Genomic DNA, 53991 nt, shown 5'->3' on the forward strand with positions numbered 1-53991 from the left:
CCGTGACGTTGCCCCCGGCCGTGACGTTGCCCCCGGCCGTGACGTTGCCCCCGGCCGTGACGTTGCCCCCGGCCGTGACGTTGCCCCCGGCCGTGGCCTCGCTGTCCCGGCCGTACCGGCCCTCTGAGCGCGCCCGGCCTCACCCGCCCTGCGCAGAGCCCGCCACCGCGCGCCCTCTTCGGCTGGATCTTGTTGACGCCACGCCGCGAAAGTGGGCTGCACGCACCAAGATCCAGCCAAGGGCCGGCGGCGGTGCGCCGCTCGCCGGTTCGCACCGGGCACTCCCGCCACTAGGCCGTGTTTCGTAGGCGACGTCGATGTCGCGGCGTGGCGGTGATCGAGAACTGAAGAGGTCTCCGGTATTTGGTTCAAGCGACCAAGCCAGAACTTCACACCGGAGACCTCGTGCCGAGCGTAGCGGCAGCGAGGCGACACGACTTGACCGACGTGCAGTGGGCGGTGCTCGAACCGTTGCTGCCTGCCGGAACGGTGCGTAGTCGGCCCCGCAGATGAACGATAAGAGTGATCATTGACGGGATCCGGTGGCGGGTCCGGACCGGGTCACCCTGGCGGGACGTGCCCGAGGTGTATCCGCCGTGGCAAACCCTGTATCGATGGTTCCGTCGCTGGCAACGTGACGGCGTCTGGACGCAGATCCTGACCGTGTTGCAGGCCCGTGCTGATGCGGCCGGGTTGATCGGCTGGACGGTGAGCATGGACTCCACGATCAGCCGCGCCCATCAACACGCGGCCGGAGCCCGGCGTGACGGCGACGGGCAGAAGGAGCCGCCTGGCGGTGTCCAGTCAGAGCCGGCAGATCACGGCCTCGGCAGGTCCCGCGGTGGGTGGACCACCAAGACGCATCTGGCCTGCGAACAAGGCCGCAAACTGATGGCCCTGGTGGTCACCGCCGGCCAGCGAGGCGACAGTCCTCAGTTCATCGGTGTGCTGGCCAAGGTGCGTGTTACCCGGGCCGGTGGCGGCCGGCCCCGAACCCGGCCGGACACCGTGCTGGCCGACAAGGCGTACACATCGAAGGCCAACCGCGCCCACCTGCGATCCCGTGGCATCCGAGCCTGCAATCCCAAGCAAGGCCGACCAGGACGCCCACCGCAAAGCCAAAGGGTCCAAAGGCGGGCGCCCGCCCGCCTTCGACCCTGACGCCTACCGCCTGCGTCATGCCGTCGAGTGCGGCATCAACCAGCTCAAACAACACCGCGCCATGGCCACCAGGTACGACAAACTCGCCGTCCGCTACGAAGCCACCCTCACCATCGCCGCCATCAACCAATGGCTGCGAGCACTACGAAACACGCCCTAGCCCAAGCTCGTGCGTGGTTCCATCCGGTCGCGCCGGTGGCCGGGTGAGGCTGGGCGCCGGTGCTGTTCCTGTCGTAGCGGGTGGCCACTGACCGGCACTGCTCGAGCCGGTTGAAGCCACGCTCCACGACGTTGCGATGGCGATGGATCAGCTTGTTGAACGTCGGTGTCAGCCAGTCGCCGTCGCTGTCGGCATCGGTCAGCCGACAGCGGCGGATCACGCCGTACAGCACTCACCAGGAGCGCGTACCTCGGCCGTGCCGGGGAGCGACCCGCCCGGAGCGGACAAGGGCGCCATCCACCCTCGGTGAACCCGAGCCCGCCGCCGGGCGACGGTCCGCGCGCCGGCGGACCGCCGCAGCGGGCCGGTACTCAGCCCACCGTTGCGGGGAATCCCCTCCCCTGCTCGGCCACCAGGGTGGCCATCGCGTGCTCCACGACCCCGACCAGCACCGACTTCACCGAGTCGCGGTGCCGGGCGTCGCACATGAGCAGCGGCACGTGCGGCGCGATGGCCAGGGCCTCGCGGACCTCCTCCGGTTCGTACCGGGGAGCGCCGTCGAAGCAGTTGAGCGCCACCAGGTACGGCAGGTGACGGTTCTCGAAATAGTCGAGCGGCGCGAAGGCGTCGGAGATCCGCCTGGTGTCCACCAGCACGGCCGCGCCCACCGCACCCCTGATCAGCTCGTCCCACATGAACCAGAATCTGGTCTGCCCGGGCGTGCCGAAGAGGTACAGGATCAGGTCGTCGGCCATGGTGATGCGGCCGAAGTCCATGGCGACCGTGGTGGTCTCCTTGCCGGGCACCTTGGACGCGTCGTCGATGCCTTGGCCCGCCGAGGTCATCACGGCCTCGGTGGTCAGCGGCTCGATCTCGGAGACCGCACCGACCAGGGTCGTCTTGCCCACGCCGAAGCCGCCGGCAATGACGATCTTCGCGGAGGTGATCTCCTTGGGTTGCGCCCCCGCCCGCTCAGAGCTTGCGAAGTCCACTCAACACCCTTTCCAGCAGATCCATCCGCTCCGTGAAGCCTTCCTTGGGAGCGGCACTGTGCAGCGACAACAGCCCGTCGGCGACCATGTCGGCGACGAGCACCCGGGCTACTCCCAACGGGAGCCGGCTGTAGGCCGCGATTTCGGCCAACGACTGCGCCCGCGGCTCGCACAGCACGGCGATGCGGTACTTGTCATGCCCGGCGAACCGGGATTCCTGAACGGCGGCCTGGCTGGCGACCAGCACCGCCTCGATGGGGATGTCGCGACGCGGCTCCGTCCGGCCCCGGGTGACCGCGTAGGGACGGACCAGGTTGCCCCGGGGGTCACTGGGTTGCCCCATCGTGCGGTCACCTCCTTCCGGCTCACGTCAGCAGCGTTGCGGGGTGGTACGGGTCAGACCTGGTGCGCGACGGCCTCGCGGGGTGCGGGCACCAGGGCGGCGCCCACCCGCTCGACCAGCAGGGCCATCTCGTAGCCGACCTGGCCGACGTCGCAGCTGCGCGCGGCCAGCACGGCCATCGACGAGCCGTCGCTGATCGACATCAGGAACAGGTATCCGCTGTCCATCTCGATGATGGTCTGCTGCACCGCGCCGGCGTTGAACATCCGCGACGCGCCGTCGGTGAGGCTGACGACGCCGGACGTGATCGCGGCGAGCTGGTCGGCGCGGTCCGCCGGCAGGTCCCGCGACGAGGCCAGCAGCAGGCCGTCCGCGGAGACCCCGACGACGTGCGCGATACCGGCCACGCTGTCGGCGAAGTTGCTGAGCAGCCAGCCCATGTCCTGCATGGTGGGGGGCCTGGTCACTGTTAGTTCTCCTTCGGAGCAGGGGCTACTGCGGCAGCTTCTTCACTGCCGGCGGTGCGCCCACGTTGCACACCGCGGTGGTACGCGGAGAGGAGGCCGCGTACCTCATCCGGGCTGCGACGGTTCTGGTTGCGCGGGCTGCTCTGCACGCCACCGGGGACGAGCTGGGCCTGGGGCACCCGCTTGGGTAGTCCGGAACGGGTGGTGTCGCTGACGGTGGGTTCCGCCGCGGCCATCGCCCGCTGCCATCCTTCGTCGGCGGCGGTACGCCAGGCGTCCTCGGCCGACCTGCGTGGCCGGGGCACCTGGGAGCCGCTGTCCGGACCGGCCTCCGCCGGTCGCGAACCATTCTGCCCCGCGCTCGGGGTGCGGGAGGTCGTCGGTTCCGGCCGGGAAGCCGGGGGGACCGGGGCCGGCGCCGGGGTGGCCGGCGGGGCCGGAGCAGCCGGCGGGGTGGCCTTCGGGGCGGGGGCGGGCGCCGGCGGGGACGCAGCCGCCGCAGCCGCCGCGGCCTGCGAGTGGTTCGGCGGTGGCGCGTACCCCGCGGTCGGCATGCTCCACTCCTCGGAGATCGGCCCGTCGTGTCCCTTGAACCAGCTCTGCTGCATCTCCAGGAAGATCGGCGAGCTCTCGCCGCGGTCCTCGGGCTGCGCGGCCGGCGGCGGGGGCGGCGGGGGCATCGCGGCGAGCGCGGCGCCCCAGCCGTTCGGGTTCGGGCTGGCCGGTCGCCGCGGCGCCGGCACCGTGCCGCCGTCCGGCGTCGCGAAACCCGAGGCGGGCGCGAAGCTCTGCTGCACCTGCCGGTCGGGCGCCGCGGCCTTCATGGTGGGGTACGCCATGGTCGGCGAGCTGGTGGCGCCGGAACCGTAGCCCGGGCCGGAGACCGGGGTGGACTCGGCCGGCTGGGTGACCCGGGTGGGCAGCGGCGGACGGTCCGTGGCCGGCGCGCTCTCGCCGCGCTTGGGCAGCGTCGGGCGGTCCGGGGTGGGCATGTCCTCGCCGCGGCCGGGCAGCTGCGAGGGCTGCCGCGGGAGCTGGGGGTGCGCCGGCTGCTGCGGGGCGGAGGTCGCCGGGAAGCCGCCGGCGCCGGCCCGGACCAGGCCGTCGTCGGCCCGCCGGCCCCAGGGCTCGGGGGCGATGGCCGGCAGGGTCGCCGTCGCGGCGCTGCCCCGGCCCAGCGGCATCGGGTCGTTCCAGTTGGCCGGGGTGGCGTCGAGCTGGCGGTTGCCGCGCGAGGGCGGGTCCAGCGGCCGGTTGTGCGGGAGCACCACGATGTGGTTCGGCAGGATCACCTGGGCGACGGTGCCGCCCTCGATGTTGGCCCGCAGCTCCACCCGGATGCCGTAGCGGTTGGCCAGCCGGCTCACCACGGCCAGGCCCATCAGCCGGAACGCGGCCACGTCGACGTCCGGCGTCTCGGCCAGCCGCCGGTTGAGCGAGTCCATCTGTTCCTCGGACATGCCCAGCCCGCGGTCCTCGACCTGGATGACCACGTAGTCGCGGATGCGCCGGCCGTCCGCGACCACCACCGTGTTCGGCGGGGAGAAGCGGGTCGCGTTGTCGAGCAGCTCGGCGACCAGCCGCACGACGTCGTTGACGGCCACGGCCGCGATCGAGATGTCGGTGTCGACCGTGCCGAACTCGATGCGGTTGTAGAGCTCGACCTCGGACTGCGCGGCCCGCAGCGCGTCGACCACGAGGGCGTCCTCGCGGCGCGGCGGGCTGGAGTCGGCGCCGGCCAGGACCAGCAGGTTCTCGTCGTTGCGGCGCATCCGGGTGGCGAGGTGGTCGAGCTCGAAGAGCTGCGCGAGCCGCTTCGGGTCCTCCTCGCCGCGCTCGATCTGGTCCAGTTCGCCGATCATCCGGTCGACCAGGCTCTGCGAGCGGCGGGCCAGGTTGAGGAACATCGCCGAGACGCTGGTCCGCAGCGCGGCCTGCTCGGCGGCGATCCGGACCGCCTCGCGGTGCACGACGTTGAACGCCTGCGCCACCTGGCCGACCTCGTCGCGGTTGTTGAGCCGGATCGGGTCCCGGACCTGCCGCACGATGTCGTCGGCCCCGCCGTCGCCCAGGTTGCGGACGTCGCGCAGCCGGGCGACCGCCTCGGGCAGGTCGCGGTTGGCCACGGCCAGCGCGCCCTCGCGCAGCCGGCGCAGCGAGAGGTTGAGCGAGCGGGCCAGCACGACGGCGAGCGCGACGGCGATGATCAGCGTCAGCAGCACCAGGCCGGCCTCCAGGGCGGCCTGCCGGCCCACCGCGGAGCTCTCGTCGGCCGCCTGGTCCAGCGCCTGGGTCTCGAGCCGCTGCTCGGCCCAGCGCATCAGGTCGACGACCGCGCCGAACGCCTGGGTGACCTCGATCGCCGGGATCGGCTCGGAGCGGTTGAGCCGGGTGGCGTACTGGTCGGCCAGGTTGATCGCGTCGCCGGTGACGGTGTTGTCCACCAGCGCGCGCTGCTGCGGGGTGGCCACCAGGGCGAAACTTTCGAGCGCCTCCTGCTGGCTGGTCTCCGTGGCGGTGAGCACCGAGAGCTGCTCGGCGCTGACGTCGCCGGAGGCGCGGGAGGCGTAGGCGACCGCCTCCTGCTCCGCGGTGCCGGCCTTGGCCCGGGCGAACGCGGAGACGGCCCGCAGGCTGTCGGCGACCGCGCCCTCGCCGGCGTACTGGCTGAGCACCTCGCCGTAGCCGACGAGGTCGGTCAGCACGACGCCGTACCGCAGGACGACCTCGGAGACGGCAATCTCGTCGCGGTCGGTGACCTTCTTACGGGTGGCGTCCATCGTCTGCAGGTGCTCGTCGATGCGGGCCAGCCGGTCCCGGACGGCGGCGGGCGGCTCGTCGAGCTCGCGGCGGTCCGCCGTGTACCGCTGGATCCGCTGGTCACTGAGAGCGATGGCGGCGTTGTAACCGTCCGCCTTGGCGCTGGGCGTCGCCAGGAACGCCGCCGCGGCCATCCGCTCCTTGTGGAGGTACTGCGTGAGGTCCGAGACGTCGGTGGAGAGCCGGGTCAGGTCCTCGACCTGACGGGCGTCGAGCGCGGAGCCGCCCACGTCGACGAGCCGGACGGTGGCCAGCGCGAGCACGGCCAGCAGCGGCACGAACAGGATCAGCGCGAGCTTGGAGCGGATCTTCGCGTCGCGCAGGCGGGGGATGCGGCCACGCCGCTCGCGGGTGCCACCGCCGCCGGTACGGCCGCCGTCGGCGCTGCTCCCCGCCGGGTTTCCGGAGGCGAGGGCGGGGTAGGTCGAAGCCTGGGCCGACGAACCGGTGCTCACGACATCTCCTCGCTGGTCATCCCCGCATCTCTTCGACCATCCCGATGCTGCCGCCCGGGAATAGCCGATCCACGCGACAGGGCCCGTGCCACACGCGGCACGGCCGCGATTTCATCAGAACCGGCAACGGTTTGGGAAGTCTGCGGCGTTCCGGAAACAGCGTTCACGGCGCGCTGGCAATCAACCGTTCGGTTCGACAATCGACACTGCGTAGGCGTTGACGTGCACGAATGTAACCGTCGCGACGTTCCGTATCGGTGCAGTGACGCTGATCCATCAAGATTCCAACCACTATGTGGGAAAGTCGTCCCGTCGGGCCGTCCGGGCCCGGCTTGACCAGGGACCTTCACGTTGGCAAGGTTTGGCGCGATCGGACGGACGGACTGTCCGTGTTCGCGCGGTCCACACCGGACAACGTTGCGTGCACCGGGATGGGTTCATCCCGGGTACCGCCCCTAGGAGGCACCCGCAGTGAGGCTCCCCCGCCGTCTGACGGCGTCCGTGGCTGCATCGGCGCTCGTCGTCGCCGCGCTGACGGGCTGCGATTCGGACTCCGACGCCGACGCCGGCGACAAGACCCAGATCGTGATCGGCGCCGACCTGGCCACCTCGGGCTCGGCCGTCGACTTCGCGTACTCGCGCGCCCTGCAGCTCAAGGTCGACCAGCTCAACGCCTCCGGCGTGCTCGGTTCCCGCGAGCTGGTGCTGCGCATCCAGGACAACCGGTCCGACCCCACCGCCACGCTGCGCAACATCGGCGCGTTCGCCCAGGACGAGGCGGTCGCCGCGGTGATCACCGGATCCTGCGGCGCGTGCGTGGTCAACGCGGCCAAGACCATCAACGACCAGAAGATCCCGACGATCGCGCTCGCCGCGGCCGACGAGGTCACCACCCCGGTGGAGAACCGCCGGTACGTCTTCAAGCTCGGTCCGAACTCGACCGACAGCGTGGCGGCGATCGTGGCCGAGCTGGTCCGGAAGAAGACGAAGAAGGCCGCGCTGCTGTGGGCCGACGACCTCTACGGGCGCGCCGCCCAGAAGAAGATGGCCCTGCAGCTCGAGGCGGCGGACATCGAGGTGTCGGGCACCCGCAGCGTGAAGCCGGCGGCCACCGAGATCAGCCAGACCGTCGGCACGCTGACCGACGCCGGGCCGGACGCCCTCGTGGTGCTGGCCGGCTCCGACCAGGCGACCCTGGCGGCCACCAGCGCCAAGGCGGCCGGCTTCACCGGGGCCGTCTACTTCGACGCCGCCGCCGCCGGCGACCTCTTCCTGCCGCAGGCCGCCGCGACCGCCACCGACAAGACCACCATGGTGTTCACCCAGATCCTGGCCATCGACGACGTGATCGCCACGACGCCGGCGAAGGCGGCCCGCAAGCAGTGGTTCCGGGACTACACCGCCCGGTACGGCAGCTACTCGGGGGTGGCCGCGTTCGCGGCCGACGCGGTGGAGCTGATCGCCGACGCGGTGGCCCGGGTCGGCGGCGACCGCCAGCGCATCCGCGACGTGCTGGAGACCTCGCAGACCGACGGGCTGGCCGGCCCGATCCGGCTGACCCCGGACAACCACTCCGGACTGATGCCGCAGGCGCTGACCCTGCTGGTGGCGCGCAGCGGCCGCTGGCGGCTGCTGAGCTGACCCCGGTACGAACGAGGCCACGGGCCGGCTCGGTGAGCCGGCCCGTTGCGTTCAGCGCTGCGAGGTGGTGGCGCGCACCCAGGGCAGGGCGAGCCGTTCCCCGACGACCAGCAGGTAGTACAGGACGATGCTGATCAGCGCCAGCAGGGTGATGGCCGCGAACGCCGTCGCGGTGTCACCCTGGCCGCTGGTCTGCACGATGATCGTGCCCAGGCCGCTCTCGCCGTACTGCATCTCGCCGACCACCACGCCGATGACCGCGAGCGGCATCGCCACCTTGAGCCCGACGAAGATCTGCGGCAGCGCGGCGGGCAGCCGCACCCGGGCGAAGGTCTGCATCCGGGAGGCGTCCATCGACCGGACCAGCTCGGCCAGGTCGGCCGGGGTGCTGGTGAGGCCGGTCGCGGTGGACAGCACGATCGGGAAGAAGCAGACCATGAACGCCATCGCCAGGATCGGCGTGCGCCCGTAGCCGAACCAGATCAGCACCAGCGGCGCGAGCGCCACCTTGGGCACCGCGTTGAACGCGACCAGCAGCGGCGAGAACATCCGCTCGAACGGCCCCCACGCGGCGATGGCCGCCCCCAGCAGCACGCCGACGCCGACGGAGAGCAGGAAGCCCTCGACCGTGGCGGCGGTGGTGTGCCACGCCTCGTCGACGAGGAACTCGTGGTAGCGGCCGAAGCCGTCGATCACGGCGGGCGGCGAGGGCAGCACCACCGTGTTGATGGAGAAGAGCGTCGTGCCGGCCCACCAGAGGCCGATCGCGACGGCCAGGCCGAGCAGGGGCCAGGCCACGGCCAGCAGGGTACGGCGGCGCGCGCCCCCGGCCGGCTCGGCCGCCGCCGGGGCGGGCGCTGTCGCCAGGTCAGTCATCGGTCTTGTCGCTCCCACTTCCCGGCGCACGGGGCCCGCCGGCTGGACGGGCCCCGTGGCTGAGCCGGATCAGGCGTTCGGCACCAGGTCGAAGCTGATGACCTGCTCGGGCGTCAGTCCGGCCTGGATCTGGCCGGAGCCCTGCAGGATGGCGATGCTGCGCGCGACCCGCTGGCTGTCCAGGGCGCCCACCGGCACGCCGGAGGCCTCGGACCGCACGAACGGCGCCATCAGCGTCAGCTCCGCCGCGGCCGACTTGGGGTCGGCGGTCGGCACGTTCTTCTTCAGCAGGTTGCCGGCCTCGTCGGGGTTGGTGATCGCGTCCTCCAGGCCCTTGAGCAGGGCGGCGGTGAACTTCTTGACCTTCTCCGGGTTCTCCTTGGCGTACTTGCTGCTGGTGATCAGCACGTTGCCGTAGAGGTCCTGCAGGTAGTCGCTGTACGGCAGCAGCACGGCCGGCTTCTTGGCGATGCCCTCGATGGTGGGCTTGCCGACCACGAACTGGCCGATGCCGTCCACCTTGTGCTGGGCCAGCGTGCCGAACAGCGTCTGCGGGTTGCCGTTGACGAACTTGACCTTGGTCGCGTCCACGTTGGCCAGCTTCGCGTACGTGGGGAACAGGTTGCGCACGACGGAGCCGGGGGTGTCGGCCAGCGTCTTGCCCTCGAGGTCCTTGGGCGCGGTGATGCCGTAGCCGTCGAGGGACATGATCGCGGCCATGGTGCGCTGCTGCACGGCGCCGACCGCGGTGAAGCCGCTGGCCTTGGCCGGGCCGCCGGCGGCGAGCAGGCCGCCGGTCAGGTCGATCGGCGTGAACTGCGCGGTGCCGGCGACGATCTGCTTGATGCCCTCGCCGCTGCCGCCGCCGGGCTTGATCTCGACGTCGAAGCCGGCGTCGCGGAAGTAGCCCTTCTCCTTGGCCACGTATGCGTACGAGTCGCGGCCGAAGGTGCCGAACGACGTCAGGTAGGTGATCTTCTCCAGCGTCTGCGTGCCGCCGGACGCGCTGGTGTCATCCCCGTCGTCGCTGCAACCGGCTGCGGCGGCGAGGGTCGTGGCCAGCGCGGCGGCCACGAACATGCGGGTGAACGTTCTTCTGTGCACCGTGTTCCTTCCCAACCGAGGGGGTGTCGAGGCAGTCGGCGCCGGGCGGAGGGTGCACCGGCGCCGCTTGGAGGTGTGCGCGAACTCGGCGTTAGCGTAGGGGACCCGGGCCCGGACATCGATGACAGGTATGTCTCAAAGGCCCTTGTGGACGGGGTGGTCACGGCGCCGCGGCGAGAGCTGGCTAGAGTGGCACCGCATCGATCCGACGCTATCGGGAGCACCCGCAGATGATCCGTCTCACCGGCGTCTCCCGGACTTTCGCGGGCCGCTCCGGCACGGTGGAGGCCTTACGCGGCATCGACCTGGACGTCGCCGACGGCGAGTTCGTCGCCGTCCTCGGCCGCTCGGGCTGCGGAAAGTCCACATTACTGCGGCTGGTCGCCGGACTGCTCCCGGTGACCGCGGGCGAGATCCGGGTGTCAGGCGAACGGGTGACCAAGCCGCGCCGCGACATCGCGATGATGTTCCAGAAGCCCGCCCTGCTGCCCTGGCGCTCGGTGCTGGACAACGTGCTGCTGCCGGTGCAGATCTTCGGCGGCCGCAAGGCGGCGCACCGCGACCGCGCGCACGAGCTGTTGGCCATGACCGGGCTCTCCGGTTTCGCCAAGCGGCTGCCGCACGAGCTCTCCGGCGGCATGCAGCAGCGGGTGGCGTTGTGCCGGTCGCTGATCGCGAACCCGCGGCTGATGCTCATGGACGAGCCGTTCTCGGCGCTGGACGCGCTCACGCGAGAGGAACTCTCGGGCGAGCTGCAGCGGGTGCACATGGAGCTGGGCACCACGATCGTGTTCGTCACGCATTCGATCGACGAGGCGGTCCTGCTGGCCGACCGGGTGGTGGTGCTGAGCCCGCGCCCCGGCCGGATCCGCGAGATCCTCGACATCGGGATCCCGCGGCCCCGCACCCTGGGCCGCGGGGCCCACCTCGAAGACGTCGCCCGGTGCAGCGCCGAGCTGCACGAACTCCTGATGGCCTAGGGACCAGCCGATGCGCGTCAGCCTGTTCACCGAGCCGCACCGCGGCGCCACCTACGACGACCAGCTCCGGCTGGCGCGGCACGCCGAGGACGGCGGCTTCGAGGGCTACCTGCGGGCCGACCACTACCAGTCGATGGGCGCCGACCCGGGCCTGCCGGGCCCGACCGACGCCTGGCTCACCCTGGCCGGCCTGGCCCGCGAGACGTCCCGGCTGCGGCTCGGCACGCTGGTCAGCTCGGCCACGTTCCGGCTGCCCGGCCCGCTGGCGATCATGGTGGCCCAGGTGGACGCGATGAGCGGCGGGCGGGTCGAGCTGGGGCTGGGCGCCGGCTGGCTGGAACGCGAGCACACCTCGTACGGCATCCCGTTCCCCCCGCTGGGTGAGCGCTTCGACCGCCTCGAGGAGCAGCTGGCGATCATCACCGGGCTGTGGTCGACGCCGGACGGCGCCCGGTTCTCCCACGAGGGCAAGCACTACCGGCTGCTGGACGCGCCGGCGCTGCCCAAGCCGGTGCAGCGGCCCGGGCCGCCGATCATCATCGGCGGCCGCGGCGCGAAGCGCACGCCCGAGCTGGCCGGCCGCTTCGCGGACGAGTTCAACATGCCGTTCAAGACGGTGAGCGAGACGGCGGCGGCCTTCGACCGGGTCCGGGCCGCGAGCAAGAGGTACGGGCGCAGCGTCACGCTGTCAGCGGGGATCGTCGTGGCGATCGGCCGCACCGACGCGGAGGCCGAGCGCCGGGCCGCTCCCCTGCACGTCCCCAGCGCCCTGCCCCCGGAGGACCCGGTGGTCGGGTCGCCGGACACCCTGGTCCAGCGAATCGGCGAGTTCGCCGCGATCGGCGCCACCCGCGTGCACCTGCGCGTGATCGACATGTCCGACCTGGATCACGTGGAGCTCATCGCGTCCCGGGTCCTGCCGCAGCTGGGAGAGCTATGACGGAGCAGGCGCTGGGACCGGTCGGGCAGGAGATCCTGCTCGAGAACGACCGGGTCCGGGTATGGCACATCACCCTGGCCCCGGGCGAGACCCAGCCGCTGCACCACCACGGGCTGGCCTACGTGGTGATCGCCGTGCAGGGCGCCCGGAACGTCATCCACACCGCCGCCGGCGAGCGCATCGACGTCGAGGAGGAGACCGGCAGCGTGGTCTACCGGGAGCCGGGCCAGACGCACATGCTGACCAACGCCGGTGACACTGTGTATATCGGCCGAATCGTAGAGTTGAAGGCCGGGCCGGACCCCGCCTGAGCGGAATTTTGGCCTGCCTTAAGAAGGGGGCTCCGGACTGGCAGCGCCACGGACCATTCCGTAACCTGCCCGGCATGGCATTTCGGACCTGGGCCAAGCTGCTGGCGGCCACCCTCGGCGTGGGCGCGCTGGCCGGCGCGAGCCAGCTGGGGCTGGCGTACGGCCTCGGCATCGTGCGGCTCACCCGCGTGCTGGACGTGACCAACCGTGATCAGTGGACGGCCCAGCTGGCCTGGGTGGCCTGGGTCCCGATGCTGGCGGCGGTGGTGGGCGCCCTGGCCGGCGCCGGCCTGCTGCGGCGCTGGTCCCCGGGCGCCCCGGTGCCCGGCGTCGGCGCCGAGCTGGCGCTGGCCTTCTCCGCCGCGATCGGCGCGGGCGTGGTGGTGCCGCTGACCATGCAGCCGGCCCGCACCGCCCAGGTCGACGGCGTGAACCCGGTGGTGGTGATCGCCATCTGCGCCGGCCTGGGCGCCCTGGTCGGGGTGTTCGCCGCGTGGGCCGCGCTGGCCCAGGCGGTCGCCCGGTGGAGCCTGATCGCGCTGGGCGCGGCGGTGTGGCTGGTCGCGCTGGTGTCGGTGGCGCCCTCGCTGGCCCCGAGCGACCCGCTGCCCGCGGTCCGGCTGGGCGTCTTCGACGCCGGCTTCCTGTCCCCCGCGGTGACCCAGCGGACGGCGCTGGCCACGATGCCCGCCCTGGCCCTGCTGATCGGGGCGACGCTGGGCTGGGCGGCCCGCCGGCGCGAACTGCCCACGCTGACGATCGCGCTGGCCGGCCTGCCCGGTCCGGCGCTGCTGACGATCGCGTACCTCATCGCCGGGCCGGGCTCCGGCGGCGACCGCTACCAGGTGGTGCCGTACTGGGCGGCGATGACCGCCACCGGCGCCGGGGTGCTCGGGTCGGTGCTGGCGGCGGTGCTGCGCCGCGGCCCGCTGCCCGGCGACGAGGACGACCGGGACGGCCACGAGCCGGAGAAGCCCCCGCTGCCCCGGCGCACCAACCAGCCGGAATCGGCGATCGCGGCGGCCGGCGGCGCGCCGGCCGGCGACCAGCCGGCACGCCCGGCCGACACGGGCGTCTTCGACCTGTCCCCGCGGGATCGCGCCGCGTCGCCTCCGACGGGCGCCGGCCCGGGTGGCGGCCCGGGTGGCGGCCCGGGTGGCGGCCCGGGTGGCGGGCACCCGGCCGATGCGGACCCGGGCGACGGGGGCCCGGCGGGCGCGCACTCGGCCGGCGCGGGCGCGGGCCTCGGCGGCCCGAGCGCGGCCGAGGGCAAACCGGAGAAGCCACGCCGGCGTGGCCGCCGGTCCAACGTCGCCGACGCCTTCATCGGCCGCACCGGCGAGTTCCCGGCCACCGGCCCGGCCGGGAGGCCCGGCTCGCCCGGTCGCGATGCCCGCGAGTTCCCCGGCGGCCGCTCCGGTGGTGATGTCCCCCCGGCTGATCATGCCCACCGGGAGCCGGCTTCGTTCGACGCCTTCTCCCGGGCCGAAACCGACTCCCCGGGCCGGACCGACGCCCCGGGCCGGACAGGCTCGCGGGGCCCCGACGAGTCACCGCGATCCGGTGGCGCCCCCTGGTCCCCCGCCGCGACCGCACCGCGGCCCGGCGGCCGGGCCGAGCCGCAGCCGTACGTCCCCGAGCCCGCCACCCGCCCGCTGCCCCCCGGCGTCGGCACGTCCACGTCCACCGCCGAGCCACGCCGCACTACAGCCGAGCCGCCCCGCACCACCGCCGAGCCGCCCCGCACCGCCGGCGGTCGGCTGGGCCGCGGCCTGCGCCCGTTCGGCCGCGGCAAGTCCGCCGAGCCGCTGACCCCCGAGCCGACCGCGATCAGCGCGCCGCTGCCGCACCCGGATCCGGTCACGCCCCCGCTGACCGTCACCCCGGCCCCGCGCAAGCAGACCGCGCCGGGCCAGCAGACCGCGCCCGGCCCGCAGACCGAGCCCGGCCCGGCCGGCCGCCGCAAGGCCGCCGGCGGCAAGGACGAGGACTACGTGGACTGGGTCAGCGGCCTGGGCAAATAGCGGGCGAGCGGCGGCCAACACATAGCCGAACGCCGATGGAATGATGCGTCGGGGATGTACCGCACCGGCTTCGGGACCCGCACGATGTGGGCACGGCCCGGTCGGACGGGCCACCGACGCTACGGAGTTCGCCATGTCTGCTGACGCACCCCGCCCGTCCCGCCTGCGCCGCCTGCTGTCGGCGGTCGCCGTCGTCTTCGCCCTCACCGGCGCCGGCCTCGTCGCCCCCGCCGTGGTGACGCCCACGCACACCGCCGCCGCCGAGGCCGCCGTCCACTCCAGCTGCACCCAGTCGCGCTGCTCGGCGGCCCGGACCGCGCGCACCGGCTGGAGCTCGCTCGGCTGGCCGACCAGCGCGGGCTGGTACAGCTGGCCGTACGGGCAGTACAACTACACCGGTGGCACGTTCCAGAACCGCGAGGGTCAGCTGCCGGCCAACGCCACCTACAGCGAGTACGACGTCTACCCCCGCTCCCGGGGCGCGGCGCGGGACGCGTACCGGATCGTGGTGAACCGGTCCACCCGCGAGACCTGGTTCACCCCCGACCACTACGCCAACTTCTACAAGCTCTGAGTGACCGGCAGGTAGACCCGGCCGCCGGCGGAGACGAACTCCTCGCTCTTGTTCTGCATGCCCCGGGCCGCGTACTCCTTGAGCTCCTGGGTGATCTTCATCGAGCAGAACTTGGGCCCGCACATCGAGCAGAAGTGCGCGGTCTTCGCCGGCGCCGCGGGCAGGGTCGCGTCGTGGTACGCCCGCGCGGTCTCCGGGTCCAGGGCCAGGTTGAACTGGTCCTCCCAGCGGAACTCGAACCGGGCCTTGCTCAGCGCGTCGTCCCAGTCCTGCGCGCCCGGGTGCCCCTTGGCCAGGTCGGCGGCGTGCGCGGCGATCTTGTACGCGATCACCCCGGCCTTGACGTCGTCCCGGTCGGGCAGCCCGAGGTGTTCCTTGGGCGTCACGTAGCAGAGCATCGCGGTGCCGAACATGCCGATCATCGCCGCCCCGATGGCCGAGGTGATGTGGTCGTACGCGGGCGCGATGTCCGTCGTCAGGGGCCCGAGGGTGTAGAACGGCGCGCCGCCGCACAGCTCCTGCTGCAGGTCCACGTTCTCCTTGATCTTGTGCATGGGCACGTGCCCCGGCCCCTCGATCATCACCTGCACGCCGTGCTCCCAGGCGACGTGGGTCAGCTCGCCCAGCGTGCGCAGCTCGGCGAACTGGGCCGCGTCGTTGGCGTCCGCGATGGAACCCGGCCGCAGCCCGTCGCCCAGCGAGAACGTCACGTCGTACCGCGCCAGGATGTCGCACAGCTCCGCGAAGTTCTCGTACAGGAAGTTCTCCCGGTGGTGGGCGAGGCACCAGGCCGCCATGATCGATCCGCCGCGCGAGACGATGCCGGTGATCCGGTCCACCGCCAGCGGCACGTACGGCAGCAGCACCCCGGCGTGCACGGTCATGTAGTCCACGCCCTGCTCGGCCTGCTCGATCACGGTCTCCCGGAACACCTCCCAGGACAGCTTCACCGGGTCGCCGTCCACCTTCTCCAGCGCCTGGTAGATCGGGACCGTGCCGATCGGCACCGCGGAGTTGCGCACGATGGCTTCGCGGGTCTCGTGGATGCGCTTGCCGGTGGACAGGTCCATCACGGTGTCGGCGCCCCAGCGGGTGGCCCAGGTCAGCTTCTCCACCTCCTCGGCCACCGACGAGCTGACCGCGGAGGTGCCGATGTTCGCGTTGATCTTCACCAGGAAACGCGATCCGATGATCATCGGCTCGATCTCCGGGTGGTTGACGTTGGCCGGCAGCACCGCGCGCCCGGTCGCGATCTCCTCGCGCACCACCTCCGGCTCGACGTTCTCCCGGATCGCGACGAACTCCATCTCCGGCGTGACGATCCCGGCCCGGGCGTACGCGAGCTGGGTGGGCCGGGTGCCGGCCAGCGGCGTACCCGGGCCGGCCACCGGGGCCACGTCCCCGCGCTCGGCGATCCACGGGCCGCGCAGCGGCGGCAGGCCCACCTCCGGGTCGCTGCCGGGGCCGGACGTGTCGTAGAGCCGGACCGGCGGGTTGTCGCCGGTCAGGTCGATCTCGGCGAACGGCACCCGCAGGTCCGGACGCGAGCCCTCGACGTACACCTTGCGCCTCATGGTTCCTCCTCAATTGGGGACAAAAAGGACGGCATACGGCAGCACGGACCGCCGAAGGCCGGTAGAGCCGGTCAGCCGGGGAAGCCGAAGTGGTCCAGGGGGCCCGGTCCCGCGCCGAGCTTCCAGTCGCGGGCGCCGGCCAGCGCCCGCCCGACGTAGTCCTTCGCGGCGCGCACGGCGACCGGCAGCGGATCGCCCGCGGCCAGCCGCACCGCGATCGCCGACGAGAACGTGCACCCCGAGCCGTGGTTGTTGCCGCTGAGCACCGGGTCGCCGTCCAGCACCGTGGTCGTCCCGTCGGCGTACAGCACGTCCACGGCCGACTCGCTGCCGGTCACGACGACCGCGCCCGGGCCGAGCGCGGCCAGCTCCGCCGCCGCGGCGGCGGCCTCGGCCGTCGTCGTCACCGGGCGACCGAGCAGGGCGCCGGCTTCCTGCCGGTTCGGCGTCAGCACGCAGCGGTACGGCAGCAGCGGCGCGACCGCGTCGACCCCGGACAACCGGCTCCCGCTGGTGGCCACGAGCACCGGATCGACGACCAGGTGGGGCAGCCGGCCGGCCCGCGCCGCGATCAGCTCGGCCACCGCCGGGTCCCCGATCATGCCGACCTTCACCGCGTCCGGGGCCAGGTCCTCGAGCACCGCGTCCAGCTGGGCCGCCACCACCTCCACCGGCACCGGGTGGATCGCGCGCACGCCCAGGGTGTTCTGGGCGGTGACGGCGGTGAGCACGGAGACCCCGAAGGCCCCGAGCGCCGCGAAGGTCTTAAGGTCCGCCTGGATCCCCGCACCGCCCCCGCTGTCGGACCCGGCGATGGTCAGCACCACCCGCGGCGTCACGCCCGCACCCCCGCGGCCGCCGCGGCGAAGGACTCGGCCAGCGTGCGGGTCACCGTCTCCGGGTCACCCGCGCGCATCACCGCGCCCAGCACCGCGATCCCGGCCGCCCCGGCGGCGGCGCAGGCGGCCGCCCGCTGCGGCGAGTGCACCCCGCCCAGGGCCAGCCAGGGCACCGCGCCGGCCAGCGCGGCGGCCCGCGACGGGCCCAGCGCCGGTCCGTAGCCGGGCTTGGTGAGCGTGGGGTAGACCGGCGAGAGCGTCACATAGTCCTCCGTGGACAGTCGCGGCGCCCCGTGACAGGAACGCCCGACCAGGCCGACGCCCGCGGGCACGGGATCGGCGGCCGCGAGGTGCACGGCGTCGCCGCCGAGCGGGTCCGGGCCGGCGATCACCAGCCGGCCGGCCGGCACCACGGCGCGCAGGGTGTCGGCGAGGGCGCGCCTTTCGGCGTACCCCAGGTCCCGCTCGCGCAGCACGACCCAGGCGGCGCCGCCGCGGACCGCGGCCGCGACCACCTCGGTCAGCGGCCGGGCCGCGAGCCGGCGGTCGGTGAGCACGACGAGCCCGCCCGGGATCACCATGCCGGCCGTCCCTCGTCCGATGTGGAGGCCAGCGCGTGATAGCGGCGCGGGATCCGGCCGGCGCCGTAGGCCAGCCGGCCCGCCTCCACCGCGTGGCGCATCGCCGCCGCCATCCGCGCCGGGTCGGCGGCCCGAGTGACCGCGCTGGCGATCAGCACCGCGTCGCAGCCCAGCTCCATCGCCAGCGCGGCGTCCGAGGCGGTGCCGATGCCCGCGTCGAGGATCACCGGCACGTCCACGCTGTCGCGGATGAGCCGGATGTGATGCGGGTTGGAGATGCCCAGGCCGGACCCGATCGGAGCCCCGGCCGGCATGACCGCCGCACACCCGACGTCGGCCAGCCGGCGCGCGAGGATCGGATCGTCGCTGGTGTACGGCAACACCCGGAAGCCGTCCGCGACCAACGTCTCGGCCGCCCGCAGCAGCTCCACGCCGTCCGGCAGCAGGGTCCGCTCGTCGCCGATGACCTCCAGCTTCACCAGGTCCGTCTCGAACGCGTCGCGGGCCAGGTGGGCGGCCTTGACCGCGTCCGTGGCGGTGTAGCAGCCGGCCGTGTTCGGCAGGATCCGCAGGCCGAGCCGGTCGAGCATCGGCAGCAGGCCGGGCCCGGCGGCGTCGACCCGGCGCAGCGCCACGGTGACCAGGTCGGTGCCGGAGGCGACGATGGCCGCCTCCAGCGCGGCCAGGCTCTCCGCGCCGCCGGTGCCCAGGATGAGCCGGGATTCGCCGAGCACGTCAGCCGCCCTGCGCCGCGGTGAGGACCTCGACCCGGTCGCCGTCGCACAGGCGCGCGGCGGGCCAGGACGAACGCGGCACGACCTCGCCGTTGACGGCGACCGCGACCCCGCGCCGGGCGCTGGTCAGCTGCTCGACCAGCCCCTCGACGCTGAGCACGTCGACGTCGCGTGCGGCGCCGTTGAGAATCACCCTCATCCGAACCTCCCAGGTGCGAACGCGTCCAGCAGTGGCGCCGACTTCCCGGTGGCGACGAGGTCGGCGATCAGATCGGCGGTGACGGGGGCGAGCAGCACCCCGTTGCGGTGGTGCCCGGCGGCGACCACGACGCCCTCGCCGTACGGGCCCAGCAGCGGCGCGTTGTCCGGGGTGGCCGGCCGGTGCCGCACCAGCGTCTCGACCAGCTCGTGCTCGGCCAGGTCGGGCACCAGGTCGGTGGCCGCGCGCAGCAGGTCGAGCACCTGCCCGGCGGTGACCGTGGCGTCGCCGCGTTCCTCCTGGGTGGCGCCGACCACCACCTCGCCGTCGGCCCGCGGCACCAGGTAGACGTGCCGCCCGTCGGCCCAGCCGCTGACCACGTGGCGCAGCAGGCCGGGCTCGCCGCGCAGCCGCAGCACCAGGCCCTTCACCGGCCGGACGGGCAGCCCGGTCAGCGCGGCGGTCCCCGCGCCGGCGGCGATCACCACGATCCGCCCGTCCCGGGCCTGCGCCCCCGGCACGAGCCCGGCCGGCCGGTCGGACGCGTCACCGTCACCGGACCCGGCCGAGCCGCCGAGGCCCGGCCGCACGATCGCCTCGACCCGGTCGGGCACGACCGCGGCCCCGAGGGCGGCGCGCAGCGCGGCGACGACACGACGCGGGTCGACCTGGCAGTCGTCGGGGGCGTGGGCGCCGCCCCGCAGCCGCGGCGACAACGCCGGCTCCCGCTCGCGGACGGCGCTCGGCAGCAGCGGATGCACCCCGAGCCCCTGCGCCCGCCGGTGCTCCCAGAGCCGCCGCGCCTCGGCCAGGTCGTCGGCGGTGAGCGCGACGCTGAGCGTGCCCGCGGTGTCGTAGCCGACGTCGACGCCGGTCTCGCGCCGCAGCTCGGCCGCGAAGTCGGGCCAGCGCGCCGCCGACTCCACCAGCAGCTCGGTCAGCGCCTCCTGGCCGAAGCCCGCCTCCCCGGCGGGGGCCAGCATGCCCGCCGCCGCGTACCAGGCCCCGTCGTCCCCGCCGTTGTCGTGGACGGTCACCGCGAGCCCGCGCCGCGCGCACCGCCACGCGATCGAGAGCCCGATGATGCCGCCGCCGACGACCACGACCTCGGTGGCGGGCACGCCCTCGTAGCCCTGGCCGGCGGGGGCGCGGCTCGACCCGGTGCGGTCGGTCATGCCAGCACCCGCAGCAGGTCCTCGGTCGCCCGGGCCGGATCCGAAGCGGCCGCGACCGCCCCGACCACCGCCACCGCGGCGGCCCCGGCGCCGATCAGCGACCGTGCGTTGCCGGCGGTCACTCCCCCGATGGCGACGATCGGCGTGTCCGGCACGGCGGCCGCGACCGCGCCCACCGCGCCCGGCCCGAGCGGGCTCGGCAGCCCGGTCTTGGTGGTGGTGGCGAACGCCGGCCCGACGCCGAGATACGACGCGCCCGCCCGCCGCGCCGCGCGGGCCCCGGCGGCGTCCCGGCAGGTGGCGCCCAGCACGCTCGTGGGGCCGAGCACCTTGCGGGCCACCGCGACCGGCAGGTCGGCGGCGCCCACGTGCCCGCCGTCCGCGCCGACCGCCAGCGCGACGTGCAACCGGTCGTTGACCAGGCACCACACCCCGTGCGGGCGGCACAGCTCGAGCACGGCGCCGGCCAGCTCGTAGGCGTCCCGGTCGCTGACGTCGTCCTCGACGCGGACCTGGACCGCCAGCCGGTGGCAGCCGTCCAGCCGCCGGGCGGCGGCGATCGCGGCCGCCACGACCGTCAGCGGCTCCCGGCCACGCCGGGCGTCCGTGATGACGTGCAGGTGCGGAAAGACAGGGCCCACAACACACTCCTCCCTGCGCCGGCATGATCCGGATCAGGTTCGACGGTCGGGGGCCGCGACAGCCCCCCTCTCAGCCCGGTGCACCGGACTCCCGTGGGGTTGGTTCCGAGCAGACCGTAACCCGCGTCCCGCCGCCCGTAAACCCCCTCGTTCCTCCACTGTGGGTGGTCATGTGGTCGCGCAGAGCCCGCACGCTGCGGGAACGGTCGCGCGGAAAAACGGCAGTGACGGCCCCCACCGAAACCGGTGTCGGCGTCCCCGCCCGCTCGGCATGATGACCGTCGTGACCATCGACACGAGATGCGAGCCGCCCCGGGCGGCGGACGAGCGCGCCACGCTGACCGGCTTCCTGCAGCGCCAGCGCGACACCCTGGCCCTGAAGTGCGCGGGCCTGACCGCCGACCAGCTGCGCGAGCGTGCCGTCGATCCGTCCGGCCTCAGCCTGCTCGGCCTGGTGCGCCACCTCACCGAGGTGGAGCGGAGCTGGTTCCGCGCGGTCGTCAACGGTGAGGACTGCGAGCCGCTGTGGGACCGGCCCGGCGCCGATGAGACCGATTTCGACCCCGACTCGGACCCGGACGAGACGTTCGTCGCATGGCGGGCGGAGTGTGCGCACTCCCGGGCCATCGTGGACGCCGCCGGGTCCCTCGATGTGCTCGGCCGGCACGGCGCGGACCGGTTCTCGCTGCGTTACGTGCTCACCCACATGATCGAGGAGTACGCCCGCCACAACGGCCACGCCGACCTGCTGCGCGAACGCCTCGACGGCCGCACCGGCGAGTGACCGCTTGACAACAGTTGTTGTCAGTGCTTTCCTCGGCTCATGGACAGCGAGCTGCAACACCTCGCCTGGCAGCAGGCACGCCGGGACGATCCCGCGCTACCCGAGACGCCGTGGGCCGAGGGCCTGAGCTCCGAAGCCCGCCGACACGCCTGGCTGGCCCTGCTGGCCGCGCTGACCGCCGCCGAGCGGGAGATCACCACTCTCACGGCGCGGGCAGCCGAGCGGGCAGCCGAATACGGCGCGGACTACCCCGCCCTCGGCGCCGCCGCCGGCATGACCCGCCAAGGCGCCCGCCGCCGCTGGCCCGGACTCTCCCCCCGCGGCGGCGCGGCCGCGCTCCACCGGCGGGCCGAACGGATGGCGGCGGCCCGCGATCAGTCGGCGGTGACCGATCCGCTCGCCATCTACGGGCACGGAAACTAGCGGACGTCCCACACCGGCTCGGGCGTCTCCACGACCTCGCCGTCGCCCTGGAACAGCACGAAACGGTCGAAGCCCCGGGTGAACCAGCGGTCGTGCGTCACCGCGATCACCGTGCCCTCGTACGCCCGCAGCCCCTCCTCCAGCGCCTCGGCCGACGCCAGGTCCAGGTTGTCCGTCGGCTCGTCCAGCAGCAGCACCGTCGCCCCGGACAGCTCCAGCAGCAGCACCAGGAACCGCGCCTGCTGCCCGCCGGAGAGGGTGCCGAACACCTGATCGCCCTGGGCCGCGAGCTCGTAGCGGTTCAGCGCCTTCATCGCGCCGGCCCGGTCCATCCCGGAGCGGTGGTCGTCGCCCCGCCAGAGGATCTCGACGAGGGTGCGCTTCAGCAGCTCGGGCCGGTCGTGGGTCTGCGAGAAGTGGCCCGGGCGGACCCGGGCGCCGAGCCGCGCGACGCCGTTGTGGGCCACGTGGGCCAGCGGCGCCCCGTCGACCGGCTTGTTGTCCACGTCGGGAGCGGTGCCGCCGGCCGCGAGCAGCCGCAGGAAGTGCGACTTGCCCGTGCCGTTGGCCCCCAGCACGGCGACCCGGTCGCCGTACCAGATCTCCAGGTCGAAGGGGAACGTCAGGTTCTCCAGCTCCAGCCCGGTGCACATCACCGCGCGTTTTCCGGTACGCCCCCCGCGCAGGTTCATCCGCAGCGACTGTTCCTTGGGCGGCACCGGCGGCGGCCCCGCCTCCTCGAACTTGCGCAGCCGGGTCTGCGCCGCCTGGTACCGCGAGGCCAGCCCGTCGTTGTACGCCGCCTTGTTCTTCAGCGTGAAGACGAGCTCCTTGAGCTTCTCGTGCTCCTCGTCCCAGCGCCGGCGCAGCTCCAGCAGCCGTTCGTGGCGGTCGGAGCGGGCCTCGTGCCAGGACGCGAAGCCGCCCGGATGCGTCCACGCGCTGCCGCCCTCGACGGCCACCACCCGGTTCGCCGTCTGGGCCAGCAGCTCCCGGTCGTGCGAGACGAAGAGCACCGACTTCGGCGACTCCCGCAGCCGCGCCTCCAGCCAGCGCTTGCCGGGCACGTCGAGGAAGTTGTCGGGCTCGTCGAGCAGCAGCACCTCGTCGCCGCCGCGCAGCAGCAGGTCGAGCGCGAAGCGCTTCTGCTGACCGCCGGAGAGCGTCCGCACCGGACGGTGCCTGACCTCCTCCCACGGCTTGCCGAGAATGGCCACCGCCACGACGTCGAAGAGCACCTCCACGTCGTAACCACCGGCCTCGCCCCACCCCGCGATCGCGTTGGCGTAGGCCAGCTGCGCCTTCTCGGCGTCCGGGTCGCGCTCCAACGCAGACTGGGCCGCGGCCAGCACCGCGCCGGCGGTCCGCAGCGGCGGCGCGACCAGCGAGAGCGCCAGGTCGTCGAGGGTACGGTCGTCGCCGATCATCCCGATGAACTGGCGCATCACGCCCAGCCCGCCGGCCCGCGCGATGCTGCCGATCGGCGTCGCGATGTCGCCGGCGACCATCCGCAGCAGCGTGGTCTTGCCGGCCCCGTTCGGGCCGACCAGCGCCACCTTCGCGCCCTCGCCGACCCGGAACGAGACGTCGGAGAAGAGCTCCCGGCCGTCCGGCAGCACAAATCCGACCCCGGACACGTCTACGTAACCCACGTGGGCATCCTCCCCGACCGGCCGCCGCGGGTCAGTCGGTTTTTCCGGTCACCCGCAGCACCCGGAAGCCCCGCTGGCTGGCCGTACGCGTCACGTCCCAGCCCAGCGAGGTCAGCCAGGTGTGCAGGGAATCACCACCGAGGTTCCGGTTGATCACCAGCCAGGCGACCCCGTCCGGGGCCAGCCGGGGCAGCCAGCGCTCCAGCAACGCGTGCAGCTCGGCCTTGCCCACGTGGGTGGGCGGGTTGCTCCAGATCTGCGCGAAGGTGACGTCGCCGGGCACCTCGTCGGGGGCGGCGACCCGCACCCGGTCGCCGAGGCCGAGCGCGGCCGCGTTCTCCACCGTCAGCTCGCGGGCCCGGGCGTTCACGTCGACCGCGTACACGGTGGTCGCCGGCGCCTCACTCGCCAGCACGCACGCGATCGGACCGTAGCCGCAGCCCAGGTCGAGCAGGGTGCCGGTGGTCGCGGCGGTGGGCAGGTCGCCCTTGCGCAGCAGGACGGCGGTGCCGGGGTCGAGCCGCCCGACGGAGAACACCCCACCCGCGACGGCCAGGTCGTAGGCGCGCCCCGCGGCGGTGAACTCGATGCGGCTCCGCTTGGCGGGCGCGGCCGGTTCGGCGCTGAAGTAATGGTCGGCGGTCACGCCGCCCATCCTCCCCCACGCCGGCGCGCCAACGACGACAGGCCGGGTGAAGGTGCCGCACAGCCTGTACGTCCATCGATCACGGTGCCCTCCTACCGTGGCCGCATGCCTGGCGACCCGCACCCCCGCTCCGGCCACCGCGCGAGCCCGGCGGGTGGGCTGGCCCTGCTGACTCCCCAGTCGCTGGTGCGCCAGGCCCAGGCCGGCCAGGCCCGGGCCCGCCAGGCGATCATCCGCCAGGCGCTGGCCCGCCGCGGCCGCACCGGCGGCCCGGCCCACGCTCACCCGCCGGCCCAGCCCGGCTCGGCGCGGCGGACATCCCCGCTGCGCGCCGGGGACCGGCACCCGTCGGCGCGGGAGCAGCAGGCGTCGTCGCTGTGCGCCCCGGACGGGCTGCGGCAGTCCCGGGACCGCTTCTCACTCGGCCAGCGCACCTCGGACCGGATCGCGCTGGCCCGGGACCGCATCTCGCTCGGCCAGCACACCTCGGACCGGATCGCCCTGGTCTGGCAGGCCGCCCGGCTCCACGTGGCGCAGTACCAGACGGCGAGCGCGCCGGCCCACGCCGTACCGGAGCGGACGCCCGCGCCGCAGCACCGCATCGCGCCGGGCCTCGCCGTTTCCGCCCGGCAGCGGCACGCCGCGGCGCGACGGGCGCCGCACGAACCGCAGCAGGCCCTCCAGACGCTGCTGCGCGGCCTCGCCGGTCTGATCGTGCTGGCCATCGTCGGGCTGAGCGGCTTCTTCGTCGTCGCCGAGGAGAGCCGCGGGCCCGGGCGGGCGTCCACCGCCGCGCCCGGCGCCGAGCCGGGCATCGCGTCCCGGCAGATCGACCCCGAGCCGCTGACCCAGCGGGAGGTCTTCCCCGAGCCGGCGGTCCGGCTCGCGGCCGGCGCGCAGGGTTACCAGATCACCATGACGCACAGCGACACCTCCTGCGGGATCGCCACCGTCGGCGAGCTGGGCGCCCTGCTCGCCGACCACGGCTGCGACCAGGTGGTCCGGGCCCGGCTGACCGCGCCCTACGGCGGCTACCAGGTGACCGCCGGTCTCTTCAACCTGGCCGACGAGAGCGGCGCGGCCCAGGTCAGCGAGCTGACCGGCCCGCTGGTCGAGAGCGGCCGGGGCACCTTCGCCACCCTCGGCGGCACCGCCGGCGATCCGCTGGCCGAGCCGCTGGCCCAGGTCGGCTGGCACCACCGCGGTCACTACCTGCTGTACTGCGTTGTCGCCCGGCCCGACGGTCAGCTCGTCGCCGACGACGATCCGTACGCCGCCCGGATCACCGATGAGCTGGTCCAGCGGTACCTGGGCGAGCGGGTCGTCGGGCGGCGGACGCTACACCCGTAGCCGCCGGGTGGCGTCGGCGCGCTCGGCGTACCCGGCCTCGTCGGGGTAGCCCACGGCGATCAGGGTCAGCCCGTGCGCGGGGGCGACGGTGACCTCGCTGGAGCGTTCCCGCAGGGTCAGCAGCTTCGCCGGCCAGCCCGGGTCGCGGCGGCCGTCCCCCACGGTCAGCATGGCGCCGACCAGGCTGCGCACCATCGCCTGGCAGAAGGCGTCGGCCTGCACGGTGGCGACCAGCACACCGTCCGGCTCCCGGCGCCAGTCCAGCCGGGTGATCGCCCGCACCGTGGTGGCGTGCTCCTTGCGCTTGCAGAACGCGGCGAAGTCGTGCAGCCCGACCAGCCCGGCGGCGGCCTCCCGCAACCGCGTGAGGTCGAGCGGCCGCATCCAGCCGATCGTGTCGTAGCGCCGCAGCGGCTCGGGCCCGTGGACGGTGTCGGCCACCTGGTACTCGTACCGGCGGAAGGTGGCGGAGAAACGGGCGTCGAAAGTGGACGGCACCGGCGTCACGGACCGCACCCGGGCGTCCGGCGGCATGAGACCCGCCAGCCGGCGCACCAGCGACTCCGACAACGACTCCCACACGGCGGTCGGGAGGTCGATATGGCACACCTGGCCGGTCGCGTGCACCCCGGCGTCGGTGCGCCCGGCGACCGTCAGGCCGAGCGGCACGCCGGCGCCGGTCAGTCGCTCCAGCGCCTCCAGCAGGACCCCGGCGACAGTGCGCCGGGAGGGCTGCACGGCCCAGCCCGAGAATTCCCGGCCGTCGTAGGAGACGTCCAGACGCAGGCGCGTCGCGTCGGTCATGTCGGGGCGGTCCTCCGCTGACTCGGGGGCAAGGAAGCCGTACGGAAAAGGAAGGCCCGGCACCCCACAAAGGGTGCCGGGCCAACAAACCAGAAGCGGATCAGGCCTTGGCGTCGGGGTCTTCGCCCTCGGCCTGGTCGCCCGGGCCCTCGGCGCCCTTGTCGCCGGACGCGTTCACCGGCGGCTCGGAGTCCTGGTCCACGGCCGCGTCGGCCGACGAGGAGGACGGCGCCACCTCTTCGTCGCGGGTCAGGGCCTCGACCTTGTCCTGCTGTGCGGCGGCCTTGCGGGCCGCCTTCTTGGCCGGCGCCGTGGTGGCCGCGACCTGCAGCTCCTCGACCAGCTCGATGACGGCCATGGGAGCGGCGTCACCCTTGCGGATACCGACCTTGGTGATCCGGGTGTAGCCACCCGGGCGGTTGGTGTACCGCGGCGCGATCGACTCGAACAGCGAGTAGACGACGTCCTTGTCCTTGACGACACCCAGGACGCGGCGGCGGGAGTGCAGGTCGCCGCGCTTGGCCTTGGTGATGAGCTGCTCCGCCAAGGGGCGCAGGCGCTTCGCCTTGGTCTCGGTGGTCTTGATCTTCCCGTGCCGGAAGAGCTCCGTGGCCAGGTTGGCCAGCAGCAGCTTCTCGTGCGCCGGGCTGCCGCCGAGGCGGGGACCCTTGGTGGGCGTGGGCATCTTCTTGCTCCTCGTTGAAATTCCTGCCGGGCGGCACAGCCGCCTGGAGTCACGCGGCAGCCGGGATTAGAGCTGCTCGGTCTCGCGGTAGTCGTCGGTGTCGTAGTCCACGTCGCCGAACGAGTCGACCACGTGCGCCGGGTCGAAGGACGGCGCGCTGTCCTTGAGGCCCAAGCCCATGCCGGCGAGCTTCATCTTGACCTCGTCGATGGACTTCTGACCGAAATTCCTTATATCCAGAAGGTCGGCCTCCGTCCGCCCGATGAGTTCACCGACGGTGTTGATGCCCTCGCGCTTGAGGCAGTTGTACGACCGGACCGTGAGGTCCAGCTCCTCGATCGGCAGGGCCAGATCAGCGGCCAGCTGCGCGTCCTGCGGGGACGGGCCGATGTCGATGCCCTCGGCGGTCTCGTCCAGCTCGCGGCAGAGGCCGAACAGCTCGACCAGGGTCGAACCGGCCGAGGCCAGCGCGGTACGGGGCGAGATCGACGCCTTCGACTCGACGTCGATGATCAGCCGGTCGAAGTCGGTGCGCTGCTCGACACGGGTCGCCTCGACGCGGTAGGTCACCTTCATGACCGGCGAGTAGATCGAGTCGACCGGGATGCGGCCGATCTCGGCGCCGGCGCTCTTGTTCTGCGCGGCCGTGACGTAGCCACGACCCCGCTCGACGGTGAGCTCCATGTCGAGCCGGCCCTTGCTGTTGAGCGTGGCCAGCTTCAGGTCGGGGTTGTGCACGGAGACGCCGGCCGGGGGCTGGATGTCGCCCGCGGTGACGTCGCCCGGGCCCTGCTTGCGCAGGTACATGCTGACCGGCTCGTCGTGCTCGGAGCTGACGGTGAGCTCCTTGACGTTCATGACGAGCTCGACCACGTCCTCCTTGACCCCGGGGATCGTGGTGAACTCGTGCAGCACGCCGTCGATCTTGATGCTGGTGACCGCCGCGCCCGGGATGGACGACAGCAGGGTCCGGCGCAGCGAGTTGCCGAGGGTGTAGCCGAAGCCCGGCTCCAGCGGCTCGATGGTGAACCGGGAGCGGGTCTCGCTGAGCGACTCTTCCGAGAGGCTCGGGCGCTGGCTGATGAGCACTTGGTTCTTCTTTCTGTCGGGGCATCCGCTATATGACGCCCGTCGGAAAGGGTGCCGGCCGGTGGGCCGGCACCCTCGTGGCCCTACTTGGAGTAGAGCTCGACGATCAGCTGCTCCTGGACCTGCGTGTCGATGACCTGACGCGCCGGGAGCGAGTGGATCAGGATCTTCATCTCGCTGGGGATCGGCTCCAGCCACGCCGGCACCGGGCGGGAACCCGCCTGCGCCTGCGCGACCACGAACGGCGTCATCTCGCGGGACTTCTCCCGGACCTGCACGATGTCGTGGTCCTTCACCCGGTACGACGGGATGTCGACCTTGACGCCGTTCACCAGCAGGTGGCCGTGCTTGACCAGCTGGCGGGCCATGTCGCGGGACGCGGCGTAGCCGGCCCGGTAGACCACGTTGTCGAGACGCGACTCGAGGATCTGCAGCAGCACCTCACCGGTCTTGCCGGGCTTGGTGACAGCCTCCTCGTAGTAACCGCGGAACTGCTTCTCGAGCACGCCGTAGGTGCGGCGGGCCTTCTGCTTCTCGCGGTGCTGGAGCAGGTACTCGGTCTCCTTGGTCCGACCGCGGCCGTGCTGGCCGGGCGGGAAGGGACGCGACTCGAACGGGCACTTGGGCCCGTCGCACTTGCTGCCCTTGAGGAACAGCTTCATCTTCTCGCGGCGGCAGCGCTTGCAGTCCGCCCCTGTGTAACGAGCCATGCTTCGATCTCTCCCTTAGACCCGGCGACGCTTAGGCGGACGGCAACCGTTGTGCGGCTGCGGCGTGACGTCGGAGATCTGACCGACCTCGAGGCCCGCGGCCTGCAGCGAACGGATGGCGGTCTCCCGGCCGGAGCCGGGGCCCTTGACGAACACGTCGACCTTGCGCATGCCGTGCTCCATGGCCCGACGAGCGGCGGCCTCGGCGGCCAGCTGCGCGGCGAACGGAGTCGACTTGCGGGAGCCCTTGAAGCCCACCTGGCCGGACGAGGCCCAGGAGATCACAGCACCGGTCGGGTCGGTGATCGACACGATGGTGTTGTTGAAGGTGCTCTTGATGTGCGCCTGCCCGTGGGCGACGTTCTTGCGTTCCTTGCGACGGACCTTTTTGACAGGTGCTCCGGCGCGTGCCTTCGGTGGCATAAGTCAGTGCGCTCCTATTACTTCCGACCGGGCTTCTTCTTGCCAGCGACCGTGCGCTTCGGACCCTTGCGGGTACGAGCGTTGGTCCGCGTCCGCTGTCCGCGGACGGGGAGACCCCGGCGGTGGCGGATGCCGGCGTAGCAGCCGATCTCGACCTTGCGGCGGATGTCGGCGGCGACCTCGCGGCGCAGGTCGCCTTCAACCTTGAAATTGGCCTCGATGTAGTCGCGGAGCTGGACCAGCTCCTCGTCCGTGAGGTCCTTGGCGCGCTTGTTCAGGTCAATGCCGGTCGAGGTGAGCGCCTCCACGGCGCGGGTCCGACCGACCCCGAAGATGTAGGTGAGCGCGATCTCCATCCGCTTCTCGCGGGGAAGATCGACGCCGACGAGTCGAGCCATAAGTGGGCGTACTCCTCAGGTGTCTCACGGAGGTCTGTGCCCGACCCACCCCCACCTGCCCGGGCGGGGCCCCGGCCTCCGACCGGGGGTGAAACCGCGCTTCATCGCAAGATGACGCCGCGGCTGGGACGAGCTTGTTCAGTGGTACGGACCTGGCAGTGCGGCTACCGAATCAGACGAGCTGATTCAGCCCTGGCGCTGCTTGTGGCGCGCGTCGGTCTTGCAGATGACCATGACGCGGCCGTGCCGCCGGATGACCCGGCAGTTGTTGCAGATCCGCTTGACGCTCGGCTTGACCTTCACGGTTGTGCCTTGACTCTCTGTCAGACGGGACTAGGCGTAGCCCCCGCGACCCTTACTTGTAGCGGTAGACGATTCGCCCACGGGTCAGGTCGTACGGCGAAAGCTCGACGACGACCCTGTCCTCCGGGAGGATGCGGATGTAGTGCTGCCGCATCTTGCCGCTGATATGAGCCAGTACCTTGTGACCATTAGCAAGCTCCACACGGAACATGGCGTTCGGCAGAGGCTCGATCACTCGGCCTTCGATCTCGATGGCTCCGTCTTTCTTTGGCATGTCCTCCGCTACCTGACATCGGGTTCTGGGGCAGGCTCACAACGTTCATCCCGGATCGAGGGTTCGAGCCGGAACCAGCCGCGGCTCCCCCGCCACCGAAGCGCTGGTGGACATGGAGGAGTGGACGCTGCGCGCCAGCTAGCCAGTGTACGCGCGAGGACCATCGACACCAAACCGAGGTCCCCGTAACCCGGGGTCGGGTGTGTCGGACCGGCGATCAGCCCGCCGTTTTGTCGGTCTTCATCAGCTTTAAGGCGGCTTCGTCCGGCGCGATCGGGTCCGCCGTCAGCGCCCGGCGTTCCCGCTTCAGCTGCCTCGCCCGCCGCTTGCGGGCCCGCTTCTCGGCCTGCTTGCGGGGTTCCCCGCCGACCAGGCCGGCGAGGGTCACGAAGACCAGCACCGCACCCCACGGCCCGGCCACCCAGACCGGCCAGAAGTAGATCAAGTCGGCGGACGCGACGCTGACGGTCACCCACACCACGGTGTTGATCCCGACGACCAGGAACCAGCTGGACCAGACCGCGGCCAGCCAGCGGCGGGTCAGGGTGGCGTCGGAGGCGTCCACGAGACGAGGCGGCGACCCGGCCGGGCCACGCGGCGCCGGCACCGCGGCCGCCGGCAGGTCGCTGAGCAACGGGCGCAGGTCACCGTAGGTCTTCGCGGCGTAGGCCTGGCGCAACCGCTCGTCGTACTCGTGCAGATCCAGCCGGCCCTCGTCGAGCGCCGCCTTCAGCTGATCAGCGACGGCCTGCCGGTCGGCGTCGGCCGCTCTCATCTCGTCCCGGCCCATGCCCTCCAGCATGCCAGCCACGGGCCAGCCCCGGCATCACCGGTTGCGTCCGCCCCACCGGCGCAGCAGCCCCAGGATCAGCGGGATCAGCATCCACAGCGGCCACGGGTAGACGAACTCGCGGGAGCCGAGACAGGACAGGCCCCAGATGAGGAAACAGACCAGCACCACGCCGCCGTACGAGGCCAGGAAGGGCCGGACACCGGAGCGCGGGGTCTCACCCACCCCGGCCGCCGGTTGCGGCGCAGCGGGCGGCTGGAAGGGCTGCACCCGGGACTGCTGGGCGGGGATCGGACCGGGCAGGTCGGTGACGACGCCGTCCAGCTCGCGGAACGTCTTGGCCGCGTAGGTCTGCTGGAGCCGCTCGTCGTACTCGTGCAGATCCAGCCGGCCCTCCTCGAGGGCCGTCTTGAGCCGCTCGACGACAGCCTGGCGGTCGGCATCGCCGGCGCGCATCTCGTCCCGACTCATCGGCCTCAAGCTCCTCGGACTTTTACTCCGCGACGGAGTCGACCAGCGGCTGCCGGGCGGTCACCAGCTCGCCCAGGCGGGCCCGGCCGCCGTCCCGGGCCGTGGTGACCCACACGCCGTCGTCCAGCAGGGCCATCGTGTGCTCGACGTGCGCGGCCCGCGAACCGTCGCGGGTAACCACGGTCCAGCCGTCGTCCAGCTCCACCGTGCGGGGCGAGCCCATGGTGATCATCGGTTCGATCGCCAGGCACAGCCCGGGCACCAGGCGCGGGCCCTTGCCGGGCTTGCCGTGGTTGAGCACGTGCGGGTCCTGGTGCATCTCGGTGCCGATGCCGTGGCCGCCGTAGCCGTCCACGATCCCGTAGCGGCCCGCCTTGCGGACGGCCTTCTCGACGTTGAACGAGATGTCGGTCAGCCGGCCGCGGCCGTTGGCCGCGCCCCGGGCGGCGGCGGCGATGCCGGCCCACATGGCGTCCTCGGCGACCTCGGCCATCTTGAGCAGCGCCGGGTCGGTCTCGCCGACCCCGACGGTGATGGCCGAGTCGCCGTGCCAGCCGTGCAGGATGGCGCCGCAGTCGAGCGACAGCAGGTCGCCCTCCTGGAGCACCTGACCGGCGGCCGGGATGCCGTGCACGACTTGGGCGTTGACCGAGGCGCAGATGGAGGCGGGGAAGCCGTGGTAGCCCTTGAACGACGGGACCGCACCGGCGTCGCGGATGACCTTCTCGGCGATCGCGTCCAGGTCGGCGGTGGAGACGCCCGGGGCCACCGCGTCCCGCATCGCGTCGAGGGCGGCGGCGACGACCAGGCCGGCGCCGCGCATCAGCTCGATCTGCTCCGGGGTCTTCAGCTGGATGTCCAGCTGCGGACGGCGCATCGGTTATCCCCCGTACGACCGCAGGGCGTCGATGGCGCGCACCGTGACGTCCTCGACCGGGCCGGTCGCGTCGATGCCGACCAGCTTGCCCTGGGCGCCGTAGAAGTCGACCAGCGGCGCGGTCTTGTCGGCGTACTCGACCAGCCGGTTGGCGATCGTCTCGGCCTTGTCGTCGTCGCGCTGGAACAGCTCGGAGCCGCACCGGTCGCAGATGTTGTCCTTGCTGGTGGGGTCGAACTCGACGTGCCAGATCTTGCCGCAACCACGGCAGGTCCGGCGGCCCGAGAGCCGCCGGATCACCTCGTCGTCGTCGACCACCAGTTCCATCACCAGATCGAGCGCGATGCCGAGGTCGGCCAGCAGCTTGTCCAGCGCCGACGCCTGCGGGACGGTTCGCGGGAAACCGTCCAGCAGGAAGCCGTCGCCGGCGTCGGGCTCGGCGAGCCGGTCGCGGACCATGTTGATGGTCACCTCGTCAGGGACGAGATTGCCCGCGTCCATGTAGCGCTTCGCCTCGACGCCGAGCGGTGTCCCCTGGGAGACGTTGGCCCGGAAGATGTCACCGGTCGAGATCTTCGGTACGGCGAGATGGGCAGCGATGAACTCAGCCTGGGTCCCCTTGCCGGCCCCCGGGGGGCCCACCAGTACCAGCCGCACCTACATCGCCTCGATTCGGTGAGAACGAGCCCCGCAGACCACGGACGCCAGAGCCCCCCGGCTCCGCGCCCCCACTACCGGAGGAACCCTTCGTAGTTGCGCTGCATCAGCTGGCTCTCGATCTGCTTGACCGTCTCCAGGCCCACACCCACCATGATCAGCACCGCCGTACCACCGAACGGGAAGTTCTGGTACTGCTTACTGTTCAGCCAGATGAAGAAGAAGTTCGGCAGAACCGAGATCAGACCCAGGTAGAGCGCACCCGGCAGGGTGATCCGGCTGAGGATGAAGTCCAGGTAGTCGGCGGTCGGCTTGCCGGGCCGGATGCCCGGAACGAAACCACCGTACTTCTTCATGTTGTCCGCGACCTCGGTCGGGTTGAACGTGATCGAGACGTAGAAGTACGTGAAGAAGATGATCAGCAGGAAGTACGTGGTGATGTAGATCCAGTGGCTCGGGTTGGCCAGGTTGTTCTGGATCCACTGCTGATAGCCCTTGAGGTTGTTCTGGTCGAAGAACTGCAGGTACAACTGCGGCAGGTAGAGCAGCGAGGACGCGAAGATCACCGGGACGACACCGGCCTGGTTGACCTTCAGCGGGATGTACGTCGAGGTGCCGCCGTACATGCGCCGGCCGATCATGCGCTTGGCGTACTGCACCGGGATCCGGCGCTGGGCCTGCTCGATGAAGACGACGGCCGTGATGACCAGCAGCACGAGCGCGATGACGAGCAGGAACTTGGCGACGCCGCTGCTCTCCTTGATCGTCCAGCCCTCGCCGGGGAGGCGGGCGGCGATCGAGGTGAAGATCAGGACGGACATGCCGTTGCCGACGCCGCGGTCGGTGATCAGCTCGCCCAGCCACATGACCACGCCCGTGCCGGCGGTCATCGTGATGACCAGCATGACCAGGGTGAGCCACACCGGGATGCCGGTGTTCTCCGGGACGATCTGGAAGTTCGCCTGGTCCTGCGGGCACGCGTTGGCGAAGAGCTGGCCGGAGCGGGCCAGCGCGACGAACGCCGAGGACTGCAGGATCGCCAGGCCCAGGGTCAGGTAGCGGGTGTACTGGGTGATCTTTGCCTGGCCGGACTGGCCTTCCTTACGGAGCTGCTCGAGGCGGGGAATCACCACGGTCAGCAGCTGCAGGATGATCGATGCCGTGATGTACGGCATGATGCCGAGCGCGAAGACCGAGAGCTGGAGCAGCGCGCCACCGGAGAAGAGGTTCAGGAGGTTCAACACCCCGCCGCCGGCGTTGGTGCTGTTCACGACGTCCAGGCAGTTGCGGACGTTGGTGTAGGACACGCCTGGGCTGGGCAGAGTGGCGCCGAGCCGGTAGACCGCGATGATCGCTACTGTGAACAGCAACTTCTTGCGCAGGTCAGGCGTCCGGAACGCACTGGAAAAGGCGGAGAGCAACTTCTTCCTCCTGCGCGAGGTGACCGCCGCGTATCCGGCGGATGGGGGGAGGCATCGGTCCGGACGACCGATATCCCTAGCTGGGAACGGACTTTAACAGTCTGACGTGCCTGTTGTGAGGCACGGTCGCCCTATGTGCATCACCCTGGGACGAAGGGCAATCGGACGACCGGTCGAGCGGCGGCGCCCGGCCCGGCGAAACGCCAGGTCAGACGCCACAACGGGGATGCCGCCCGAGCATCTCGCGATGCCCGGGCCAGCATCCCCGGAAATCCTCACAGCTCGGTGGCGGAACCACCAGCCGCGGCGATCTTCTCCTTGGCCGACTCGCTGAACGCGTGCGCCGAAACCTGCAGCGACACGCCGCCCAACTCGCCCGAGCCGAGAACCTTCACCAGCTGGCCGCGGCGGACCGCGCCGGCGTCGGCGAGCTCGAGCGGGCCGATCTCGCCGCCGTTCGGGAACAGCTCGGCGAGCCGGTCCAGGTTCACGACCTGGAAGACGACCTTGTTCTTGTTCTTGAAGCCCTTCATCTTGGGCAGGCGCATGTGGATGGGCATCTGCCCACCCTCGAACCGGGCCGGAACCTGGTAGCGCGCCTTCGTGCCCTTGGTGCCACGACCGGCGGTCTTGCCCTTGGAGCCCTCACCGCGACCCACCCGGGTCTTCGCGGTCTTGGCGCCGGGCGCCGGGCGCAGGTGGTGAACCTTGATCGCCATTATTCGACCTCCTCGACACTGACGAGGTGGCTCACGGCGAAGATCATGCCCCGAATCTCGGGGCGGTCCTCCTTGACCACCACATCGTTGATCCGCTTCAGCCCGAGCGACCGCAGGGAGTCCCGCTGGTTCTGCTTACGGCCGATGCCGGACCGGAGCTGGGTGACCTTCAAGCGTGCCATCAGTGCACCGCCGCTTCCGCACGCGCCGCCAGCATGGCCGCGGGCGCGACGTCCTCGACCGGGAGGCCACGGCGGGCCGCGACGGCCTCCGGGGACTCCAGGCCCTTGAGGGCCGCCACCGTCGCGTGCACGATGTTGATCGGGTTGGACGAGCCGAGGCTCTTGCTGAGCACGTCGTGGATGCCGGCGCACTCCAGGACGGCGCGCACCGGGCCACCGGCGATGACGCCGGTACCGGCGGAAGCCGGCTTGAGGAGCACGACACCGGCGGCGGCCTCACCCAGGATCGGGTGGGGGATCGTCGCGGCGATGCGCGGCACCTTGAAGAAGTGCTTCTTGGCCTCCTCGACGCCCTTGGCGATCGCCGCGGGCACCTCCTTGGCCTTTCCGTAGCCGATGCCGACGGTTCCGTCGCCGTCGCCCACGATCACCAGGGCGGTGAAGCTGAAGCGACGACCACCCTTGACGACCTTGGCGACACGGTTGATCGCTACGACCCGCTCGAGGTGCGGGGTCTTTTCCACGGGCGCGTTGCGGCCGCCCTCACGACGGTTGTCGCGGCGTCCACCCTCGTTGTTACCGCCGGAGCCGGAGCCGCCGCCACGGCGCTGTTGACCAGGCATTGGTATTCCTTCCTAGAACTCGAGTCCGGCTTCGCGGGCAGCATCGGCAAGCGCGGCGATCCGCCCCGCGTACCGGTTGCCACCGCGGTCGAAGACGACCTTGGATACGCCTGCGGCCTTGGCCCGCTCGGCGAGGAGAGTGCCGACCTTGGTGGCCAGGGCACTCTTGTCACCCTCAGTGCCACGCAGGGTGGCGTCGAGCGTGGAGGCCGACGCGAGCGTGTGGCCCTTGAGGTCGTCGACGATCTGCGCGGTGATGTTCCGCGTGGACCGGGTGACGACCAGACGGGGACGCTCGGCGGTGCCGCGAACGTTCTTGCGGACCCGGAAGTGCCGACGCGCCTTTCCGACGGCGCGCTTGTACGACGCACCGCCGCCATTGCGGCGCTTGAGCAGCGTGGCGGTCACTTCTTACCTGCCTTTCCAGCCTTGCGGCGGATGACCTCGCCCTGGTACTTGACGCCCTTGCCCTTGTACGGCTCCGGCGGGCGGATCTTCCGGATGTTCGCAGCGACCTCGCCGACGAGCTGCTTGTCGATGCCGGCCACGGTGAACTGCGTCGGCCGCTCCACCGAGAAGGTGATGCCGGCCGGCGGGACCACGTTGACCGGGTGCGAGAAGCCCAGGGCGAACTCGAGGTCCTTGCCCTTGGCGGTCACGCGGTAACCGGTGCCGTTGATCTCCAGCGTCTTCTTGTAGCCCTCGGTGACGCCGACGATCATGTTGGCGACCAGGGTACGCGAGAGGCCGTGCAGCTCCTTGGCCCGACGCTCGTCGTTGGGGCGGTTGACGGCGAGCTCGCCGTTCTCCGCCTTCTCGACGGTGATCGGCTCGGCCACGGTGTGCGACAGCTCGCCCTTGGGGCCCTTGACCTTGACGGTCTGGCCCGTGATGGTGACGTCGACGCCGGCCGGGACCGGGATCGACTTACGTCCGATTCGCGACATGTCTAAGTCTCCGTTACCAAACGAAGGCGAGGATTTCCCCGCCAACGCTCCGCTTGCGGGCCTGCCGGTCGGTCAGCAGCCCCTGGGACGTCGAAACGATCGCGACGCCCAGGCCACCGAGCACGCGCGGGAGCTCGTCGGACTTGGCGTACACCCGGAGGCCGGGCTTGGACACGCGCTTGATGCCGGCGAGGCTGCGCTCGCGGTTCTGGCCGTACTTGAGCTCTACGACCAGGCGCTTGCCGACTTCGCCTTCCGCGGGCTCCTCGGCCGACCAGGAAGCGATGTAGCCCTCGGCCTTGAGGACCTCGGCGATACTCGCCTTGATCTTCGAGAAGGGCATGGTCACCTTGTCGTGGTACGCCTGGTTGGCGTTACGCAGACGCGTGAGCATGTCTGCGATCGGGTCCGTCATCGTCATGGGTATTCGTCAACCTTTCTCGCCGGGGTTCCCAGGAAGTCCGGGCCTACGGCGAAGCGGTATTGCAAGGGTTACCAGGAGGCCTTCGAGACGCCGGGGAGCTCACCACGGTGAGCCATGTCCCGCACGCAGACCCGGCACAGGCCGAACTTGCGGTAGACCGAGTGCGGACGTCCGCACTTCTGGCAGCGGGTGTAGGCCCGGACGGCGAACTTCGGCTTCGCGGCCGCCTTGATGATCAGCGCCTTCTTAGCCATGCTCAGTTCTCCTTGAACGGGAAGCCCAGGAGCTTGAGCAGCTGCCGGCCCTCCTCGTCGGTCGTGGCGGTGGTGACCACCGTGATGTCCATGCCCCGGGTGCGATCGATCCGGTCCTGGTCGATCTCGTGGAACACCGACTGCTCGGTCAGACCGAACGTGTAGTTGCCGTGGCCGTCGAGCTTGCGCCCGTCCAGCCCGCGGAAGTCGCGGATACGCGGCAGCGCGATGGACAGCAGCCGGTCCAGGAACTCCCACATCCGGTCGTTGCGCAGGGTGACCTTCGCGCCGATCGGCATGCCCTCACGCAGCTTGAACTGCGCGATGGACTTGGTCGCCCGCCGCACCAGCGGCTTCTGACCCGTGATGGTGGTCAGGTCCCGCACGGCGCCGTCGATCAGCTTGGCGTCCCGGGCGGCCTCGCCAACACCCATGTTCACGACGACCTTGACCAGGCCGGGGAGCTGCATGGGGTTGCCGTACTTGTACTGCTCCTGAAGCGCAGGAATGACCTCGCTGCGGTACTTCTGCTTCAGCCGGGGCAGCGTCTTGGGCTCGGTGGCGGCAGTCATCACAGGTCCTTACCGGTGCTACGCGCGATACGGACCTTCTGGCCGTTGTCGTCCCGCCGGAAGCCGATGCGAGTCGGCTTGCCCTCGGAATCCACGATCTGCACGTTCGAGATGTGGATCGGGGCTTCCTGCGTGACGATGCCGCCGGTCTTGGAACCGCGCTGCGTCGTGCGGATCTTCTCGTGCTTCTTCATACGGTTGACGCCCTCGACCAGGACCTTGTCCTGCCGCGGGAAGGCCGCGATGACCTTACCCTTGGCGCCCTTGTCCTTGCCGGCGATGACGACGACCGTGTCGCCCTTCTTGATCTTCACGGTCAGAGCACCTCCGGCGCCAGGCTGATGATCTTCATGAACCGCTTGTCGCGCAGCTCGCGGCCGACCGGGCCGAAGATGCGGGTACCGCGGGGGTCGCCACCGTCCTTGATGATGACGGCGGCGTTCTCGTCGAAGCGGATGTACGAGCCGTCGGGACGGCGCCGCTCCTTGGCGGTGCGGACGATGACGGCCTTGACGACGTCACCCTTCTTCACACCGGCACCCGGAATGGCGTCCTTGACCGTGGCCACGATGACGTCACCGATGCTCGCGTAACGGCGACCGGAGCCGCCCAGAACGCGGATGCACAGGATTTCCCTGGCACCCGTGTTGTCGGCGACGCGCAGTCGCGACTCCTGCTGGATCACGTCTGTCTCCTATGTCTGCCAGTTCTCCGGCACGGGGACGTACCAGAGCTTGGCGGAACGATGGTCCGCTGGGCCGGCCGGACGAACCGGCCGGCCCAGCAAACTCACTTGGCCTTTTCGAGGATCTCCACGACACGCCACCGCTTGGTACGCGACAGCGGGCGGGTCTCCATGAGGGAGACCCGGTCACCGACGCCGCACGCGTTCTGCTCGTCGTGAGCCTGAAGCTTGCGGGTGCGGCGCAGGACCTTGCCGTACAGCGCGTGCTTGACGCGGTCCTCGACCTCGACGATGACGGTCTTGTCCATCTTGTCGCTGACCACGAGGCCCTCGCGCGTCTTGCGCTGGGTCCGCGGCGCAGCAGCTGCGTTCTCGCTCATGCTGTAGTCACCTCAGTCGGCGCGGCCGAGAGCCCCAGCTCACGCTCACGCATGATCGTGTAGATCTTCGCGATGTCCTTGCGGACGACCTGCAGCCGACGGTGGTTGTCGAGCTGACCGGTCGCACCCTGCACGCGGAGATTGAAGAGCTCCGCCTTGGACTCCCGCAGCCGCGAGACCAGTTCCTCTTCGGAGAGCTCCCGCAGCTCGGAAGCCTTAACGCCGGCTGCCATCAGCTTTCACCCAATTCGCGCGTCACGATGCGGCACTTCATCGGAAGCTTGTGGATCGCGCGACGCATCGCCTCACGCGCGATCGTCTCGTTCGGGAACGACATCTCGAAGAGAATGCGTCCCGGCTTGACGTTCGCCACCCACCACTCCGGGGAGCCCTTACCGGAACCCATGCGGGTCTCGGCGGGCTTCTTGGTCAGTGCCTGGTCCGGGAAGATCGAGATCCACACCTTGCCGCCACGCTTGATGTGGCGGGTCATGGCGATACGAGCTGACTCGATCTGCCGGTTGGTCACGTATGCCGGCTCCAGGGCCTGGATACCGAACTCACCGAAGACCACCCGGTTGCCGCCCTTGGACGCGCCGTGGCGGTCCGGGTGGTGCGGCTTGCGGAAGCCCTTCGGGGGCTTACGCGGCATCAGCATGTGTCAGCCCTCCTGCTTCTCGGCCGCAGCCGGAGCAGCGGCGGTGTCGGTCGTGGGAGCGGCCTCCGCCGGAGCGGGGGTCGCAGCCGCGGCCTGGGCGGCGCGGCCGGCCTCGGTGCCGCCCGCGGTCGTGCCGGACGAACCGGAACGGCCGCGACGCGGACGGTCGGGGCGCTCGGCGCGGTCCCGGCGCGGACGCGCGGGCGCCTCGGGGGCGACCTCGCGACCCGGTACGGCGTCGCCCTTGTAGATCCAGACCTTCACGCCGATGCGGCCGAAGGTCGTACGGGCCTCGAAGAAGCCGTACTCGATGTTGGCCCGCAGCGTGTGCAGCGGCACGCGACCCTCACGGTAGAACTCCGTGCGGCTCATCTCCGCGCCACCGAGGCGGCCGGAGACCTGCACCCGGATGCCCTTGCAGATCGGGTTCTTCATCGCGGACTGCATCGCCTTGCGCATCGCCCGGCGGAAGCTGACCCGGCTGGACAGCTGCTCGGCGACGCCCTGCGCCACCAGCTGCGCGTCCGACTCGGGGCTCTTGACCTCGAGGATGTTCAGCTGGACCTGCTTGCCGGTGAGCTTCTCGAGCTCGCCGCGGATCCGGTCGGCCTCCGCACCCTTACGGCCGATGACGATGCCCGGCCGGGCGGTGTGGATGTCCACGCGGACCCGGTCCCGGGTGCGCTCGATGTCCACCTTGGAGATGCCGGCGCGCTCGAGGCCCTTGGACATCATGCGGCGGATCTTGACGTCCTCGCCGATGTAGTCCTTGTAGAGCTTGTCGGCGAACCAGCGGCTCTTCCAGTCGGTGGAGATGCCGAGGCGGAACCCGGTGGGGTGAACTTTCTGACCCATTACTCGGCGCCTTCCGTGCTGGTCTGAGACTCGGCCGACTGGGCCGCCGGAGCAGCCTTCTTCGCCGGCGCGGCCTTCTTGGCCGTGGCCTTGCGGGCCGGCGTGGTCACCTGAACCGCCTCGACCGCCACGGTGATGTGGCAGGTGCGCTTGCGGATCCGGTACGCCCGGCCCTGCGCCCGCGGCCGGAACCGCTTGAGCGTCGGACCCTCGTCCACGAAAGCCTCGCTGACCAGGAGCGCGTCCGGGTCGAGCCGTTCGTTGTTCTCCGCGTTCGCAATCGCGCTCGCGAGCACCTTGTAGACCTGCTCACTCGCAGCCTGCGGCGCGAACTGCAGGACCGTGAGAGCCTCCTTCGCGGGCAGACCGCGGACGAGGTTGATCACACGGCGCGCCTTGTTCGGCGAGATGCGCACGTGGCGCGCAACTGCCCGAGCGCCCGGGAGTGCCGGAGCATCGCTCTTGACTGGCATCGCTGTAACCCCTTTCTGATCCGTGGACTGATTAGCGACGACGGCTCTTGCGGTCGTCCTTCTCGTGACCCTTGAACGTGCGGGTCAGAGCGAACTCGCCGAGCTTGTGACCGACCATGGCCTCGGTGATGAACACCGGGACGTGCTTGCGCCCGTCGTGCACCGCGATCGTGTGCCCGAGCATGTCGGGAATGATCGTCGAGCGCCGCGACCAGGTCTTGATGACGTTCTTCGAGTTCTTCTCGTTCTGGACTTCCACCTTCTTGAGCAGGTGGTCGTCGACGAACGGGCCCTTCTTCAGGCTGCGAGGCATCTTTTAACTCCCGTTACCCGCGCTTGCGGGTGGCGTAGCGGCGACGAACGATCATGCGGTCGCTCTCCTGGCCCTTGCGGCGGGTACGGCCCTCCGGCTTGCCGGCGGGGTTGACCGGGTGGCGACCACCTGAGGTCTTACCCTCACCACCACCGTGCGGGTGGTCGACCGGGTTCATGGCGACACCACGGACGGTCGGGCGCTTGCCCTTCCATCGCATGCGGCCGGCCTTGCCCCAGTTGATGTTCGACTGCTCGGCGTTGCCGATCTCGCCGACAGTCGCGCGGCAGCGGATGTCGACGCGACGGATCTCACCGGAGGGCATACGCAGCGTGGCGTACACGCCCTCACGGCCGAGCAGCTGGATGCCCACGCCGGCCGAACGGGCCAGCTTGGCGCCACCGCCGGGACGGAGCTCCACACCGTGGACCGTCGTACCGACCGGGATGTTGCGCAGGGGCAGGTTGTTGCCCGGCTTGATGTCAGCGCCCACGCCCGACTCGACGCGGTCACCCTGCTTGAGGTCCTTCGGCGCGAGGATGTAGCGCTTCTCGCCGTCGGCGTAGTGCAGCAGTGCGATGCGGGACGTGCGGTTGGGGTCGTACTCGATGTGAGCGACCTTGGCCGGCACGCCGTCCTTGTCGTTGCGCCGGAAGTCGATCAGCCGGTACTGCCGCTTGTGGCCGCCGCCCTGGTGCCGCGTGGTGATGCGGCCGTGGACGTTGCGACCACCCTTCTTGGGCAGCGGGGCCAGCAGAGACTTCTCCGGCGTCGACCGGGTGATCTCGGCGAAGTCGGCGACGCTGGAGCCGCGACGGCCCGGCGTGGTCGGCTTGTACTTACGGATAGCCATGATTTACAACCCCTTAGCTGACCGGGCCGCCGAAGGCCTCGATACGGTCACCGTCAGCCAGCTTCACGAGGGCACGCTTGGTCGCCTTGCGCTGACCGAAGCCCGTCCTGGTGCGCTTGCGCTTGCCCTGGCGGTTAATGGTGTTCACCGTCAGCACGCGGACGTCGAAGATCTGCTGGATCGCGATCTTGATCTCGGTCTTGTTCGCGTCCGGGTGGACCAGGAACGTGTACCAGTTCTGGTCGAGAACGCTGTAGCTCTTCTCGGAGACCACGGGCGCGACGATGATGTCGCGCGGGTCGGCGATCGTGCTCACTTGTCCCCCTCCTCGGCGGCCTCAGCGGGAACGCCCAGGAACTCGTCGAGAGCTTCCTTGGTGAAGACGACCTCGTCGGCAACCAGCACGTCGTAGGTGTTGAGCTGGCCGGCCTCGATGAGGTGCACGGTCGGCTCGTTGCGCAGCGAGATCCAGTTCAGCTCGTCGTAGCTGCTGAGCACGACCAGCACCTTGCGGGACTCGGTCGCCTTGCGCAGCGTCGCGACAGCGGCCTTGGTCGACGGCTTCTCGCCGGAGACGAACGCCTCGATCACGTGGACGCGGCCGTCGCGGGCCCGGTCGGAGAGGGCGCCCCGCAGTGCGGCGGCCTTCATCTTCTTGGGGGTCCGCTGGGTGTAGTCGCGCGGCACGGGGCCGTGCACGACGCCACCGCCGGTGAACTGGGGCGCGCGGATCGAGCCCTGACGGGCGCGGCCGGTGCCCTTCTGCTTGTACGGCTTCTTGCCGCCGCCGGCGACCTCGCCGCGCGTCTTGGCCTTGGCCGTGCCCTGACGGGCGGCGGCGAGCTGGGCCACGACGACCTGGTGCATCAGCGGGATGTTGGCCTGCACGTCGAAGATGTCGTCGGGCAGCTCCACCGAGCCGGCCTTCGTGCCCTCGGCGTTGATGACGTCAACCGAGCTCACTTGGCACCACCCTTCTTCTTCGCCGCCGTACGGACCAGGATCAGCGCGCCCTTGGGACCGGGCACGGCGCCCTTGACCAGCAGCAGGTTGTTCTCGAGGTCGACCGCCTGCACCGTCAGGTTCTGCACGGTGAAGCGCTTGTTGCCCATGCGGCCGGCCATCCGGGTGCCCCGGAAGACGCGGCCGGGCGTCGCGCAGGCGCCGATCGAGCCGGGCGAGCGGTGCTTGCGCTCGACACCGTGGCTCGACTTGAGGCCGTGGAAGCCGTGCCGCTTCATGACGCCGGCGTAGCCCTTGCCCTTGGTCTTTCCGGTGACGTCGATCGGCGTACCCGCCGCGAACGCCTCAACGGTGACCTCTTGGCCGAGCTCGTACTCGCTCGCGTCGGTGGTGCGCAGCTCCACGATGTGGCGCCGCGGCGACACACCCGCCTTGGCGTAGTGGCCGCCCTCCGGCTTGTTGACCTTGCGCGGGTCGATGGCGCCGTACGCCAGCTGGACCGCGGTGTAGCCGTCAGTCTCGGCGGTGCGGACCTGGGTCACGACGCACGGGCCGGCCTGCACCACGGTTACCGGGACGACCTTGTTGTTGTCCCAGACCTGGGTCATGCCGAGCTTGGCGCCCAGGATGCCCTTCACTTGCCTGTCCATTGTCCGGATCCCTACAGCTTGATCTCGATGTCGACGCCAGCCGGCAGGTCGAGGCGCATCAGCGAGTCGACCGTCTTCGGAGTCGGGTCGATGATGTCGATCAGACGCTTGTGCGTGCGCATCTCGAAGTGCTCGCGCGAGTCCTTGTACTTGTGCGGCGAACGGATGACGCAGAAACGGTTGATCTCCGTGGGCAGCGGCACCGGGCCCGCGACCGAAGCTCCGGTGCGCGTGACCGTCTCGACGATCTTGCGTGCCGACGAGTCAACGACCTCGTGGTCATAGGCCTTGAGCCGGATGCGGATCTTCTGTCCCGCCATGGTGGCTTCTGTTTCCTTCTCTCGATGCCGCTACGTGCGAAAGCTGTGGCCCTCGCATGCCCGCAGGACCGTTGGTCCTGCGATGTCCGACCCCCGCGGTCGGGCGTGTCGCGCTCTGGAATCAAGCTCCGCCCCAGGCAACTGGAGCGATCTTGCCCACAAGGATTCCCCGGAGGAAATCCTTGATCCGTCGGGATCGGGGATGCCGGCGGCCAGTCAAAACACGCCGGACACCCGGCGAGGGTGGCTGACCGCCCTCTCTCAAGAGCGAGAGCAGCCAACCACCCTGCGCGGACGCAACCTGACTAGTATGCCGTATCGATCGCGGCAATGCTAATCGGGGTCACCAGTGAGGGGTCCCTCACTCAGACGTTGATCTTCGTGACCGTTCCGGCGCCGACGGTGCGGCCACCCTCACGGATCGCGAACTTCAGGCCCTGCTCCATGGCGATCGGCTGGATCAGCTTGACCGACATCGAGGTGGAGTCGCCCGGCATGACCATCTCGGTGCCCTCGGGCAGCGTGACGACGCCGGTGACGTCCGTGGTGCGGAAGTAGAACTGCGGGCGGTAGTTCTGGAAGAACGGCGTGTGCCGGCCGCCCTCCTCCTTCGAGAGGATGTAGACCTGGCCCTCGAACTCCGTGTGCGGAGTGCTCGAGCCCGGCTTCACGACGACCATGCCGCGCTCGACGTCCTCGCGCTTGATACCGCGCAGCAGGAGGCCGACGTTCTCGCCCGCGCGGGCCTCGTCGAGCAGCTTGCGGAACATCTCGATGCCGGTGCAAACGGTCTTGGTCGACTTCTCGCGGATACCCACGATCTCGACCTCCTCGTTCGGCTTGAGGATGCCGCGCTCGGCCCGGCCGGTGACGACCGTACCGCGACCGGTGATCGTGAAGACGTCCTCGATCGGCATGAGGAACGGCTTGTCGGTGTCACGCTCGGGCTGCGGGATCGCGGTGTCGACCGCGTTCATCAGCTCCATGAGCTTGCCGGTCCACTCCGCGTCGCCCTCGAGCGCCTTGAGCGCCGAGACGCGCACGACCGGAAGGTCGTCGCCCGGGAACTCGTAGGTGCTCAGCAGCTCGCGGACCTCGAGCTCGACGAGCTCCAGGAGCTCCTCGTCCTCGACCATGTCGCTCTTGTTCAGGGCGACGACGATGTACGGAACGCCGACCTGGCGGGCCAGGAGCACGTGCTCCTTGGTCTGCGGCATCGGGCCGTCGGTCGCGGCGACCACCAGGATCGCGCCGTCCATCTGGGCGGCACCGGTGATCATGTTCTTGATGTAGTCGGCGTGGCCGGGGCAGTCCACGTGCGCGTAGTGCCGCGACGCGGTCTGGTACTCGACGTGCGCGATCGAGATCGTGATGCCGCGGGCCTTCTCCTCCGGCGCCTTGTCGATCTCGTCGAACGGCGTGTAGGGGTTGAGGTCCGGGTACTCGTCGTGCAGGACCTTCGTGATGGCCGCAGTCAGCGTCGTCTTACCGTGGTCGATGTGACCAATGGTGCCGATGTTGACGTGCGGCTTAGTCCGCTCGAACTTCGCCTTCGCCACTGGTGTCCTCCTGTGGACTGTGTCTTTACTTTCGCCCGGCACGCCCGATAAGGCGATAGGGACTCTGTCGACTGCTCGTGCACGTGCGGTCCTCGACGGACCGCACGTGCCTCATCAGGCTGGGAGCTTACGCGCCCGTGGCCTTGGCGATGATCTCCTTCGCGACGCTCTGAGGAACCTCGGCGTAGGAGTCGAACTGCATGCTGTAGCTGGCCCGGCCCTGAGTCTTCGACCGCAGGTCGCCGACGTAGCCGAACATCTCCGAGAGCGGCACCAGCGACTTGATGACCCGAGCGCCGGAGCGCTCCTCCATCGACTGGATGATGCCACGGCGGGAGTTGAGGTCACCGATGACGTCACCCATGTTGTCCTCAGGGGTGGTGACCTCAACGGCCATCATCGGCTCGAGCAGCGCGGGGTCGGCCTTGCGGGCCGCCTCCTTCATCACGATCGAGCCGGCGATCTTGAACGCCATCTCCGACGAGTCGACCTCGTGGAACTGGCCGTCCACCAGGGTCAGCTTGACGCCGACCATCGGGTAGCCGGCGAGGACGCCGTACTGCAGGGAGTCCTGCGCGCCCGCGTCCACCGAAGGGATGTACTCCTTCGGGATGCGACCACCGGAGACCGCGTTGACGAACTCGTACGTGGGGCCGTCCGCGGCGAGCTCCAGCGGCTCGACCGTGACGACAACCTTGGCGTACTGGCCCGAGCCACCGGTCTGCTTCTTGTGCACGTACGTGAGCTTCTCCACCTTGCCGCGGATCGTCTCGCGGTACGCCACCTGCGGCTTACCGATGTTCGCCTCGACGTTGAACTCGCGGCGCATGCGGTCCACCAGGATGTCCAGGTGGAGCTCGCCCATGCCGGCGATGACCGTCTGGCCGGTCTCCTCGTCGTTGAAGACGCGGAAGGTCGGGTCCTCCTCGGCCAGGCGCTGGATCGCGACGCCCAGCTTCTCCTGGTCCGACTTGGTCTTCGGCTCGATGGCGACCTGGATGACCGGCTCCGGGAAGGTCATCGACTCGAGGATGACCGGGTTCGCCGGGTCGCTGAGCGTGTCGCCGGTGGTGGTCTGCTTGAGACCCTGGACGGCGATGATGTCGCCGGCCCACGCCGTCGGACGCTCTTCACGCTTGTTGGCGTGCATCTGGTAGATCTTGCCGATCCGCTCCTTGCGGTCCTTGGTGGAGTTGACCACCTGGGAACCGGACTCGAGCGTGCCGGAGTAGACCCGGACGTACGTCAGCTTGCCGAGGTGCTTGTCCGTCTGGATCTTGAACGCGAGGCCGGAGAACGGCTCGTCGTTCGACGGCTTGCGGACGATCGGCGTCTCGCCGTCGGTCGCCGTGCCGTCGATGGCCGGGACGTCCAGCGGCGAGGGCAGGTAGTCGACCACGGCGTCGAGCATGGGCTGAACGCCCTTGTTCTTGAACGCCGAACCACACAGCACCGGGTTCGCCTTGCTGGCGATGGTGGCGCGCCGGATGGCGGCCTTCATCTCGTCGATGGAGACCTCTTCGCCCTCGAGGTACTTCTCCATGACGGCGTCGTCCACGTCGGCGAGCGTCTCGATGAGCTTCTCGCGCCACTCGTTCGCGGAGTCGACCAGGTCGGCCGGGATCTCCTCGATCGCGTAGTCCTCACCCTTCTGGGTCTCCCCGCGCCAGGTGAGCGCCTTCATGTTGATCAGGTCGACGACGCCGATGTGGTCGCCCTCGAGCCCGATCGGGATCTGCAGGACGAGCGGGGTGGCGTTGAGCCGGTCGATCATCATCTGCACGCAGCGGAAGAAGTCGGCGCCGGTCCGGTCGAGCTTGTTGACGAAGCACATGCGCGGAACGTGGTACTTGTCCGCCTGCCGCCAGACGTTCTCCGTCTGGGGCTCCACGCCGGCCACGCCGTCGTAGACCGCGACGGCACCGTCGAGCACGCGCAGCGACCGCTCGACCTCGACCGTGAAGTCGACGTGGCCGGGCGTGTCGATGATCTGAATCGTGTAGCCCTTCCACTCGCACTTCGTGGCGGCGGAGGTGATGGTGATACCGCGTTCCTGTTCCTGTTCCATCCAGTCCATGACGGCCGCGCCCTCGTGGACTTCACCGATCTTGTACGTGATACCGGTGTAGAACAGGATCCGCTCGGTCGTCGTGGTCTTACCAGCGTCGATGTGCGCCATGATGCCGATGTTGCGAACCTTGGCGAGCGCGTCTGCGGCAGCCACTTCAATCCCTACTCTTCTTCGTCGTCGTCTCTGCAGAACCGGTACGACTGAACTGCGAAGGCCCGGCGGGAACCGGGCCGGCAGCGGGTCTTACCAGCGGTAGTGCGCGAAGGCCTTGTTGGACTCCGCCATCTTGTGGGTGTCCTCGCGCCGCTTCACCGCAGCGCCGAGGCCGTTGCTGGCGTCGAGCAGCTCGTTCTGCAGGCGCTCGATCATGGTCTTCTCGCGGCGGGCCTTGGAGTACTGGACCAGCCAGCGCAGACCGAGGGTGGTCTGGCGCGGGGTCCGCACCTCGACCGGCACCTGGTAGGTCGCGCCACCGACGCGGCGGCTGCGGACCTCGAGGGTCGGCTTGACGTTGTCCATGGCGCGCTTGAGGGTCACCACGGGGTCGGTGCCGCTCTTCTCACGGCAGCCCTCGAGGGCGCCGTAGACGATGCGCTCGGCGAGCTGACGCTTGCCCCCGACCAGGATCTTGTTCACCAGCTGGGTGACCAGCGGCGAGTTGTAAACCGGGTCCGGAACCACCGGGTGGCGCGGAGCGGGGCCCTTACGCGGCATGTCAGCTCTTCTCCTTCTTCGCGCCGTAACGGCTGCGGGCCTGCTTGCGGTTACGGACACCCTGGGTGTCCAGCGAACCGCGGACGATCTTGTAGCGGACGCCCGGAAGGTCCTTCACTCGACCGCCACGCACGAGCACGATCGAGTGCTCCTGCAGGTTGTGGCCGACGCCCGGGATGTACGCCGTCACCTCGATCTGGCTGCTGAGCTTCACACGAGCGACCTTGCGCAGCGCAGAGTTCGGCTTCTTGGGGGTAGTGGTGTACACGCGCGTGCACACGCCGCGCCGCTGAGGGCTTCCCTTCAGCGCCGGCGTCTTGGTCTTGCTCGTCTTCGCCTGGCGGCCCTTTCGGACCAGCTGCTGGATCGTGGGCACCGGGTTTCTCCGCTCCCTTCGGCCGCCCTTCAGCGGCCGCACCGTCTTCGTTCTGCCTTGTGCACCGAGAGATCCCGTTTGGATCCCCGGCACCCGCGGTCGGGCGTGTCGTCCGGCTCACGGTCCCGCCGCGCGCTTGCACACGCGTCGGGTGTTCTGTCTTTGTCAGGGCTGAAAACCCTGTCGTGCCACTGCCCCGTCGGTTACTACAGACTCGGGCGCACGCACGAGTTGCCCAGGCGAGCCTGGGCACGAGGGGAAAGAGTACCCACCACAGGGACACAGGTCAAAACGAGGATGTTCGTCCGACTGCTTCCCCTGATGGACATCTCCAACTAGCAAGTGTACCGGGTGCCCCGCGGCAACGACGCCTCGGTGTCGTATCCGGGTCACAGCGTCTCAGGAGAACTGCAACACGAGGATCAACAGCAGCGTCAGCGCCGAGATTCCCAGGCCCGCGAACCCGCAGCAGATGCCCGCGGTCGTTACGCCCCGGCCGACGAAGCGCACCCTGCCGTCCTGGCCGGAGCGCCTGATCTGACGCCGGGCGGCCAGCCCGACCCCCGCCGCGCCGCCACCGATCAGCACGCCCAGCAGCGCGAACGCGCCCGCCACGACCGCTCCCCAGCCGTCGGACAGGCCGATCAGGCCGAAGCAGAGCACCAGGGTGGAGACCAGGATCGCCGCGATGCCGGCGATCAGCGAGCCGGTGGCCAGGCCGGAGGTGATCGGCGCGACCCGCAGCTGGACCAGGGCGAACTCCGTGCCGGGCACGGGCTCCACGCGTTCCGGGGTCCACGCCTCGTTGGGCCTGGGCGGCAGCACCGGCGCCGGGCCGGCCATCGTCACCGGCTGTCCGGCCGGCGGCCACGAACCTGGATGCTGCGTCACCGGACCGTCCCTCTCCCCCACGTACCCCTGGATCTTCGAGCATGTCACCCGAACGTGGTGCGGCGCAGCCCTGGGGCCCGCTGACGGGCCTCAATCGGTGTTGGAGCTGAAGTCCTGGCCCCCGGTCGTGCCGGCCAGGTGCAGCAGCCCGGCGATGGAGGCCACCACCAGCGCGGTCAGCGCCAGCACGATCCCGGCCCAGGCCAGCCGCTCCCCGCGGCGCACCCACGCGGCGCCGAGCAGGTAGCCGCCGGCGTCGTAGGCCTGCCGGCGGACCTGGCGGGCCAGCAGCAACGCCACGGTGGCGGGAATCACGCCGCCGACCAGCGCGCCGGTCAGGAACGCGGCCAGCCCCAGCGCGAAGACGGCCCGGGCCTTGGTCGACGGCGCCGGTTCCGGATCCATCGGGTGGCGGGTGGGCACGGTCGTCGCGGGGAATGTCACCCGTCCATCTTAGGAACACCGAAGGGCGACCGCGCAGACAAGCGCGGCCGCCCTCGGTCGGTGCGGAAAACCCTTAGCGGTACGACCCGAAGTCGAAGTCGTCCAGCGGCACGGCCTGCCCGCTGGCCGGCCCGAAGCCGTAGTCGGTCTCGGGGTACCCGGTCATCGAGTACACCTTGGCCTTGGCCTCCTCGGTCGGCTCGACCCGGATGTTGCGGTACTTGCTGATGCCCGTACCGGCCGGGATGAGCTTGCCGATGATGACGTTCTCCTTGAGGCCCACCAGCGAGTCGCTGCGCGAGTTGATCGCAGCGTCGGTGAGCACCCGGGTGGTCTCCTGGAAGGAGGCCGCCGAGAGCCAGGAGTCGGTCGCCAGCGAGGCCTTGGTGATACCCATCAGCACCGGGCGACCGGCGGCGGGCTCGCCACCCTCGCCCACGAGCCGGCGGTTCTCCGACTCGAAGAGCGCGCGGTCGACCAGCACGCCCGGCAGGAACTCGGTCGCGCCGGAATCGATGACCGTGACCCGCTTGAGCATCTGGCGGATGATGATCTCGATGTGCTTGTCGTGGATGAGCACACCCTGCGAGCGGTAGACCTCCTGGACCTCACTGGTCAGGTGGACCTGGACCGCCCGCGGGCCCATGATGCGCAGCAGCTCGTGCGGATCGATGGTGCCCTCGGTGAGCTTCTCGCCGACCGCCACGTGGTCGCCGTCGTGGGCCCGCAGCTTGACGCGCTTGGAGATCTTGTCGTACACGATCTCCTCGCTGCCGTCGTCCGGGATCACGATGATCTTCCGCGAGCGCTCGCCGTCCTCGATGCGGATGCGTCCCGGGGTGTCGGCGATGGGCGCCTTGCCCTTGGGCACGCGGGCCTCGAAGATCTCCTGCACACGCGGCAGACCCTGGGTGATGTCCTCACCCGCGACACCACCGGTGTGGAAGGTACGCATCGTCAGCTGCGTACCCGGCTCACCGATGGACTGGGCCGCGATGATGCCCACGGCCTCGCCGATGTCGACCGCCTTGCCGGTCGGCAGCGAGCGGCCGTAGCACGCGGCGCAGACGCCCAGCTTCGACTCACAGGTCAGGACGCTGCGCACCCGGACCGTCTCGACGCCGGCCGCGACCAGCTTGTCGACCATGATCGAGTTGAGGTCGTCGCCCCGCGACACCACCCGGTTGCCCTGGGCGTCGTCGATGTCGTCGGCCAGCGTCCGGGCGTGCACGCCGGTCTCGGCGTGCGTGTGCACCACCAGCGTGCCGTCCGCCTCGCGGTCGCCCACCTGCATCGGGATCGCGCGGTCGGTGCCGCAGTCCTCCTCGCGGATGATGACGTCCTGCGAGACGTCCACCAGACGCCGGGTCAGGTAACCCGAGTCGGCGGTACGCAGCGCGGTGTCGGCCAGACCCTTACGCGCGCCGTGCGTGGAGATGAAGTACTCCAGCACGGTCAGGCCCTCGCGGTAGGACGAGGTGATCGGGCGCGGGATGATCTCGCCCTTGGGGTTGGCCACCAGACCACGGATCGCGGCGATCTGTCGGAGCTGGAGGAGGTTACCGCGGGCGCCGGAGTTGATCATGACCCAGAGCGGGTTCTCCTGCGGCAGCGCCGTCTCCATCTCCTTCGAGATGTCCTTGGTCGCGTTGGTCCAGATGTCGATGAGCTCGCCGCGACGTTCCTCGGCGGTCATCAGACCACGCTGGTACTGCTTGTCGATGCGGTCGGCCTCGCCCTGGTAGCGGGCGATGATCTCCGGCTTGCGCGGGGGACCGATGACGTCACCCATACCGATCGTCACACCGGACCAGGTGGCCCAGTGGAAGCCGGCCTCCTTGAGCGCGTCCAGGGTCGCCGCCAGGGCGACCTTGGGGAAGCGCTCGGCGAGGTCGTTGACGATCGCGGAGAGCTGACCCTTGCGGATCTCGTAGTTGACGTAGCGGTAGCCCGGCGGCAGCGTCTCGTTGAAGAGCACCCGTCCCAGGGTGGTCTCCACGACCAGCTTGTCGCCCGACTCCCAGCCCTCCGGACGCTCCCAGGTGGGGGCGCCGGCGCCGTTGTCGACCTCGAGCACCTCGGGCAGGCGGATCTTGACGAGCGCCTGCAGGTGCAGCTCGCCGTTGTCGAACGCCATCCGAGCCTCGGCGTCCGAGCTGAACGTCCGGCCCTCGCCCTTCGCACCCTTGGTGAGGTGCGTCAGGTAGTAGAGGCCGATGACCATGTCCTGGGTGGGCATGGTGACGGGCTTGCCGTCGGCCGGCTTGAGGATGTTGTTCGACGACAGCATCAGGATCCGGGCCTCGGCCTGCGCCTCGGCCGACAGCGGCACGTGCACCGCCATCTGGTCACCGTCGAAGTCGGCGTTGAACGCCGTGCAGACGAGCGGGTGGATCTGGATCGCCTTGCCCTCGACCAGCTGCGGCTCGAAGGCCTGGATGCCCAGGCGGTGCAGCGTCGGTGCGCGGTTGAGCAGCACCGGGTGCTCGCTGATGACCTCTTCCAGCACGTCCCACACGACCGCGCGCTGACGCTCGACCATGCGCTTGGCCGACTTGATGTTCTGCGCGTGGTTCAGGTCCACCAGGCGCTTCATCACGAACGGCTTGAACAGCTCCAGCGCCATCTGCTTGGGCAGGCCGCACTGGTGCAGCTTGAGCCGGGGGCCGACGACGATGACGGAACGGCCGGAGTAGTCGACGCGCTTGCCGAGCAGGTTCTGACGGAACCGGCCCTGCTTGCCCTTGAGCATGTCGGACAGCGACTTCAGCGGACGGTTGCCCGGGCCGGTGACCGGCCGGCCGCGGCGGCCGTTGTCGAACAGCGCGTCGACGGCCTCCTGCAGCATCCGCTTCTCGTTGTTGACGATGATCTCGGGGGCGCCGAGGTCGATCAGCCGCTTGAGCCGGTTGTTCCGGTTGATCACGCGGCGGTACAGGTCGTTCAGGTCGGACGTGGCGAAGCGGCCACCGTCGAGCTGCACCATCGGGCGCAGGTCCGGCGGGATGACCGGGACGCAGTCCAGGACCATGCCCAGCGGCGAGTTGCGGGTGTTCAGGAACGCGGCGACGACCTTGAGCCGCTTGAGCGCACGGATCTTGCGCTGGCCCTTGCCGCTGCGGATGGTCTCCCGCAGCGACTCGGCCTCGGCGTCGAGGTCCATGTTCTCCAGCAGGGCCTTGATCGCCTCGGCGCCCATGCCACCGGTGAAGTACTCACCGAAGCGGTCGCGCAGCTCGCGGTAGAGCAGCTCGTCGGTGACCAGCTGCTTGCTGTCGAGCTTGCGGAAGGTGTCGAGCACCTCGTCCAGGCGGTCGATCTCGCGCTGCGCCTTGTCACGGATCTGGCGCATCTCGCGTTCGCCGGCCTCCTTGACCTTGCGACGCACGTCCGCCTTGGCGCCCTCGGCCTCCAGCTCGGCCAGGTCCTGCTCGAGCTTGGCGGCGCGCTTCTCGATCTCGGAGTCGCGGCTGTTCTCGGACTGCCGCTTCTCGGCGAAGATCTCGTTCTCGATGGTGGACATGTCGCGGTGACGGGCGTCAGCGTCGACAGAGGTGACCACGTACGAGGCGAAGTAGATGATCTTCTCGAGGTCCTTGGGGGCCAGGTCGAGCAGGTAGCCCAGCCGGCTCGGCACACCCTTGAAGTACCAGATGTGCGTGACCGACGCGGCCAGCTCGATGTGGCCCATGCGCTCACGACGGACCTTGGACCGGG

General features: G+C 70.6%; 66 protein-coding genes, 1 pseudogene and 1 riboswitch (1 of these 68 only partly in view). Of the genes and pseudogenes, 10 read left to right on the forward strand and 57 right to left on the reverse strand.

Translation table 11 applies throughout. The annotated features are described in order from the left end of the window. The first annotated feature begins 405 nt into the window (after positions 1-405). A pseudogene (locus tag Ani05nite_RS37725) lies at positions 406-1321 on the forward strand (IS5 family transposase). On the opposite strand, the gene Ani05nite_RS37730 reads toward Ani05nite_RS37725, so the two are convergent. The 5 genes from Ani05nite_RS37730 to Ani05nite_RS37750 form a co-directional block, all read right to left on the reverse strand. Further along, a complete protein-coding gene (locus Ani05nite_RS37730) occupies positions 1284-1553 on the reverse strand; it encodes a transposase (protein ID WP_203776532.1) in 270 nt (89 codons plus the stop codon). The pseudogene Ani05nite_RS37725 and the gene Ani05nite_RS37730 sit on opposite strands and share 38 nt — an antisense overlap. A gap of 139 nt (positions 1554-1692) precedes the next feature. Next, positions 1693-2313: a GTP-binding protein gene (locus Ani05nite_RS37735; RefSeq protein ID WP_203776533.1), complete on the reverse strand. Its 621-nt coding sequence runs from the start codon at positions 2311-2313 to the stop codon at positions 1693-1695. After that, the gene (locus tag Ani05nite_RS37740; RefSeq protein ID WP_203776535.1) at positions 2294-2656 is read right to left on the reverse strand and encodes a DUF742 domain-containing protein; all 363 of its coding nucleotides are present in this window, start codon (positions 2654-2656) and stop codon (positions 2294-2296) included. The genes Ani05nite_RS37735 and Ani05nite_RS37740 overlap by 20 nt, the downstream gene beginning before the upstream one ends. Before the next feature lie 53 nt (positions 2657-2709). Continuing rightward, positions 2710-3123: a roadblock/LC7 domain-containing protein gene (locus Ani05nite_RS37745; protein ID WP_203776537.1), complete on the reverse strand. Its 414-nt coding sequence runs from the start codon at positions 3121-3123 to the stop codon at positions 2710-2712. Between the two features lie 2 nt (positions 3124-3125). Then, the gene (locus tag Ani05nite_RS37750) at positions 3126-6398 is read right to left on the reverse strand and encodes a sensor histidine kinase (protein WP_203776539.1); all 3273 of its coding nucleotides are present in this window, start codon (positions 6396-6398) and stop codon (positions 3126-3128) included. 501 nt (positions 6399-6899) lie between these two features. On the opposite strand from Ani05nite_RS37750, the gene Ani05nite_RS37755 reads away from it, so the two are divergent. Further along, a complete protein-coding gene (locus Ani05nite_RS37755; RefSeq protein ID WP_239131046.1) occupies positions 6900-8039 on the forward strand; it encodes an ABC transporter substrate-binding protein in 1140 nt (379 codons plus the stop codon). A gap of 51 nt (positions 8040-8090) precedes the next feature. Here Ani05nite_RS37755 and Ani05nite_RS37760 read toward each other — a convergent pair whose 3' ends face one another. Continuing rightward, entirely contained in the window at positions 8091-8915 is an 825-nt protein-coding gene (locus Ani05nite_RS37760) for an ABC transporter permease (RefSeq protein ID WP_203776543.1), read from the reverse strand. Between the two features lie 69 nt (positions 8916-8984). Further along, positions 8985-9995 carry an ABC transporter substrate-binding protein gene (locus tag Ani05nite_RS37765; RefSeq protein ID WP_203776614.1) on the reverse strand — a complete coding sequence of 337 codons (1011 nt, stop codon included), beginning with the start codon at positions 9993-9995 and terminating at the stop codon, positions 8985-8987. A 254-nt stretch (positions 9996-10249) separates the two neighbouring features. Here Ani05nite_RS37765 and Ani05nite_RS37770 point away from each other — a divergent pair, with 254 nt between their 5' ends. The 5 genes from Ani05nite_RS37770 to Ani05nite_RS37790 all read left to right on the forward strand — a co-directional run bounded on the left by Ani05nite_RS37770 (position 10250) and on the right by Ani05nite_RS37790 (position 14848). Next, positions 10250-10999: an ABC transporter ATP-binding protein gene (locus tag Ani05nite_RS37770; protein WP_203776545.1), complete on the forward strand. Its 750-nt coding sequence runs from the start codon at positions 10250-10252 to the stop codon at positions 10997-10999. 10 nt (positions 11000-11009) lie between these two features. Next, complete coding sequence (locus Ani05nite_RS37775; protein WP_203776547.1) at positions 11010-11939, forward strand: LLM class F420-dependent oxidoreductase; 930 nt, start codon at positions 11010-11012, stop codon at positions 11937-11939. Then, on the forward strand, positions 11936-12250 hold the full coding sequence (locus Ani05nite_RS37780) for a cupin domain-containing protein (protein ID WP_203776549.1): 315 nt from the start codon (positions 11936-11938) through the stop codon (positions 12248-12250). The genes Ani05nite_RS37775 and Ani05nite_RS37780 overlap by 4 nt, the downstream gene beginning before the upstream one ends. 74 nt (positions 12251-12324) lie before the next feature. Then, the gene (locus Ani05nite_RS37785) at positions 12325-14274 is read left to right on the forward strand and encodes an MMPL family transporter (protein WP_203776551.1); all 1950 of its coding nucleotides are present in this window, start codon (positions 12325-12327) and stop codon (positions 14272-14274) included. 133 nt (positions 14275-14407) lie between these two features. Next, complete coding sequence (locus Ani05nite_RS37790) at positions 14408-14848, forward strand: ribonuclease domain-containing protein (RefSeq protein WP_203776553.1); 441 nt, start codon at positions 14408-14410, stop codon at positions 14846-14848. Here Ani05nite_RS37790 and thiC read toward each other — a convergent pair. From thiC to thiE, 7 genes are all read right to left on the reverse strand, one after another. After that, the gene (gene thiC, locus Ani05nite_RS37795) at positions 14836-16422 is read right to left on the reverse strand and encodes a phosphomethylpyrimidine synthase ThiC (RefSeq protein ID WP_203776554.1); all 1587 of its coding nucleotides are present in this window, start codon (positions 16420-16422) and stop codon (positions 14836-14838) included. The genes Ani05nite_RS37790 and thiC overlap by 13 nt on opposite strands. 71 nt (positions 16423-16493) lie before the next feature. Beyond that, positions 16494-17261, reverse strand: a complete 768-nt coding sequence (gene thiD, locus Ani05nite_RS37800; protein ID WP_203776555.1) for a bifunctional hydroxymethylpyrimidine kinase/phosphomethylpyrimidine kinase — start codon at positions 17259-17261, stop codon at positions 16494-16496. Beyond that, positions 17258-17842 carry a thiamine phosphate synthase gene (locus Ani05nite_RS37805; RefSeq protein ID WP_203776556.1) on the reverse strand — a complete coding sequence of 195 codons (585 nt, stop codon included), beginning with the start codon at positions 17840-17842 and terminating at the stop codon, positions 17258-17260. The genes thiD and Ani05nite_RS37805 overlap by 4 nt, the downstream gene beginning before the upstream one ends. Continuing rightward, positions 17836-18576, reverse strand: a complete 741-nt coding sequence (locus Ani05nite_RS37810; RefSeq protein ID WP_203776557.1) for a thiazole synthase — start codon at positions 18574-18576, stop codon at positions 17836-17838. The genes Ani05nite_RS37805 and Ani05nite_RS37810 overlap by 7 nt, the downstream gene beginning before the upstream one ends. A 1-nt stretch (position 18577) precedes the next feature. Then, positions 18578-18775, reverse strand: coding sequence for a sulfur carrier protein ThiS (thiS, locus tag Ani05nite_RS37815; protein ID WP_203776558.1), 198 nt, complete (start codon positions 18773-18775; stop codon positions 18578-18580). Beyond that, positions 18772-19950, reverse strand: a complete 1179-nt coding sequence (gene thiO, locus Ani05nite_RS37820; protein WP_203776559.1) for a glycine oxidase ThiO — start codon at positions 19948-19950, stop codon at positions 18772-18774. The genes thiS and thiO overlap by 4 nt, the downstream gene beginning before the upstream one ends. Continuing rightward, positions 19947-20570 (reverse strand): thiamine phosphate synthase, encoded by a 624-nt coding sequence (gene thiE, locus Ani05nite_RS37825; protein WP_377882615.1) that lies wholly within the window; start codon positions 20568-20570, stop codon positions 19947-19949. The genes thiO and thiE overlap by 4 nt, the downstream gene beginning before the upstream one ends. Before the next feature lie 14 nt (positions 20571-20584). Then, a riboswitch (TPP riboswitch) is annotated at positions 20585-20696 on the reverse strand. Positions 20697-20865: 169 nt separating this feature from the next. Between thiE and Ani05nite_RS37830 the strand changes: the two genes are divergently transcribed. Both Ani05nite_RS37830 and Ani05nite_RS37835 read left to right on the forward strand, forming a co-directional pair. After that, a complete protein-coding gene (locus tag Ani05nite_RS37830) occupies positions 20866-21375 on the forward strand; it encodes a DinB family protein (RefSeq protein ID WP_377882588.1) in 510 nt (169 codons plus the stop codon). Positions 21376-21414: 39 nt separating this feature from the next. Beyond that, complete coding sequence (locus Ani05nite_RS37835; RefSeq protein WP_203776564.1) at positions 21415-21798, forward strand: hypothetical protein; 384 nt, start codon at positions 21415-21417, stop codon at positions 21796-21798. Here Ani05nite_RS37835 and Ani05nite_RS37840 read toward each other — a convergent pair. Together Ani05nite_RS37840 and Ani05nite_RS37845 are read right to left on the reverse strand one after the other, a co-directional pair. Further along, a complete protein-coding gene (locus Ani05nite_RS37840; RefSeq protein ID WP_203776566.1) occupies positions 21795-23450 on the reverse strand; it encodes an ABC-F family ATP-binding cassette domain-containing protein in 1656 nt (551 codons plus the stop codon). The genes Ani05nite_RS37835 and Ani05nite_RS37840 overlap by 4 nt on opposite strands. A gap of 31 nt (positions 23451-23481) precedes the next feature. Then, on the reverse strand, positions 23482-24096 hold the full coding sequence (locus tag Ani05nite_RS37845; RefSeq protein ID WP_203776568.1) for a class I SAM-dependent methyltransferase: 615 nt from the start codon (positions 24094-24096) through the stop codon (positions 23482-23484). 105 nt (positions 24097-24201) lie between these two features. On the opposite strand from Ani05nite_RS37845, the gene Ani05nite_RS37850 reads away from it, so the two are divergent. Beyond that, positions 24202-25446 carry a hypothetical protein gene (locus Ani05nite_RS37850; RefSeq protein ID WP_203776570.1) on the forward strand — a complete coding sequence of 415 codons (1245 nt, stop codon included), beginning with the start codon at positions 24202-24204 and terminating at the stop codon, positions 25444-25446. On the opposite strand, the gene truA is transcribed toward Ani05nite_RS37850, so the two are convergent. The 41 genes from truA to Ani05nite_RS38055 form a co-directional block, all read right to left on the reverse strand. Further along, positions 25435-26250 (reverse strand): tRNA pseudouridine(38-40) synthase TruA, encoded by an 816-nt coding sequence (truA, locus tag Ani05nite_RS37855; protein WP_203776572.1) that lies wholly within the window; start codon positions 26248-26250, stop codon positions 25435-25437. The genes Ani05nite_RS37850 and truA overlap by 12 nt on opposite strands. A 100-nt stretch (positions 26251-26350) precedes the next feature. After that, positions 26351-26935 (reverse strand): 50S ribosomal protein L17, encoded by a 585-nt coding sequence (gene rplQ / locus Ani05nite_RS37860; RefSeq protein WP_203776574.1) that lies wholly within the window; start codon positions 26933-26935, stop codon positions 26351-26353. Between the two features lie 66 nt (positions 26936-27001). Then, positions 27002-28024, reverse strand: a complete 1023-nt coding sequence (locus Ani05nite_RS37865; protein WP_023358222.1) for a DNA-directed RNA polymerase subunit alpha — start codon at positions 28022-28024, stop codon at positions 27002-27004. 83 nt (positions 28025-28107) lie between these two features. Beyond that, on the reverse strand, positions 28108-28734 hold the full coding sequence (gene rpsD / locus Ani05nite_RS37870) for a 30S ribosomal protein S4 (protein ID WP_203776576.1): 627 nt from the start codon (positions 28732-28734) through the stop codon (positions 28108-28110). A gap of 15 nt (positions 28735-28749) precedes the next feature. Further along, positions 28750-29157, reverse strand: a complete 408-nt coding sequence (gene rpsK / locus Ani05nite_RS37875) for a 30S ribosomal protein S11 (protein WP_015619020.1) — start codon at positions 29155-29157, stop codon at positions 28750-28752. A 17-nt stretch (positions 29158-29174) separates the two neighbouring features. Next, positions 29175-29555, reverse strand: a complete 381-nt coding sequence (rpsM, locus tag Ani05nite_RS37880) for a 30S ribosomal protein S13 (protein WP_203776578.1) — start codon at positions 29553-29555, stop codon at positions 29175-29177. Positions 29556-29741: 186 nt separating this feature from the next. Further along, positions 29742-29858: a 50S ribosomal protein L36 gene (gene rpmJ / locus Ani05nite_RS37885; RefSeq protein ID WP_015619018.1), complete on the reverse strand. Its 117-nt coding sequence runs from the start codon at positions 29856-29858 to the stop codon at positions 29742-29744. Positions 29859-29910: 52 nt separating this feature from the next. Then, a complete protein-coding gene (gene infA / locus Ani05nite_RS37890) occupies positions 29911-30132 on the reverse strand; it encodes a translation initiation factor IF-1 (protein WP_007073013.1) in 222 nt (73 codons plus the stop codon). Between the two features lie 217 nt (positions 30133-30349). Continuing rightward, the gene (locus Ani05nite_RS37895; protein ID WP_203776616.1) at positions 30350-30907 is read right to left on the reverse strand and encodes a DUF1707 SHOCT-like domain-containing protein; all 558 of its coding nucleotides are present in this window, start codon (positions 30905-30907) and stop codon (positions 30350-30352) included. Positions 30908-30958: 51 nt separating this feature from the next. Next, positions 30959-31393, reverse strand: a complete 435-nt coding sequence (locus Ani05nite_RS37900; RefSeq protein WP_239131048.1) for a DUF1707 SHOCT-like domain-containing protein — start codon at positions 31391-31393, stop codon at positions 30959-30961. 22 nt (positions 31394-31415) lie between these two features. After that, positions 31416-32270: a type I methionyl aminopeptidase gene (gene map, locus Ani05nite_RS37905; RefSeq protein WP_203776580.1), complete on the reverse strand. Its 855-nt coding sequence runs from the start codon at positions 32268-32270 to the stop codon at positions 31416-31418. A 3-nt stretch (positions 32271-32273) separates the two neighbouring features. After that, on the reverse strand, positions 32274-32927 hold the full coding sequence (locus Ani05nite_RS37910; RefSeq protein WP_023358207.1) for an adenylate kinase: 654 nt from the start codon (positions 32925-32927) through the stop codon (positions 32274-32276). A 74-nt stretch (positions 32928-33001) separates the two neighbouring features. Further along, positions 33002-34348 carry a preprotein translocase subunit SecY gene (secY, locus tag Ani05nite_RS37915; RefSeq protein ID WP_203776582.1) on the reverse strand — a complete coding sequence of 449 codons (1347 nt, stop codon included), beginning with the start codon at positions 34346-34348 and terminating at the stop codon, positions 33002-33004. A gap of 275 nt (positions 34349-34623) precedes the next feature. Further along, positions 34624-35067 carry a 50S ribosomal protein L15 gene (gene rplO / locus Ani05nite_RS37920; RefSeq protein WP_203776583.1) on the reverse strand — a complete coding sequence of 148 codons (444 nt, stop codon included), beginning with the start codon at positions 35065-35067 and terminating at the stop codon, positions 34624-34626. Beyond that, the gene (rpmD, locus tag Ani05nite_RS37925) at positions 35067-35249 is read right to left on the reverse strand and encodes a 50S ribosomal protein L30 (RefSeq protein ID WP_203776584.1); all 183 of its coding nucleotides are present in this window, start codon (positions 35247-35249) and stop codon (positions 35067-35069) included. The genes rplO and rpmD overlap by 1 nt, the downstream gene beginning before the upstream one ends. Further along, the gene (rpsE, locus tag Ani05nite_RS37930; RefSeq protein WP_203776585.1) at positions 35249-35872 is read right to left on the reverse strand and encodes a 30S ribosomal protein S5; all 624 of its coding nucleotides are present in this window, start codon (positions 35870-35872) and stop codon (positions 35249-35251) included. The genes rpmD and rpsE overlap by 1 nt, the downstream gene beginning before the upstream one ends. Before the next feature lie 12 nt (positions 35873-35884). Then, positions 35885-36280 (reverse strand): 50S ribosomal protein L18, encoded by a 396-nt coding sequence (gene rplR / locus Ani05nite_RS37935; protein ID WP_438846001.1) that lies wholly within the window; start codon positions 36278-36280, stop codon positions 35885-35887. Beyond that, positions 36277-36819 carry a 50S ribosomal protein L6 gene (rplF, locus tag Ani05nite_RS37940; protein ID WP_203776586.1) on the reverse strand — a complete coding sequence of 181 codons (543 nt, stop codon included), beginning with the start codon at positions 36817-36819 and terminating at the stop codon, positions 36277-36279. The genes rplR and rplF overlap by 4 nt, the downstream gene beginning before the upstream one ends. Positions 36820-36832: 13 nt before the next feature. Beyond that, positions 36833-37240, reverse strand: coding sequence for a 30S ribosomal protein S8 (gene rpsH / locus Ani05nite_RS37945; protein WP_203776587.1), 408 nt, complete (start codon positions 37238-37240; stop codon positions 36833-36835). A 71-nt stretch (positions 37241-37311) separates the two neighbouring features. Then, positions 37312-37497, reverse strand: coding sequence for a type Z 30S ribosomal protein S14 (locus tag Ani05nite_RS37950; RefSeq protein ID WP_014440734.1), 186 nt, complete (start codon positions 37495-37497; stop codon positions 37312-37314). A gap of 2 nt (positions 37498-37499) precedes the next feature. Beyond that, on the reverse strand, positions 37500-38069 hold the full coding sequence (rplE, locus tag Ani05nite_RS37955; RefSeq protein WP_125811506.1) for a 50S ribosomal protein L5: 570 nt from the start codon (positions 38067-38069) through the stop codon (positions 37500-37502). Continuing rightward, complete coding sequence (rplX, locus tag Ani05nite_RS37960) at positions 38069-38389, reverse strand: 50S ribosomal protein L24 (protein ID WP_203776620.1); 321 nt, start codon at positions 38387-38389, stop codon at positions 38069-38071. The genes rplE and rplX overlap by 1 nt, the downstream gene beginning before the upstream one ends. Then, positions 38386-38754, reverse strand: a complete 369-nt coding sequence (gene rplN / locus Ani05nite_RS37965; RefSeq protein ID WP_023358185.1) for a 50S ribosomal protein L14 — start codon at positions 38752-38754, stop codon at positions 38386-38388. Before rplN ends, rplX begins: the two co-directional genes overlap by 4 nt. Before the next feature lie 104 nt (positions 38755-38858). Continuing rightward, the gene (rpsQ, locus tag Ani05nite_RS37970) at positions 38859-39134 is read right to left on the reverse strand and encodes a 30S ribosomal protein S17 (protein ID WP_203776588.1); all 276 of its coding nucleotides are present in this window, start codon (positions 39132-39134) and stop codon (positions 38859-38861) included. Next, the gene (gene rpmC, locus Ani05nite_RS37975; protein ID WP_203776590.1) at positions 39131-39367 is read right to left on the reverse strand and encodes a 50S ribosomal protein L29; all 237 of its coding nucleotides are present in this window, start codon (positions 39365-39367) and stop codon (positions 39131-39133) included. Before rpmC ends, rpsQ begins: the two co-directional genes overlap by 4 nt. Continuing rightward, the gene (rplP, locus tag Ani05nite_RS37980) at positions 39367-39792 is read right to left on the reverse strand and encodes a 50S ribosomal protein L16 (RefSeq protein WP_203776592.1); all 426 of its coding nucleotides are present in this window, start codon (positions 39790-39792) and stop codon (positions 39367-39369) included. Before rplP ends, rpmC begins: the two co-directional genes overlap by 1 nt. A gap of 3 nt (positions 39793-39795) precedes the next feature. Beyond that, a complete protein-coding gene (gene rpsC, locus Ani05nite_RS37985) occupies positions 39796-40647 on the reverse strand; it encodes a 30S ribosomal protein S3 (protein ID WP_203776593.1) in 852 nt (283 codons plus the stop codon). Beyond that, positions 40647-41120, reverse strand: a complete 474-nt coding sequence (rplV, locus tag Ani05nite_RS37990; RefSeq protein ID WP_203776594.1) for a 50S ribosomal protein L22 — start codon at positions 41118-41120, stop codon at positions 40647-40649. The genes rpsC and rplV overlap by 1 nt, the downstream gene beginning before the upstream one ends. Before the next feature lie 31 nt (positions 41121-41151). Then, positions 41152-41433 carry a 30S ribosomal protein S19 gene (gene rpsS / locus Ani05nite_RS37995; protein ID WP_020513590.1) on the reverse strand — a complete coding sequence of 94 codons (282 nt, stop codon included), beginning with the start codon at positions 41431-41433 and terminating at the stop codon, positions 41152-41154. A 13-nt stretch (positions 41434-41446) separates the two neighbouring features. Further along, a complete protein-coding gene (gene rplB, locus Ani05nite_RS38000; RefSeq protein ID WP_023358174.1) occupies positions 41447-42286 on the reverse strand; it encodes a 50S ribosomal protein L2 in 840 nt (279 codons plus the stop codon). Positions 42287-42299: 13 nt separating this feature from the next. Then, positions 42300-42602, reverse strand: a complete 303-nt coding sequence (gene rplW / locus Ani05nite_RS38005; RefSeq protein WP_203776595.1) for a 50S ribosomal protein L23 — start codon at positions 42600-42602, stop codon at positions 42300-42302. Continuing rightward, positions 42599-43249: a 50S ribosomal protein L4 gene (rplD, locus tag Ani05nite_RS38010; protein ID WP_203776596.1), complete on the reverse strand. Its 651-nt coding sequence runs from the start codon at positions 43247-43249 to the stop codon at positions 42599-42601. The genes rplW and rplD overlap by 4 nt, the downstream gene beginning before the upstream one ends. Beyond that, entirely contained in the window at positions 43246-43899 is a 654-nt protein-coding gene (gene rplC / locus Ani05nite_RS38015; RefSeq protein WP_203776597.1) for a 50S ribosomal protein L3, read from the reverse strand. The genes rplD and rplC overlap by 4 nt, the downstream gene beginning before the upstream one ends. 11 nt (positions 43900-43910) lie before the next feature. Further along, positions 43911-44219: a 30S ribosomal protein S10 gene (gene rpsJ, locus Ani05nite_RS38020; RefSeq protein WP_097322778.1), complete on the reverse strand. Its 309-nt coding sequence runs from the start codon at positions 44217-44219 to the stop codon at positions 43911-43913. A 365-nt stretch (positions 44220-44584) separates the two neighbouring features. Beyond that, a complete protein-coding gene (tuf, locus tag Ani05nite_RS38025) occupies positions 44585-45778 on the reverse strand; it encodes an elongation factor Tu (RefSeq protein ID WP_203776598.1) in 1194 nt (397 codons plus the stop codon). Between the two features lie 127 nt (positions 45779-45905). Continuing rightward, positions 45906-48002 (reverse strand): elongation factor G, encoded by a 2097-nt coding sequence (fusA, locus tag Ani05nite_RS38030; RefSeq protein WP_203776599.1) that lies wholly within the window; start codon positions 48000-48002, stop codon positions 45906-45908. A gap of 90 nt (positions 48003-48092) precedes the next feature. Further along, complete coding sequence (gene rpsG / locus Ani05nite_RS38035; protein ID WP_106130645.1) at positions 48093-48563, reverse strand: 30S ribosomal protein S7; 471 nt, start codon at positions 48561-48563, stop codon at positions 48093-48095. A gap of 1 nt (position 48564) precedes the next feature. Next, positions 48565-48939, reverse strand: coding sequence for a 30S ribosomal protein S12 (gene rpsL, locus Ani05nite_RS38040; protein WP_014440718.1), 375 nt, complete (start codon positions 48937-48939; stop codon positions 48565-48567). A gap of 399 nt (positions 48940-49338) precedes the next feature. After that, positions 49339-49830, reverse strand: coding sequence for a hypothetical protein (locus Ani05nite_RS38045; RefSeq protein WP_307836744.1), 492 nt, complete (start codon positions 49828-49830; stop codon positions 49339-49341). Positions 49831-49920: 90 nt separating this feature from the next. After that, complete coding sequence (locus Ani05nite_RS38050; protein ID WP_203776622.1) at positions 49921-50235, reverse strand: hypothetical protein; 315 nt, start codon at positions 50233-50235, stop codon at positions 49921-49923. 112 nt (positions 50236-50347) lie between these two features. Further along, positions 50348-53991, reverse strand: the 3' portion of a protein-coding gene (locus tag Ani05nite_RS38055; protein WP_203776600.1) for a DNA-directed RNA polymerase subunit beta'. 247 nt of this gene lie beyond the right edge of the window; 3644 of the gene's 3891 nt are visible here — the last part of the coding sequence; its start codon lies beyond the right edge, outside the window; the stop codon is at positions 50348-50350.

The sequence above is a fragment of the Actinoplanes nipponensis genome, from assembly GCF_016862275.1.
Lineage (GTDB): Bacteria > Actinomycetota > Actinomycetes > Mycobacteriales > Micromonosporaceae > Actinoplanes > Actinoplanes nipponensis.

What these genes read in the sequence shown, in the direction of transcription:
- map (WP_203776580.1), bottom strand. Translation starts at nt 32,270, where the DNA reads ATGCGCCGTCCGCAGCTGGACATCCAGCTGAAGACCCCGGAGCAGATC.
- rpsE (WP_203776585.1), bottom strand. Translation starts at nt 35,872, where the DNA reads ATGCCTGGTCAACAGCGCCGTGGCGGCGGCTCCGGCTCCGGCGGTAAC.
- Ani05nite_RS37760 (WP_203776543.1), bottom strand. Translation starts at nt 8,915, where the DNA reads ATGACTGACCTGGCGACAGCGCCCGCCCCGGCGGCGGCCGAGCCGGCC.
- truA (WP_203776572.1), bottom strand. Translation starts at nt 26,250, where the DNA reads ATGACCGACGCGACGCGCCTGCGTCTGGACGTCTCCTACGACGGCCGG.
- rpsM (WP_203776578.1), bottom strand. Translation starts at nt 29,555, where the DNA reads ATGGCTCGACTCGTCGGCGTCGATCTTCCCCGCGAGAAGCGGATGGAG.
- rpsS (WP_020513590.1), bottom strand. Translation starts at nt 41,433, where the DNA reads ATGCCTCGCAGCCTGAAGAAGGGCCCGTTCGTCGACGACCACCTGCTC.
- Ani05nite_RS37740 (WP_203776535.1), bottom strand. Translation starts at nt 2,656, where the DNA reads ATGGGGCAACCCAGTGACCCCCGGGGCAACCTGGTCCGTCCCTACGCG.
- rplB (WP_023358174.1), bottom strand. Translation starts at nt 42,286, where the DNA reads ATGGCTATCCGTAAGTACAAGCCGACCACGCCGGGCCGTCGCGGCTCC.
- rplV (WP_203776594.1), bottom strand. Translation starts at nt 41,120, where the DNA reads ATGCCAGTCAAGAGCGATGCTCCGGCACTCCCGGGCGCTCGGGCAGTT.
- rpmD (WP_203776584.1), bottom strand. Translation starts at nt 35,249, where the DNA reads ATGGCACGCTTGAAGGTCACCCAGCTCCGGTCCGGCATCGGCCGTAAG.
- Ani05nite_RS38050 (WP_203776622.1), bottom strand. Translation starts at nt 50,235, where the DNA reads ATGGATCCGGAACCGGCGCCGTCGACCAAGGCCCGGGCCGTCTTCGCG.
- rplE (WP_125811506.1), bottom strand. Translation starts at nt 38,069, where the DNA reads ATGACTGCCGCCACCGAGCCCAAGACGCTGCCCCGGCTGAAGCAGAAG.
- rplC (WP_203776597.1), bottom strand. Translation starts at nt 43,899, where the DNA reads ATGGACAGGCAAGTGAAGGGCATCCTGGGCGCCAAGCTCGGCATGACC.
- Ani05nite_RS37895 (WP_203776616.1), bottom strand. Translation starts at nt 30,907, where the DNA reads ATGAGAGCGGCCGACGCCGACCGGCAGGCCGTCGCTGATCAGCTGAAG.
- Ani05nite_RS37835 (WP_203776564.1), top strand. Translation starts at nt 21,415, where the DNA reads ATGGACAGCGAGCTGCAACACCTCGCCTGGCAGCAGGCACGCCGGGAC.
- Ani05nite_RS37790 (WP_203776553.1), top strand. Translation starts at nt 14,408, where the DNA reads ATGTCTGCTGACGCACCCCGCCCGTCCCGCCTGCGCCGCCTGCTGTCG.
- rplF (WP_203776586.1), bottom strand. Translation starts at nt 36,819, where the DNA reads ATGTCGCGAATCGGACGTAAGTCGATCCCGGTCCCGGCCGGCGTCGAC.
- Ani05nite_RS37765 (WP_203776614.1), bottom strand. Translation starts at nt 9,995, where the DNA reads ATGTTCGTGGCCGCCGCGCTGGCCACGACCCTCGCCGCCGCAGCCGGT.
- rpsH (WP_203776587.1), bottom strand. Translation starts at nt 37,240, where the DNA reads ATGACGATGACGGACCCGATCGCAGACATGCTCACGCGTCTGCGTAAC.
- Ani05nite_RS37850 (WP_203776570.1), top strand. Translation starts at nt 24,202, where the DNA reads ATGCCTGGCGACCCGCACCCCCGCTCCGGCCACCGCGCGAGCCCGGCG.
- rpsJ (WP_097322778.1), bottom strand. Translation starts at nt 44,219, where the DNA reads ATGGCGGGACAGAAGATCCGCATCCGGCTCAAGGCCTATGACCACGAG.
- thiO (WP_203776559.1), bottom strand. Translation starts at nt 19,950, where the DNA reads ATGACCGACCGCACCGGGTCGAGCCGCGCCCCCGCCGGCCAGGGCTAC.
- rpsC (WP_203776593.1), bottom strand. Translation starts at nt 40,647, where the DNA reads ATGGGTCAGAAAGTTCACCCCACCGGGTTCCGCCTCGGCATCTCCACC.
- rpsD (WP_203776576.1), bottom strand. Translation starts at nt 28,734, where the DNA reads ATGGCTCGTTACACAGGGGCGGACTGCAAGCGCTGCCGCCGCGAGAAG.
- Ani05nite_RS37785 (WP_203776551.1), top strand. Translation starts at nt 12,325, where the DNA reads ATGGCATTTCGGACCTGGGCCAAGCTGCTGGCGGCCACCCTCGGCGTG.
- thiS (WP_203776558.1), bottom strand. Translation starts at nt 18,775, where the DNA reads ATGAGGGTGATTCTCAACGGCGCCGCACGCGACGTCGACGTGCTCAGC.
- Ani05nite_RS37780 (WP_203776549.1), top strand. Translation starts at nt 11,936, where the DNA reads ATGACGGAGCAGGCGCTGGGACCGGTCGGGCAGGAGATCCTGCTCGAG.
- rpsK (WP_015619020.1), bottom strand. Translation starts at nt 29,157, where the DNA reads ATGCCACCGAAGGCACGCGCCGGAGCACCTGTCAAAAAGGTCCGTCGC.
- rpsG (WP_106130645.1), bottom strand. Translation starts at nt 48,563, where the DNA reads ATGCCGCGTAAGGGCCCCGCTCCGCGCCACCCGGTGGTTCCGGACCCG.
- rpsQ (WP_203776588.1), bottom strand. Translation starts at nt 39,134, where the DNA reads ATGAGCGAGAACGCAGCTGCTGCGCCGCGGACCCAGCGCAAGACGCGC.
- Ani05nite_RS37900 (WP_239131048.1), bottom strand. Translation starts at nt 31,393, where the DNA reads ATGAGTCGGGACGAGATGCGCGCCGGCGATGCCGACCGCCAGGCTGTC.
- rpmC (WP_203776590.1), bottom strand. Translation starts at nt 39,367, where the DNA reads ATGGCAGCCGGCGTTAAGGCTTCCGAGCTGCGGGAGCTCTCCGAAGAG.
- Ani05nite_RS37805 (WP_203776556.1), bottom strand. Translation starts at nt 17,842, where the DNA reads ATGGTGATCCCGGGCGGGCTCGTCGTGCTCACCGACCGCCGGCTCGCG.
- infA (WP_007073013.1), bottom strand. Translation starts at nt 30,132, where the DNA reads ATGCCAAAGAAAGACGGAGCCATCGAGATCGAAGGCCGAGTGATCGAG.
- thiC (WP_203776554.1), bottom strand. Translation starts at nt 16,422, where the DNA reads ATGAGGCGCAAGGTGTACGTCGAGGGCTCGCGTCCGGACCTGCGGGTG.
- Ani05nite_RS37830 (WP_377882588.1), top strand. Translation starts at nt 20,866, where the DNA reads ATGACCGTCGTGACCATCGACACGAGATGCGAGCCGCCCCGGGCGGCG.
- Ani05nite_RS37950 (WP_014440734.1), bottom strand. Translation starts at nt 37,497, where the DNA reads ATGGCTAAGAAGGCGCTGATCATCAAGGCGGCCGCGAAGCCGAAGTTC.
- rplQ (WP_203776574.1), bottom strand. Translation starts at nt 26,935, where the DNA reads ATGCCCACGCCCACCAAGGGTCCCCGCCTCGGCGGCAGCCCGGCGCAC.
- Ani05nite_RS37775 (WP_203776547.1), top strand. Translation starts at nt 11,010, where the DNA reads ATGCGCGTCAGCCTGTTCACCGAGCCGCACCGCGGCGCCACCTACGAC.
- rplP (WP_203776592.1), bottom strand. Translation starts at nt 39,792, where the DNA reads ATGCTGATGCCGCGTAAGCCCCCGAAGGGCTTCCGCAAGCCGCACCAC.
- Ani05nite_RS37770 (WP_203776545.1), top strand. Translation starts at nt 10,250, where the DNA reads ATGATCCGTCTCACCGGCGTCTCCCGGACTTTCGCGGGCCGCTCCGGC.
- rplO (WP_203776583.1), bottom strand. Translation starts at nt 35,067, where the DNA reads ATGGCGATCAAGGTTCACCACCTGCGCCCGGCGCCCGGCGCCAAGACC.